Here is a 57,671-nt window from a genome sequence, read left to right on the forward strand (position 1 = left end):
CAACCGGGTCGGCCCGACCTTCGTCAAGGAGACGATGGAGAAGACCGGCCTCGGCCCCGCCGACGTCGCCCGCGCCTACGCCATCGTCCGCGACGTGTTCCAGCTCCGCCCGCTGTGGGACGCCATCGACGCGCTCGACAACCGGGTGCCCGCCGCCCTGCAGACGGCCCTGGTCCTCGAAAGCGTCCGGCTGATGGAGCGCGCGGTCGCGTGGTTCCTGGTCAACGCCGGCCACCCGCTGGATCTGGCCGCCGAGACCGCCGCCTTCCGGCCGGGGGTGGAGGCGCTGACCGCCAGCCTCGACACCGTGCTGGACGCCGAGGAGTCCTCCCGCCTCGCCGCCCGCGTGGCGGAGAGCGCCGGCCAGGGCGTCCCCGACGATCTGGCGCGGCGGCTGGCCGCCCTGCCCGTCCTGGCGGCGGCCCCGGATCTGGTCCGCATCGCCGAGAAGACCGGCCGCGCGGTCGCGGCGGTCGCCTCGGTCTATTTCGGGCTCGGCCGGCGCTTCGGGCTGGAATGGCTGCGCGACCGCGCCGACGGCGCCAAGGTCGACAACCACTGGCAACGGCAGGCCGTCGCCGCCATCGTCGACGACCTCTTCGCCCACCAGAGCGCGCTCACCGTCCGCGTCCTGGAAAACGGGGCCGGCGAGGACACGGCGGCCGATACTGTGGTCGAGGAGTGGATCGCGCGGCGCCGCCCGGTGGTCGAGCGGGTCGAACAGCTGCTGGCCGAGCTGCGCGCCCAGCCCGCCATCGACCTCGCCATGCTGGCCGTGGCCAACCGGCAACTGCGCGGCCTGATCGCCGGCTGACTCCTTCCCGGCCGACCGGCCGGCATCGGTTCGGACGGTGTCCCGGAGCGTTCCGGGGGCCGCTCCGGAGCCCCGGCCCCCTTCCGGCACGTTCGGGGGCTGGCGGCAACTCTCCTGACTTGGGCGGATTCGGGCAACCGGATCCGCCCTATTTCTGTTTGGCGTGGGCAGGGCGAGAGCCATGGCGGATTGGGCGCGGGCGCGCTCCTCCTCCCGCTCGCGGGTCCGGCGGCGCTGCTCCTGGGTGCGCAGGCGCAACGCGCCCTCTTGGCGCAGGCGGGAGGACAGACGGCGCAGTTCCTCCACCCGGCGGGATTCCGCCGGCAGCGGCGCCGCATCGAGCGCCGCCCGGAAGTCGCCCAGCGTCGGGAAGCGGCTCCACCCGCTGCGGAAACCGGCCCAGACGGCGCGGAACGCCGCCATCCAGCGATCCGCCGGCCACTCCGCCATCGCCACCACGTCGGCCTCCAGCAGGTCGGCGTCCGGCAGTTCCAGGGCGAAGCGCTCGGCCAGCTTCTCGACGCCGACCAGCACGTTTTCCACCCCGATGCGCGGCGTCAGCCCGTCGATGGCGGCGTCCACCCGGTCGGCCAGCGCCGCGATCTCGTCCGGCGTCCGGTCCTGCGTCTCGAAGCGCAGGTCGGCGACCTCAAGCCGGGCGAGCGAGACGATCGCGGAGGGCAGCGAGGGTGCTGCCGTTTCGGGCAGCCAATCCGGATCCGACAGGCCCGGATCCGGCCGGTTCGGCTCCCCGTCCAGGGCTGGAAGGCTCGGCGGACGGTCGTTGGAAACGGCGGTCATGACGGACCTCCCGGCGGGGTGAGGGGGGGAACGGAACGGCGCGGGGTTGACCCGTCGTCTCCGCTGCGGTGGGGATGGCGGCGGGCGCGACGAGTTCGCGGGCGATCCAGCGGCGCCACGCGGCGCCGGGGTCGGCGGGGCGGTAGCCGTTGCGGCCATGGGCCTTGCGGCACCACGCCACGAACTTCGCCGTCACTCGGGCCGGATCCACCTCCGGCCGTTCGCTGGCGGCCCAGGCGCGATCCTCAGGGCTTGGCGACCAATCGACCGGCAAAGCCCCGTCCCCCTCCCCGCGGAAGGAGGAGGATTCAGGATTCAAGGGATTCCCTGTTCCTAGAAGGACGTCAGCCCGTGGACCGCCGCTGTCAGCCGGCTGACACGACGTGTCGACGAAACCGGTCAGTTCGTAGAGGTATCCCCGGTACCCACGGCGCGTGCGCGCCGCCACCAGGGCCACCGGCGTGTCCTGGAGCGCCTTCAGGATCGCGTTGATCCAGGCACGGCTCTGCCGCAGCTCCTCGGCGAGTTCGCCTTGGGTGGCCGTGCAGACGCCATCCCGGTCGGCGTGCGCGTAGAGCGCCGACAGGACAGCGATATCGGCGGCCTGGACACCGGGCACGGTAATCCAGCGCCGGTACATCTCGGTGTACGGCTTCATGACGAGCCCTTCGTCGTTCCAACCCACGGAGGCGGAGACAAAGGGAGAGCGTTGACGGACTCCTGCGAATCCGCTTGGCTTTCGGGACCTGCCCTGACATCATGGAGTCGCCAAACAGCCAGATGTGGGGTGGTCGAGTGTCCCTCGGTCTCCTCCGTCCGACACGGAAGGTCCGGAGCAATCCGGACCTTTTGTGTTTTCGGAGGTTTTTTCCTCCCGCTACGTCATCGTCGTCTCCGTCGCCGCGCCATCGGTGCGAAACCACCGGCGCAAAAATCCGTGAAAGGGCGTTTTTCCGCCCAAGTCGGAACTGTGTACGCGGCGTTTCGATCCTGTCCACGCTCTTAACGAAACCGGCGTTTTGTGGTCCGGGCCGGCCGTGGAGTCAGCGAGAGTCAGGGGAATCAACGCCTTGCTCCGAGTCCCGCCGCTCCGCCGCGCGTCGAGTGTCGCTGTTCCGCCGAAAGATTCGGGCACGGATGTCGCCGTTCCGCCGAAAGATTCTTTGGGGGCCGGAGACCGCTTTCCCCGTTCGAGGGAGGCGAATGTCGCCGTTCTGCCGAATGACGAGCGCCGAATCCGGTGGCGCGCTGAGTCAGGGGGCGGGAATCGCTGGAGAATCGGACAGAGGGGGCAACCGAGCGAACGTCGCTGTTCTGCCAGTGCCGGGGGCTTTTCCGGGGATTCGGACGGAATCGAGGGGGTGGAGACTCACTGAAAACCTAGGGATAGCAATGCTTTCAGCGCTTCGACCCGGCCCGGCCGCGCTCCGGCACGGCAGAACGAAGACGCTTCAAGGCGCGGCTTCCGGCGTTCGGGGAGCGGGCCGGAGCGGCGGCGTTCCGTGGCCCGGTCCGGGATCGCCGCCGGAAAACTGGCAGAACGGCGACACTCGCAGGCCCGCCCGTCGGGAAAAGCGCCGTGATCCCGGGAATCTTTCGGCAGAACGGCGACGTTTGGGTTTCGACGGTGGAACACGGCGTCGCGCTGTCCGATTATGGTCTGAACCTTTCAGCAAGGCGCGCCCGTCGCGCGGAGAGACGGCATGACCCAGCAGACCATCAACGCGGAACTTCTCGACCGGCCGCTGCAACTGGCGTTGCGGCTGGACTCGCCGCTGACCGGCGACGTGCAGAACGACCGCCACATGATGGTCTACAGCCTGTTCGGCCTGTCCAAGGACAAGGTGGAGGCGCTGCCGACCTACGACGACGGCAAGGTCCGCATTGAGGTGCGGGCGCCCAAGAACGTCGGCGTCGCGACGATCTGGGACAAGGCGGTGCTGCTCTACGCCATCTCGCTGCTGCGCGAGAAGATGGACCAGGGCAAGGCGACCGCCAAGATGGGCGAGCTGCACTTCACCACCAGCGACCTCCAGCGCATCGTCGGCAAGACCGCCGGCGGCAGCGCCTACGACAAGATCGAGGGCGCGCTGGAGCGCTTGCAGGGCACCCAGATCAAGACCAACCTGGAAACCGGCGGCGAGGGCGAGACGGGCGCCTTCTCGTGGATTTCCGACTACAAGCTGCTCTACCAGCGCAAGAAGGACGGCGAGCGCGCGGTGCGCGGGCTGAAGCTGACCTTGTCCGGCTGGGTGGCGCGGGCGGCGCTGGGCTACAACCTGCTGAGCTACGACGACGAGTATTTCGCGCTGAAGCCGGTGGAGAAGCGGCTCTACGAGATCGCGCGGGCGCATCTGGCGCGCGGCAACGGCTTCTGGATGGCGCTGGAGCCGCTGCGCAAGCGGGTCGGCTCCGACAACGATCTGCGCAAGTTCAAGAACGCGCTGAACCCGGTGCTCGAGGCCGGCCGCATCCCCGGCTACGGCGTCCGCATCGTCGAGGCGTCGGAGTACAAGGAGGTCATGAAGGCGCGCGGCGCCGTGTTGGGCCGCGTGCTGAACGCCGAGCTGCCGGTGCTGTTCTGGCGCAAGGACCACGGCCCCGCCCCGGCCTGGATCGACGTGCCCAAGGTGGAATACGACGAGACGGTCTGACGCGGCCCTTCCCGGTAGACACCCGTTGCCGGGGTGGCGACGACTTGCTAGGCTCCGCCCGACTTTGAGAGCCTTTGGAGGGGTCCGGTGACGGGCGAGGAGTTGAAGGCGTTGCGGGAACGGCGCGGCCTGACGCAGACGCAGATGGCGGCGTTCGTCAACGAGCTGACCGGCCGCAAATACGACAAGCAGCGCTTGAGCAAGTGGGAGACCGGCAAGGAGGTGCTGCCCCGCGACGTGCTCGGCCGGCTGCTGCTGCTGGCGCTGGAACGCCCGGCGACGGTGGAGCCGCGTCTGGGGACGATCATCGCGGTCGGCCTCCAGAAGGGCGGCACCGCGAAGACCGCGACCTCGATCAACCTCTCCTTCATGCTGGCGCGGGCGGGCAACCGCGTGCTGCTGGTCGACGCCGACCCGCAGGGCAACGCCACCGTGCATGTCGGCGTGGCCCAGGCCGACGTGGTCGCGCTGACCGAGGCCGGCAAGGTGCTGTACCACGCCCTGATGGGCCGCACCCCGCTGGCCGAGGTGATCCGCCCGACCGGGGTGGCCGGGCTGGACGTGGTGCCGTCGAGCATCGCGCTCGCCAGCGCCGACACCGAGCTTCCGGGCAACCTGACCAACGCGCAGACCGCGCTGGCCGAGATCCTGGACGGGGTGCGGGCGCAATACGACGTGATCGTCATCGACTGCGCCCCCAACCTCGGCGCCGTCACCATCAACGCGCTGACCGCCGCCGACTACGTGCTGGTGCCCTGCCAGGCCGAACCGCACGCGATCCTCGGCGTCAGCGCCTTCCTCGACACCGTCGCCAAGATCCAGAAGCGGCTGAACCCGCGTCTGGAGGTGCTGGGCATCCTGCCGACCATGGTCAACCCGCGCCAGACCCAGGACCGCTCCTCGCTGGAGGACATCGTCCGGCTGTGGGGGGCGGAGCGCCGGGTGTTCCCGCCGGTGCCGCGCGCCACCATCTACGCCCAGGCGGCCGGCGCCAACGTCATCACGCTCGACGCCGACATCGGCGCGCCGGGCGTGGAGAGCTACGCCGCCATCGCCACCGCCCTGCTGACCGCCACCGGACGCCTGCGGGAGACCGCCGATGCCGCCTAAGAAGCTGATCCGCCAGACCGCCGCGACCGTGCTCCAGGCCAAGGATTCCGCCGTCGCGTCGGAGACCGACCGCATGTTCGGGCTGAGCGGCATGCTGCCCCGGCTGATCGAGGCCGATCTGTCGGCCATCGACACCAACCCGGACCAGCCGCGCACGGTGTTCGACGACGACGCCTTGCGCTCTTTGGCCGACTCCATCGCGCGGCACGGCCTCCAGCAGCCGGTGCTGGTGCAGGAGGGGACGGAGAAGGGGCGCTACCGTCTGGTCTCCGGCGAGCGGCGGCTGCGGGCGCACCGCCTGCTGGGGCGGCCGACCATCGCGGCGATCATCACCAAGGGCCGGCCCGAGGAGATCGCGCTGATCGAGAACGTCCAGCGCGTCGATCTCGACGCCATCGATCTGGCGCGCGGGCTGACCCAGTTGATCGAGTCCCACGGCTACACCCAGGCCGAGGTCGCCGCCGCCGTCGGCTGTTCCGAGGCCGAGGTGTCCAAGCGTCTGAAGGTGCTGGCGCTGCCCGGCGACATCCTGGCCGATTACCGGACCAACCCGGAGGCGGTGTCGCGCTCCGCCCTGGTCGAGCTGGCCTTCATCGAGGACGACGCGCAGATCCGCAAGCTCTGGCAGTCGGCACGGACCGGCGGGCTGACGGTCAGCGCGGTGCGCGCCGCCCGCCCGGCCTTGGCCAAGGCCGAGCCGTTGCAGCTTCTGGGCAAGGCGATCAACCGCATCGACAAGGACCTCAACGCGATCGGCAGCGTCGGCGAGGCGCTGCAGAAGGAGCACCGCGAGCGGCTGCGCGCCCTGCGGGACCGGATCGACGGCCTGCTGGGCGCGTGAGGCGTCGCCGCTTTCGAGATCGAAAGCGCGCAGGGGTTGCCGAAGTCGCGGCATGATCCTCTGGGTTGTCTTTCGATTTCGAAACTCGATGACCGGCAAGAACGGCCAGCCGGGATGACCGGTCCGGCCGTTCATGCTACAGGAGGAGCGGTTCCGTTCGGGGGCGTGTTCGAGGGTGTCATGGGTCCCGTCTTGCCGGCTGTTCATCGACGACAGGTTCTGGGCTTTCTGGGGGCGGTCGCGGCCGCGCGCGCCGTCCTGCCGTCATCGGCGCGGGCCGCGCTGGCGGGCACCTTGCGGATCGGCATCAAGGCCCTGCCCGCCTCGCTCAACCCGCTGACCGTCAACGATCTGGTGGCCCGCCAGATCCTGGGCTCCATGTACGAGAGCCTGACCAGCGTCGATCCCGAGGGCCGCATCCTTCCCGGCCTGGCGCTCAGTTGGGAGGCGTCGGACAACGCGCGGCGCTGGCGGCTCGCCCTGCGCCGGGGGGTGGTCTTCCACACCGGCCGCCCCTTCACCGCCCGCGACGTGAAGCGCAGCTTCGAGGCGGCGCTGGCGGCGGAGGGAGCGAACTTCGCGGTGCTGGCCCTGTCGAAGGTGCGGGGCTTCCGCGCGATGCGCGAGCGCAGCGCCACCGAGTTGAGCGGCGTGACCGTGATCGACGACCACACGCTGGAGGTCGTCTGCGACGAGCCCTGCGCCATCTTCCCCTTCGCCCGCTTCAACATCGTCGATGCCGAGGCCGTCGCCCAGGCCGGTCCCGCCTGGTACCGCGAGATGTCGGCCGGCACCGGCCCCTACCGGCTGTCGGGAAGCGCCGAGGGGATCCGGGTCGACGTCGAGGCCAGCCCCCATTGGCGCGGCGGCGCCGTCCCGTTCGAGCGGGTGTCCTTCCTGGCGACCGGCATCGGCAACGACGGCATCGGCCTGTTCAACGACAGCCAGATCGACTTCTCCTTCGTCGACACCGACGCGATGCGCGCGGTGATCGACGATCCGGGATTCAAGCGCGCGCTGATCTCCTGCCCGCGCATGCAGATGCGGGCGGTGGCGCTCGACCCGCGCCGGGTGGCGGCCTTCGGCGACGTGCGGGTGCGGCGGGCGTTGTCGATGCTGATCGACCGCGCCGCGATGGCCGAGCGGTTCTTCCGCGGCGTCGCCCGCGTCCACAACGGGGTCGTGCCGCCGGCCCTGCTGGCCAACGAAAGGCTGGAGCCGCTGGTCTACGACCCGAAGGGCGCGCGCGAGCTGCTGGCCCAGGCCGGGCATCCCGACGGGCGCGGCATCGAGCCCTTCACCGTCCACATCGTCCAGGAGTACCGGCGGGAGTTCGTCTATTACGTGTCGCAGTGGAACAACAGCGGCATCCCGGCCAAGCTGGTGGTGGCGCCGCGCCAGGAGTTCATCGCGCGGTCGCGGCGGCGCGACTACGACGCCTTCCTGTTCGGCTGGACCGCGACCTACCCGGACGCGATGAACTTCCTGGACGAGCTGTTCTCCAGCCGCAGCCGCTTCAACCCGGTCGGCTGGTCGAACGCGGAGTTCGACGGCATCCTCGACTCCGCGATGGCGCTGTCGGACCCGGAGCGGCGCGCCGACGCCTACAAGAAGGCCGAACGCCTCGTCATGGCGGATCTGCCGCTGATCCCGCTGGTGGTGCCGGATTACGTGGCGCTGCGCAGCAACGCGTTGAGCGACAACTTCATCACGCCCTTCGGCGGCATGAACTTCGCCTGACGCGCTGCCGGGCGGCGGAGCGTCAGTGGTTGCGCGGCCCACCCTCCTCGGCCGGCGGTTCGTCCGGGATGAAGGACAGGGCGGTGCGGATGATCGCCTGGATGTCCGGGCTCTCGGCGTTTGGCAGGGCGCCCGCGACGTTGCCGACGATGGTGCGCACGGTGTCCGAGGGCACGCCGGCCGCCATCGACAGCGCGGCCAGGGCGGCCGACACGGCGGTCAGCGCCACGATCTGGCCCTGGAGCGAATCCCGCGTCTCGTCCAGCGCGTCGCTCAGCGATTCATGGCTGCGGCGGCCGGTGTTGGCGATGTCCTTCACGGCGTTGGACATGGTCATGACGGCCTCGCGCAGGGCGTCGAACTCCTCACGGGTGATGCTGTCGGTCACGGCGGAAACCTCGGTGGTGGGCTTTTGCGAAAAAATCCGGCCCGGCGGGCGATGCCGGCCAACCGACCCTAGCACGGCCCGGCCCTAAACATCGCGGCTCGAAACACGGCGCGGGCGGCGCCTGTCCGGTTCCGACGAGGGGAAAATCCCGGGAGAGTAGCGGTTCATTAACATTTAGAATGCGAACGTTCCTGACACGAACGATATCGCCGCCGCGCCCACCGCCTCAGCCGACCAACCGCCGTTTCAGCGTCGAGGGTTCATGACCACGGACGTCGCACGCTTCCTGGGCTTCGCCTTCGCGAACGCCGATGTCCTGGTCGAAGTCGACGCGCGCGGCCTGATCGGCTTCGCGGCGGGCGCCTTGCAGCATGTCCTGGGCACCACCGACGCCGCCCTGGTCGGCCAGCCGATCGACGGCCTGATCGCGCCGGGCGACCGGGGGCTGGTCCGCCGCCTGCTGCGCACCGTCGGCGCCAACGCGAGGCTGGAGCCGCGCACCGTGGCGCTGGCCGGCGGCGGACCGGCGACGCTGGCGGGCTACCGGCTCGGCCGCTCGGCCAACGTCCAACTGACCCTGACCCGGATCGAGACCGGCGCCAAGACCGCCCCCCTGCCCGTCCGCGACGCCGAGACCGGGCTGCTCGACCCCGAGGCCTTCCAGGCGCAGCTCGGCGAACGCTTCGGGCTCGACGTGGGAGAGGGCGCGCCGAAGCTGACCCTCATCAAGATCGCCCAGTTCGGCGAGGTGAAGTCCCGGCTGGGGCCGGAGCTGACGGTCCGCCTGCTGGGCGAGGTGGGGGCGCTGCTGCGCGTCCACGCGTCGGCCGACACGCTGGCGACCCGGCTGGGCGAGGACCGCTTCGGGCTGGTCCACGCCGGCGAGGTGAACGGTCCGGCGCTGGCCGGGGAGATCGCGGTGGCCGGCGTGCAACTGGCTCCCGACGCGCCGTCGCTGCGGGCCGACAACCTGACGCTGGACATGGCGGCGCCGGGGCTCAGCCGCGAGGACGCCGGCCGCGTGCTGATGTTCACGGTCAAGAGCTTCGCCGAGGACACCGCCAGCTTCGACATCGCCGATATGCAGGACGCGGTCAAGCTGCTGGTCGACCGGACGGTGTCGCGGGTGACGACGCTGCGCTCGACCCTGACCGACGACCGGCTGAAGCTGCAGTTCCAGCCCATCGTCGCGCTGTCGTCCAAGGGGCTGCACCATTACGAGGCGCTGGCCCGCTTCCCCAACGGCGCCCCCGGCCCGACCATCGCCTTCGCCGAGCAGATCGGCATGGTCCAAGACGTCGATCTGCTGGTGTGCGAAAAGGCGCTGGAGGTGCTGGCGTCGGACAGGAGCCTTCAGATCGCGGTCAACATGTCGGCGGCCTCGCTCGGCAGCGACCTCTTCGTCGTCGCCTTCCAGCGGCTGGTCGGGCGCAATCCGGGACTGCGCTCCCGCCTGCTGGTCGAGGTGACCGAATCGACCGGTCTGACCGACCTGCCACGCGCGGCCCGCGTGTTGGAGGATTTCCGCAAGGTCGGGCACCGGATCTGCCTGGACGATTTCGGCGCCGGGGCGGCCTCCTTCCCCTACATCCAGGCGCTGCCGGTGGATTTCGTGAAGATCGACGGCAGCTACGTGAAGCGGCTGGGCGGCAGCCCGCGCGACGACGCCATCCTGCGCGCCATGGTCGGCCTGTGCCGGGAGATCCGCGTGCAGGTGATCGCCGAGATGGTGGAGACCGCCGACCAGGCGGCGCAATTGACCGCCTGGGGCTTCGAACTGGCGCAGGGCTATCACTTCGGCCGCCCCGCCGACCGGCCCGGCTACCAGCCGCCCAGCCTGTTCGTCCCCCCAGCCAAGCGGCAGGGGGCCAAGGACAGCTGGTCGTAAGGCTTCGCCCAAGGTCGTAGAACCGCATCGGCCGATTTTTTTTGGAATGAAAACGCGGCGGGCGACGTTCACCTTGGCATTGGGGGGATGAACATCCCCGACAGCAGGAGGACGCCGGAATGTCTGGCCGCTTTGGAAACGCTTTGAAGGCCGTGGCGCTGGGCGCCCTCGTCGCCGGTTCGATGCTGGGGGCCGGCGTCGGCACCGCCGCCGCCCATGACGACTGGCGGGGCGGCCGCGGTTACGACCGTGGCTATGACCGTGGCTGGGAAGACCGTGGCCGGGAGTGGCGCGGCGAACGTCACCACCGCGGCCCGCCGCCCCGCCATTGGCGCGAGCCGCGCGTGATCTACGCCCCGCCCCCGGTCGTTTACGCGCCGCCCCCGCCGCCCCGCGTGATCTACGCCCAGCCGCCCGTCGTGTACGCGCCCAGCCCCGGCTTCGGCTTCAGCGTCAACATCCGCTGATCCGACATTCGCCGGGCTTGGCCCAACGGACGGCTTCCGGCCCGCCCGTCCCCGCATTAAGGTGCGCCCCGCCGGGAGACTGCCCGGCCTGGGGCGTGAGCGAGGGAGAGAGACGGTGCGGAATGGGATGATGCGCGCGGTCGCGCTGACCGGTGGGCTGCTGTGCGGGACGCCCGCCCATGCGGCGGAACCGTATCTGACGGCGGCGCTCGGCGACGTGGTGGTGAAGCTGGTCGAGGTCGAGCCGAAGGTCACGCGGGTGGTCGTCGACGACAAGACCGTCTTCGAGGACCGCGAGAGCACGCAGGTCAGCTTCGTCAACGCCTACACGGTCCAGGGCCGCTGGATGGCGCTGCTCCAGACGGAGACCGGCGCCAAGGATTGCCCGGCCCGCTTCCGCATCCTCGACCTGGGGGCGCCCAAGCCGTCGGTCTCCCTGCCCTTCGGCTCGTGCAGCGACGCCGCGCAGGTGACGACCAGCGACACCGCGCTGACCGTGTCGATGCCGGTTCCCTCCAGCACGGACACCGCCGCCTGGACCTACCGCGACGGCCGCATCGCGCGCAGCCGCTGAGCGTTCGAGCCTGAGGGCTTTGGGCCGATTGACGGGCGGGCGCGCGGCTTTTAAGGTCCGGACCTCCGCACAACCCCGATTCCGGGTAGGAAGTCCGCCATGAAGCCCAGCCGCCGCCCGTCGACCCCGCTGTTCTCGTCCGGCCCCTGCGCCAAGCGTCCGGGCTGGACGCTCGACGCGCTGGACGGCGCGCTGCTCGGCCGCTCGCACCGTTCCAAGCCCGGCAAGGCCAAGCTGCGGGAGGTCATCGACCTGACCCGCGCGGTGCTGGCCATCCCCGGCGACTACCGCATCGGCATCGTTCCCGCCTCCGACACCGGCGCGGTGGAGATGGCGCTGTGGTCGATGCTGGGCGCGCGCGGCGTCGACATGCTGGCCTGGGAAAGCTTCGGCAAGGAGTGGGTCACCGACGTCGTCACGCAGCTCAAGCTGCCCGACGCGCGCACGATGATCGCCGACTACGGCAAGCTGCCGGATCTGACGGCGGTCGATTTCTCCCGCGACGTGGTCTTCCCGTGGAACGGTACCACCGCCGGGGTGCGGGTGGCGGACGGCGACTGGATCCCCGCCGACCGCAGCGGCCTGTCGATCTGCGACGCGACCTCGGCCGCCTTCGCGATGGACCTGCCCTGGAACAAGATCGACGTCGCCACCTGGTCCTGGCAGAAGGTGCTGGGCGGCGAGGCGGCCCACGGCATGCTGGTGCTGAGCCCGCGCGCGGTGCAACGGCTGGAGAGCTACCAGCCCGACCGGCCGCTGCCGAAGATCTTCCGCATGACCAAGAACGGCAAGCTGATCGAGGGTATCTTCGAGGGCGACACCATCAACACGCCCTCGATGCTCTGCGTCGAGGACGCCATCGACGGCCTGCGCTGGGCGCTGTCGGTCGGCGGGCTGCCGCAGTTGATCCGCCGGTCGGAGCAGAATCTGCGTCTGGTCGCGGAATGGGTGGAGACCAGCGCCTGGGCCGGCTTCCTGGCCGATGACCCGGCGACGCGTTCCTGCACGTCGATCTGCCTGCGCTTCACCGACCCCGACGTGAACGCCCTGTCCGGCGAGGCGCAGGCCGCCTTCGCCAAGAAGCTGTCGGCCCTGCTGGAGAAGGAGGAGGCCGCCTTCGACGCCGGCTCTTACCGTGACGCCCCTCCGGGCCTGCGGCTGTGGGGCGGCGCCACGGTGGAGAACGACGACATGGAGGCGGTGCTACCTTGGCTCGACTGGGCCTTCGCGACCGTCAAGGCCGAGGTGATCGGCGGGCGGTGAGTTATGCGGGGCCCCTCTCCCCTCGCGGGAGAGGGGTTGGGGTGAGGGGGACGCAAACTTCTTTCGCCTCCGGCGAATACCCCTCATCCCAACCCTTCTCCCGCAAGGGGAGAAGGGCTTCGAGAACGTGTCGGCCCGATTACAGCCAATAGCGCGGATACGCCCGGTCGCTGCGCAGGTTGTTCACCAGCAGCCCGATGCCGATGAGGATCAGTGCCCCGGCCACGGCGCTGGGCACCAGCAGCGCGGTGTCGGTGCCGGGCGCGAAGGCCAGCAGCGGCATCGCCCCGGCCGGCGCGTGGAGGGTGCGGGTCATCTGCATCGCCGCGATGGCCGTGCCGACCGACAGGGCGACCACCCAGGGCGCGCTGCCCAGCAGGAACAGCGCCAGGATCCCCACCAGCGCCGACACCAGATAGCCGCCGACGACGCTGCGCGGCTGCGCCAGATGGCTGTCGGTCGCCGCGAAGATCAGCACGCAGGTGGCGCCGAAGGGGGCGATCAGCAGCGGCAGCTTGGCCAGAAGCGACAACACGCTGATGGCGCCGATGCCGGCGCTGCCGCCCGCCCACGACCACAGCGCCTCGCGCACATGCGGCCGGGCCGGAGCCTTTTCCGTGCCCTTCATCTTGCCGAAGAACGCACCGACCCGCTTCATGATGGACCCCCGCGACAGCGTCCAAGGATGGTAGGGGCTGCGCAAAAACCCGTCAAGCTGCCAAAAAATACGGCATATGGTTTTCCATATTCTGTGCACCGAATCCCACAAACGCACCGCCCCGTCCCACGCAGGGGAGGTGTGGGCGGCCTGCGGGGCTTTTCCGTTTGCATGACGGGCGGGGGTCGGGTATTAGCCCGCCCCGTATGTCCGGCGTTCGTGCCCGGCATCTGCCACCCCTTGACGAGACGACGCTGGTCATGCCCGCCGACGCCCTGAGTTCCGCCCTGCTGCCCGCCGGATTGCACGATGTGCTGCCGTCCGAAGCGGCGCATGAAGCGGCCGCCGTCGAACGCCTGCTGGCGGAGTTCGCCGCGCATGGCTACCGCCGCGTCGATCCGCCTCTGGTGGAGTTCGAGGAGAACCTGTTGTCCGGCGCCGGGGCGGCGATGGCCAAGCAGACCTTCCGCCTGATGGACCCGCATTCGCAGCGCATGATGGCGGTGCGCGCCGACATCACGCCGCAGATCGCCCGCATCGCCACCACCCGCCTGAAGAACGAGGCGCGTCCGGTGCGCCTGTGCTACGCGGGCCAGGTTCTGCGCGTGAAGGGCTCCCAGCTTCGTCCCGAGCGCCAGTTCACCCAGGTCGGCGTCGAACTGATCGGCCCGCTGGAGCCCGACGCCGACGCCGAGGTCGTGCTGCTGGCCGTCCAGGCGCTGGCCGCCGTCGGCGTGCCGCACCTGTCGGTCGACCTCTGCGTGCCGACCATGGTCTCGCGCATTTGCCGGGGCTTGGGCCAGTCCGAGGACGACACCCGCCGTCTGCGCGCGGCGCTCGACCGCAAGGACGCCGCCGGCGTGGCAGCGGTCGGCGGCCCTGCCGCGGCGCTGCTTGGCACGCTGATGGGCGCGTCCGGCCCGGCCGACCGCGCGATGGCCGCGCTGGCCTCGCTGCCGCTGCCGGAAGGCGCGGAGAAGGACCGCCGCCGCCTGACCGACACGCTGGCGCTGCTGCGCGTTGCAGCGCCGGGGCTGACGGTGACCATCGATCTGGTCGAGCATCGCGGCTTCGAGTACCAGACCGGCCTCAGCTTCACGCTGTTCTCGCGCGAGGCGGGGGAGCTGGGCCAGGGCGGCCGCTACCGCGCGGGCGTCCAGGGCGACGACACGGGCGAGCCGGCGACCGGCTTCACCCTCTACATGGACAACGTGCTGCGCGCCGTTCCGGCAGCCTCGGCACCCAAGCGCGTTTATGTGCCGCATGGCACGGGTTGGGCGGCGGCGGGCACGCTGCGCGCCGAGGGATGGGTGACGGTGGCCGGGCTCGCCCCGGCGGCCGACCCGGTCGCGGAGGCGAAAAGACTCCACTGCGGCCACCGGTTGACGGACGGTGTCGTCCAGCCGGTCGAGTAAGGCTTTTCGTGCCCTTCTCCCCTCCGGGCGAGGGGCTATGCGATCATTTTTGTTTGTGGAGACCGAAGAGATGGCCAACGTTGCGGTGGTCGGCGCCCAGTGGGGCGACGAGGGCAAGGGCAAGATCGTCGACTGGCTGTCGAGCCGGGCCGACGTGGTGGTGCGCTTCCAGGGCGGTCACAACGCCGGCCACACGCTGGTGATCAACGGCGTCGAGTACAAGCTGAGCCTGCTGCCCTCGGGCGTGGTGCGCCAGGACAAGCTGTCGGTCATCGGCAACGGCGTCGTCTTCGACCCGTGGGCCTTCATCCGCGAAGTGAACGCGATCAAGGACAAGGGCGTCTCCGTCACGCCGGAGAACCTGATCGTGGCCGAGAACGTGCCGCTGATCCTGCCCGTCCACAGCGCGCTCGACAAGGCGCGCGAGGAGGCCAAGGGCGCCGGCAAGATCGGCACCACCGGCCGTGGCATCGGCCCGGCTTATGAGGACAAGGTCGCCCGCCGCGCCATCCGCCTGTGCGACCTGACCGACGAGGCGGTGCTGATCGAGAAGGTCGACGCCCTGCTCGCCCACCACAACGCGCTGTTCCGCGCGCTGGGCGCGCCGGAGATGACCCCGGCCGACCTGCTGGAGCCGCTGCGCGAGATCGCCCCGCAGGTTCTGCCCTACGCCGCCGTCGTCTGGAAGCGGCTCGACGAGCTGCGCCGCGCCGGCAAGCGCATCCTGTTCGAGGGCGCGCAGGGCTCGATGCTCGACATCGACCACGGTACCTACCCCTACGTCACCTCGTCCAACACGGTGGCCGGCAACGCCGCCGCCGGCAGCGGCATGGGGCCGCGCGCCGTCGGCTACGTGCTGGGCATCACCAAGGCCTACACCACCCGCGTCGGCTCCGGCCCCTTCCCGACCGAGCTGACCGATGACATCGGCGAGCTGCTGGGCCAGAAGGGCAAGGAGTTCGGCGTCGTCACCGGGCGCAAGCGCCGCTGCGGCTGGTTCGACGCCGTCATGGTCCGCCAAGCGATCAAGACCGGCGGCATCGACGGCATCGCGCTGACCAAGCTGGACGTGCTCGACGGCTTCGACGAGATCAAGGTCTGCGTCGGCTACCGTCTGGACGGCCAGGAGCTGGACTATTACCCGGCCAACGCCGGCGCCCAGGCCCGCGTCGAGCCGATCTACGAGACCTACGAGGGCTGGAAGGACACCACGCGCGGCGCCCGCACCTGGAACGAGCTGCCGGCCCAGGCGGTCAAGTACGTCCGCCACATCGAGGAGCTGATCCAGGCCCCGGTCGCCCTGCTGTCGACCAGCCCGGAACGCGACGACACCATCCTGATGACCGACCCGTTCTCGGATTGATCGTCGTTCGCAAGACTTGGCATGCAAAGCCCCTCTCCCCTTGCGGGAGAGGGGTTGGGGTGAGGGGTACGCAAGCCTTTTCTTCGCCTTCGGCGAATCCCCCTCATCCCAACCCTTCTCCCACAAGGGGAGAAGGGCTTTCAAAGATGAAAAACTCCTCTCTCGACCGTTCTTAGCGCCGGTATCTAAAAGGTTGTTTTCCCTGTGCGCGCCACCTAGGGTCTGCGGGAGCCCGCACGCCTTGGGGACACGCCGTTCATGCCGTCCGATGCCCAGACCGCCGCCGGGGCGATGGCCGACACCGTCAAGCTGGCGGAACGCTACGAGATCCAGCCCGGCGCGCCGCTTCCCGCGCTGAACGCGGTGGGCGGCAACGCCTTCACCGCCAAGCCGCTGCGGGAAAAGCGGCTCGAAGCCTTCGCCATCATCTGCCACGCCTCGACCCTGCCGCGCACCGACATCTGCGCCACCGTCGCCAGCCTGGACAACGGCACCCACATGCGGCTGCTCGATTGGGGGCTGGTCGACTGGCCGCAGGACCGGGGCCGCCGCTATTGCCTGATGTTCGAGAAGCCGGGCGGCCGCCGCCTGATGACCTCGATCAACGAGACCTACGAGCCGATGCCGGAGGAGCAGCTCACCCGGCAGATCGTCCACCCGCTGGTCTCCGCCCTCAAGGAGATGTCGGGCCGGGGCGTCGTCCACGGCGCCATCCGGCCGACCAACCTGTATTTCCGCGACCTCGCGTCGGGCGGGCTGATGCTGGGGGAAAGCGTCTCGGCGCAGCCCGGCTACGGCCAGCCGGTGCTGCTGGAGACCATCGAGCGCGGCATGGCGATGCCGGCCGGGCGCGGCACCGGCAGTGCGGCGGACGACATGTATTCGCTGGGCGTCACCCTGCTGATGCTGGCGCTCGGCCGCAACCCGGTGGCCGGGCTTGACGACGAGGCCATCGTCCAGGCGAAGATCGAGCGCGGCTCCTACCCGGCGCTCGTCAACCAGCACCGCCTGCCGCTGGCGGTCAACGAGATGGTGCGCGGTCTGCTGGTGGACGACCCCAAGCAGCGCTGGACCCTGAACGACCTCGATTTGTGGGTGGCGGGCCGGCGGCTCAGCCCGAAGCAGCCGCAGATCTCGCGCCGCGCCTCCCGCCCCATCGAGTTCCAGGGGCAGGAGTACTGGCATTGCCGGACGCTGGCCCGCGCCTTCGCCCGGCAGGTTCCGGCGGCGGCCATGGTGATCGAGAGCGGCGAGCTGGACAAATGGCTGCGCCGCTCGATGGGCGACGAACTGCGCGCCGAGGCGGTCAACAACGCCGTCCAGACCGCCTCGACCGGCAAGGGCGGCAGCCAGGGCGACCGGCTGGTGGCGCGGGTCTGCATGGCGCTGGATCCGACGGCGCCGATCCGCTACCGGGGCCGCGCGATGATGCCGGACGGCATCGGCACCATGCTGGCCGACGCCTTCATGCGCGGCGAGTCGCCCCAGGCCCCGGCCGAGGTCGTCACCAACCAGCTGCCGATGTTCTGGGCCAACGTCCAGAGCGAGTTCAAGCCGGAGTTCGTGCCGCTGGTGCAGACCTACGACCAGCTGCGTGGCTTCCTGGAGCGTTCCGCCTACGGGCTGGGGGTGGAGCGGGTGCTCTACGAGATGAACCCCACCATGCCCTGCATGAGCCCGCTGGTGGCCAAGCAGCTGCCGACCAACCCGTCGGAGCTGCTGCGCGCGCTCGACTGGCTGGCCGCTGGCGGCCAGCGCCACAAGGACCCCGTCGACCGCCACATCGCCGCCTTCCTGGGCGCCCGTCACAAGCGGGGCGACGACCTGCTGTTCACCCAGCTCGGCAGCGGGGTGGAGCCGATGCGCCGGGTCATCGCCATGCTGACCATCCTGTCGGACGTCCAGGCCCGCACCGGGGTGGACGGTCTGACCCATCTGGCGGCCTGGGTGGTGGCGCTTCTGGAACCGGCCTTCCGCCGCTTCCACAACCGCCCCCAGCAGGAGGTGGTGCGCAAGCAGGCCGACGGCGCCGCCCACAACGGCCGGCTGACCGAGCTGCTGAAGGTGGTGGACGATCCGGAATCGTTGCGCCGCGACCGGCTGGAGTTCGAGGCGGCGCAGATCGCCTACCGCGAGGCCGACGCCGAGATGGAGAAGGTCCGCCACACCATCGCCGACCGCAACGCCATCGTCGAATCGTCGGGCCGGCAGGTCGCCGCCATCACGTCGAGCCTGCTGTCGACCGTCATGGTCGCCGGCATCATCCTGTTTTTCGCCTTCTGACGGGCCGGGGGAGGGGTTTCATGGCGCGCAAGCGGAAGAAGAAGGGCGGGATGCTGACGCTGGTCCTGCTGATCATCCCGGCGGGTCTCATCGTGCTGCCGACCTCGATCCTGTTCGGGATCGGCATGATCCCGACCATCGTCGCCTATGTGGTGGACCGCGACCCCGACAAATCGGCGCCGATCACCGTGGGCGGCCTGAATTTCTGCGGCTGCATGCCCTTCGCCATCGACCTGTGGAAGCACCAGCACACCATCAGCGCCGCCGGGAAGATCTTCGCCGATCCGTTGTCGTGGCTGGTGATGTTCGGCTCGGCGGCGGTCGGCTGGGGGCTGTACTACGGCATCCCGCCGATGGTCGCCGGCATGGAGATCGCGCGCGCGGAAAAGCGCCTGGAGGTGCTGAAGGGCAAGAAGGTGGCGCTGGTCCAGGAATGGGGGCCGGACGTTGCCGGGGATTACTTCGCGGAGGAGCCCGACGGCTTCGAGCCGGGGGCGGAGGCGGAGGGGGCGTAGGGGAAGCGGTCGGCTCCGATTGCCCCCTCCCTAACCCTCCCCCGCCTTCGGCAGGAGAGGGAACTCCGCCGAACGCCGCCAAGGGTCCAACCCCCTCTCCCGCCAAAGGCGGGGGAGGGATGGGGAGGGGGCATCGAAGCCGACGCCCCTACTTCGCCGCCACCAGCTCGCGCGGGTTGCGGTCGGCGCCGCTGGCCAGCGGGTTCTTGGGGTGCTCGATCCAGGCGGCGATGTCGTCCACCACCACCCCGCCCTTCAGGTCGCGCAGCAGCATGTGGTAGCCGTCCGGATAGACCGCCACGACGTGGCGCCCGCCGGCCTCGAAATCCTTGAGCGCGCGTTCCACCGGCTTGGGCGGCAGCACCTGCTCGTGCGCGCCATAGAGCACCAGGGACGGCACCTCCAGCCGGGGGCAGGCGGCCAGCGCCGCGCCCATCAGGTCGGTCAGCCCCTCCAGCGCGTCGACCCGCGAGCCCTTGATGATCAGCGGGTCGCGGCCGAGCGCGCGCAGCATCTCGATGTTGTCGGAGGGCTGGATGTTCAGGTCGCGGGGCGCGTGGACGACCATACCGGGAACCAGGTTGTAGGTCACCCACAGCGCGGCGCGCGGGAAGAACCCCATCGTCTCGCGGCCCCAGACGGCGGGCGCCACCAGGATGGTGCCGTCCACGCGCGGCGGGTGCTTGTCGGTCATGGCGGTCAGCACGACGGCGCCGCCCATGCTCTCGCCCATCAGGTAGACCGGCAGGCCGGGGTGGCGCAGGCGGACCTGCTCCACCGCCGTCTTCACGTCGGCGACCAGCGTGTCGGTGCCGGGCCAGATGCCGCGGTCGCGACCGGCGCCGAAGCCGCGCTGGTCGTAGGCGTAGGTGGCGACGCCCTGCCCGGCCAGCCGGCGCCCGGCCCCGTCGAAGGCGTTGGAGTAGTCGTTGAAGCCGTGCAGGGCCACGACCACGGCCCTGGGCTTGCCGTCGGCCGGCAGCCAGGAGCGCAGCGGCAGCTCGAAGCCGTCGGCGGCGACCAGCGCGCGGTCGGTCAGCGCGGGTTGGACGATGGCCGTCCCCATCGGTTGGAAATTGGCGGCACAGCCGCCCAGCAGAAGTCCCAAGCCGAGAACAGCCGCCAACCCGCTACGCCGCATGGACTACCCCTGTGTTGTCGTGAGCACCACCTGTGAGCTGAAGGAATATATCCTCCAAATCCGATTCCTCGGTCGTGACATCGATAATCCCGATTCCCGCCGCCGCGAGGGCCGACAGGATCGCGCCGGCCCGCTGGCGGCTCGGCTGGTAGCGCACGACCAGCCGGCGCGGCTCCGGCAGCTCCACCGAGAAGCCCTCCAGCGCCGGCGGCGGCGCCGTCAGGTCACGCTCCAGCGTGAAGCACATCGCCTTGGCGTCCACCCGCCGCAGCAGGGTCGCGGTCGGCTCGCAGGCCACCACCTGACCGTGGTTGATGATGGCGATGGTGTCGCACAGCTCCTCCGCCTCCTTGAGGTAGTGGGTGGTCAGCAGCACGGTGGTGCCGGCCCGGTTCAGCGTGCGGACGTATTCCCAAAGCTGGCGGCGCAGCTCCACGTCGACGCCGGCGGTCGGTTCGTCGAGGATCAGCACGGGCGGCGTGTGGACCATCGCCTTGGCCACCATCAGCCGGCGCTTCATGCCGCCCGACAGCGAGCGCGCGTGGGCGTCGGCCTTGTCGGCCAGCCCGACAGCGTCGAGCAGCTCGTCGGTGCGGCGCTCCCGCTTCGGCACGCCGTAGAGGCCGGCCTGAAGCTCCAGCATCTCGCGCGGGGTGAAGAAGGGGTCCATGTTCAGTTCCTGCGGCACCACGCCGATCGACGCGCGGGCGCGGCGCGGGTGCTCCGTGACCTCGTGGCCCCAGATCGTCGCCGTGCCGCCGGTCTTGTTCACCAGACCGGCCAGGATGTTGATGAGGGTGGACTTCCCAGCCCCGTTCGGCCCGAGCAGCCCGAACAGCGAGCCGCGCGGGATGGCGAGGTCGAGCCCCTTCAGCGCGTGCTTCGGCCCGGCCTTGCCGGTGGGCTGGTAGATCTTCGTCAGGCCGCGAAGCTCCACGGCGTTGGCGGGAAGATCGACCGGGACGGGGGCCGGGGTGGGGGTGCCGACATGCGCGACCATTTCAAGACCTCAAAAGAACCCATGACGATGACGTTGTGCGGAAAACCGAGTCAATCCCGTTGATCCGCGCGGTGCGATGGGTATCATCCCGCCCGCGCGCCGATCCTTCGGGATCCGGGAGCCCGGCTTTCCGGACACAGCCCCACGATGGCGCACGCGCGCGCGCCTGTCAAAACAGAGCCTGCCAGAACAGAGGATGACCGCCATGCAGCCGACCGAGACGATACCCGTGGAAACCGCGACCGTCGGGTGCGACGGCGGCGGCGGCGCGCTGGGCCATCCGCTGGTCTACCTGACGCTCGACCAGGACGGGCAGGTGGAATGCCCCTATTGCTCGCGCGCGTTCAAGCTGAAGGAAGGCGTCACGCTCGGCCACGGCCACTGAGCCGGCCATTGAGTCGGTCTGGCGCAACGCACAAGGTTTCGGCGCCAAGGTTCCAAGACCAAAGGACCTTTTGCGGCGGCTGACTGGGATGAGGGATGGAAAAACGGACCGGTCGCGGTCGTTTTCCGTCCCTTATTTGTTTGTAAACAATTCTTTACTCTGTTTTACCAGAACATCCCGATTCCCGCCGTGGTTATTGATCGCGACCCGAATCAGGTTACATTCCTGTTATATTTTCTTCGCGGTTGTGCGAAAGTCACGAGCGATCCGTCTTGACGGGTTTCGGTAAGCTGTCATCTTTGTTGCGTTGCGGTACCGCCTAGTCATCCCTCCTGTTCGTTCGAGTTCACAGATGCTGTTTCCAGGCGGTTCAGGCTTGGCGTCGGAAGAGGCGCACACGATGAGTCAAGACACGGAAGAACAGTACCGCAGCATCTTCGAGAATGCCGTCGAGGGCATTTATCAGACGACCATCGACGGGCGTTACTTGCGGGTCAACCCGGCGCTGGCCGAGATTTACGGCTACGCCTCGCCCGACGATTTGATCGCCAACCTGACCGACATCGCCGGCCAGCTCTACGTCGACCCCGGCAAGCGCGAGGCCTTCGCCGACCTGATGGCCCGCAAGGACACGGTCCACAGCTTCGAGGCGCGGGTCTTCCGGCGCGACGGGTCGATCATCTGGATCGCGGAAAGCGCGCGCTGCGTGCGCGACGGCGCGGGGCGCATCCGCTACTACGAAGGCACCGTCCAGGACATCACCGAGCGCAAGCAGCACGAGGAGAAGATCCGGCTGCTCGCCACCGTGTTCGACAGCGTCGCCGACGGCATCCTGATCGTCGATCCCGAACTGACCGTCCAAGCCATCAACCCGGCCTACGAGATCGTCACCGGCTTCCAGCCGGAAGAGCTGCTGCGCCGCCCGCTGGTGCTGTTCGCGCCGGGCTCGCACGAGCGCGACTTCATCGACGGCATCTGGACCACCGCGCGGCAGGCCGGGCGCTGGCAGGGGGAGGTGACCAGCTTCCGCCATTCCGGCGACGCGTTCGCCGCCGCGCTGTCGGTGACCTCGGTGCGCGCGCCCAACGGCGTGCTGGAGCATTACGTCCTCACCGTCGCCGACATCAGCCAGCGCAAGTCGCAGGAACACCAGATCCGCTACCAGGCCAGCTACGACCGGCTGACCGACCTGCCCAACCGCTGGCTGGTCTGCGAGCGGCTGGAGGAGGCGATCGCGCGCGCCCAGCGCACCCACAGCAAGGTGGCGGTGGCCTTCCTCGACCTCAACCGCTTCAAGCAGGTCAACGACACGCTGGGCCACCACGCCGGCGACGAACTGCTGAAGCTGGTGGCGCGCCGCCTGCGCAACTGCACGCGGATGACCGACACGGTGGGGCGGCTGGGCGGCGACGAGTTCCTGATCGTGGCGCCCGACGCCGCCGACCGTTCGGCCGGCGCCCGGCTGGTCGAGAAGGTGCTGTATTCGATGGACGAGCCCTTCGGCGTCCACAACCAGGAGCTTTTCTGCGGCGCGTCGATCGGGTTGGCCTTCTACCCCGACGACGGCGACACGGCCGACCAGCTCCTGCGCAACGCCGACCTCGCCATGTACCACGCCAAGCGCAACCCGGAACACAAATACGTCTTCTACGACAACGGGATGCGCGAACGTTCCGGCTTCACGCTGGGGCTGGAGAGCGATTTGCGCCGGGCCGGCAACGGCGACGAGTTCGAGCTGTATTTCCAGCCCAAGCTGGATCTGGCGACCGACCGGGTGATCGGGGCGGAGGCGCTGATCCGCTGGCAGCACCCGACGCGCGGCATGGTCAGCCCGGCGGAGTTCATCCCGCTGGCCGAGGAGACCGGCCTGATCTGGGACATCGGCGCCTGGACCTTCATGGAGGCTTGCCGCCGGCTGGCCGGCTGGATCGAGCAGGGCATTCCCATCCCTTCGGTGTCGGTCAACCTGTCGCCGCGCCAGTTCCAGGACGCCCGGCTGGTCGGCTTCGTCCGCAGCGTGGTCGACGCCTCGGGCATCCCGCCCGACCGGCTGGAGCTGGAGCTGACCGAGGGCGCCATGATCGGCGACATCGAGAAGGCGGTGACGATCCTCAACGGGCTGAAGGACGTCGGGGTGCGGCTGTCCATCGACGATTTCGGCACCGGCTATTCCTCGCTGGCCTATCTCAAGCGCTTTCCCATCGACACGCTGAAGATCGACCGCAGCTTCGTGCGCGACATCGTGAAGTCCTCGACCGACCCGGCCATCGTCGGCACCATCGTCAACCTCGCCGAAAGCCTGGGCTTCGACACCATCGCCGAGGGCGTCGAGACGGTCGAGCAGGCCGAGATGCTGCGCCAGCAGCGCTGCACGCGCATCCAGGGCTACCTCATCAGCCGCCCGTTGCCGGTCGAGGCGTTCGAGGCCTTCATGCGCGCCCGGGTGGTGACGGCGTAACCCGCAGCCTGTAGGGTCTCGCCGGGACGGCGGCGGGCAGGGGCGGCGGGCGAGGGATCATGGCAAGCATCGGCGAGGCGCTCGGGATCGCGCTCGATCTCCATCAGGCGGGCCGCGTCGACGAGGCGCGGACGCTCTACGGGCGCATCCTCGACGCCGACCCGCAGCAGGCCGACGCCCATCACCTGCTGGGCGTGCTGCTTGGCCAATGCGGCGATTCCGACGGGGCGGGGGCATCCATCGCGCGGGCCGTCGCGCTCAACCCGGCGCGGTCCGATTTCCACCTCAACCTCGCCAACCTGCGGCGCGCGTCCGCCGCCATCGACGACGCCGGCCGGCATTACGCCCACGCCCTGGCGCTGCGTCCGGACAACCCGGAGGCGGCGGCCCGGCTCGGCGCCATCCGGGCGGGGCAGGGCGTCGAGGAACCGGCACTCGCGCTTGCCGATTCGGTTTTGGACAACGCCCAGGCGGTGAGCGTCGAGGCGCTGACCGCGCTGGGCATCGCCATCGGCCGTTTCGACGGGCGGGAGGAGACGGCGGCGGCGCTGCTCGACCGCTCGGCGGCGCGGGAGCCGGCCTCGGCGGCGGTCCAGGCCCAGCTCGGGCTGCTGCGGCAGCGCCAGGGGCGCCTGGACGCGGCGGCCGTCCATTACCGGGCGGCGTTGCGCCAGCGGGCGGAGTTCCCGGCCGTCCTGAACGCGCTGGGCGCGCTGGCGCTGGACGCCGGCCGGCTGGACGAGGCCACGGCCTGTTTCACCCGGCAGGCCGCCTCGGATCCGGCGGATCCGGAGCCCTACCGCTGGCTCGGGCGCCTTCACCGGTCGCGGGGCCGCTCCGGGGAGGCCGCGTCGGTGCTGGCGCAGGCCGAGGCGCTGGCGCCGGGCGACCGCGACACCGGGGTGGCGCTCGCCGTCACCCTGCTGACCCTGAAACGTCCCGACGAGGCCGAGGCGGTCCTGGCGGCGCTGGCGGGCGCCGGGCCGGACGACCCGCTGGTCCTCTACAATCTGGGGCAGGCGCGGGCCGCGCGGAAGGACCCGGACGCGGCGCTGGCCGCCTTCCGGCTGGCCGTGGCGCTGGCGCCGGACGTGGGCGACCTTCTGCACGCTCTGGGCAACGGGCTGACCGGAATCGGCTGCGCGCGCCAGGGCGCCCGATGGCTGGAGCGAGCGCTGCCCCTGGGCGGCGAGCGGGTCGACTGGCACCGCTCCGCCATGCTGGCGGTGCTCTATGTGCCGGGCGTCGATCCGGAGCGGCGCTTCGCCCTGCACCGGCGCCTGGAGATGGTGACCGCCGCCCCGGCGCCGCTGGCGCGTCCGTCCGTCACGCCCGATCCGGAGCGTCGCCTGCGCGTCGGCTACCTGACCTCCGACCTGCGGGCCTTCCAGCCGATTGCGCGCAACACGCTGCCGCTGTTCGAGAACCGGGACCGCGCCGGTTTCGAGGTCACCGTCTACGCCCATGTGCTGGAGCCGGACGGCACCACCCAACGCTTCCGCGCCCTGTCCGACCGCTGGCGCGACATCGCCCAACTCGACGACGCCACGGTCGCCAGCCTGATCCGGGACGACGGCATCGACGTCCTGGTGGCGCTGGGGATCCGTTTCGACCACAACCGGCCGCAGGTCTGCCGGTACCGCCCGGCCCCGGTGCAGGTCGGTTTCCACGACGCGGCGACCAGCGGGCTGTCGGAGATCGGCTACATCGTCACCGACCGGGTGATGACCCCGCGCCACGGGACGGAGCGCTTCACCGAACGGCCCCTGCGTCTGCCGAGCTTCTATCTGGCGGCGATCCCGGCCGACGCGCCGCCGGTCGGTCCCCCGCCGATGCTGCGCGACGGGGTAACGCGGTTCGGCTGCTTCAACAACCCGGCCAAGATCTCCGACGAGACGCTGGATCTGTGGGCGCGGGTGATGGGGGCGGTGCCGGACTCGGTCCTGGTGCTGAACTACCTCGACGCCTACCGGTCGCGGCGGTGCGTCGGGCGCATCCGCGACCGCCTGGCCGCCGGCGGGATCGATCCTGAGCGCCTGCGGATCGGGCCGACGGAGATCGAGCATCCGGCCGCGCATCTCGCCCGCTACGCCGGCATCGACATCGCGCTCGACCCCTTCCCCTTCTGCGGCTCGACCACGACCTTCGAGGCGCTGGCGATGGGCGTCCCGGTGGTGACCCTGCCGCAGGACACCATGGTCAGCCGCTGGTCGGCGTCGATGCTGCGCGCGCTGGGGCTGGACGAACTGGTGGCCGGTTCCGGCGACGCCTATGTGGCCATCGCCGCCGCGCTGGCCGGCGACCCGGCCCGGTTGTCGGCGCTGCGCGCCGGGCTGCGCGGCCGTCTGGCGGCGTCCCCGCTGTGCGACGGCCGGCGGCGCGCCCGGCAAATGGAGCGCCTGTACCGCGCCGTCTGGCGGCGCTGGTGCCGCCAACAGGGATGAGGGACGATGGCGAGCGTTCATGAGGCGCTGGTGGCGGCGCTCGACCATCACGAGAACGGCCGCGCCGCCGAGGCGGAGATCCTGTACCGGCGGATCCTCGACGCGGTTCCGGCCCAGGCCGACGCGTGGCACCTGCTGGGCGTGCTGCACGGGCAGGGTGGGCGGGCGGGGGAGGCGGACTCCGGCTTCCGCCGCGCCGTCGCCCTCGATCCCGCCCGCGCCGACTACGCCGCCAACCACGCCAAACTGCTGGCCGCCGCCGGCCGGGTGGAGGAGGCCGCCGGCCCCTGTCTGGCCGCCCTCCGGCTCCGGCCGGACGGTGCCGAGCCCTGGCTGCTGGACACGCTGCGCCGGGCGGCGCGGCTCGCGGAGGAGCGGGGCGATCCGGCCGGGGCGCGCCGTTTGCTCTCCGCCGTGGTCGCGGCCTCTCCCGGCGACGCCCAGTCGCGCGCCGAGCTGGGTTTGGCGTGCCAGCGCCTGGGCGATCACACGGCCGCGACGGCGCTGTTCGCCCAGGCGCTGGCGCTGTCCCACGACGCGCCGGAGCGCTGGCGGGATCTGTGGCTGCACAGCGGGGTGTCGTTCCACGCGGTGAAGGACCATCTCCCGGCGGCGCGGGCCTTCGCCGCCGCCGTGGTGCTCGACCCCGCCGGCCCGGTGGGGCTCGACAGCCTGGGGCGGGCTTGGCCCGACGCCGGGGAGGCGGAGCGCGGGGTGAGGGCGCTGACGTGGCGCTGGCGGCTCGACCCCGGCAACGCCGCCCTGTGCGTCGCGGTGGCCCGCGCGCTGGAGCGGAGCCGCCGCCCGGCCGAGGCCGCCCTGTGGCACGGCCGCGCGGCGGCGCTGACCGGCGATCCGGCCGACGAAGCGGCGGTCATCCTCAACCTGAACCTGACCGGTTGCCCGGCGGCCGACATCGCGGCGGCGGCGCGGCGCTGGGCGGCGCGGCACGCCGAACCCTTGCGCGAGGCCCCTCCTCCGGACCGGAGTCCGGACCCCGACCGCCGCTTGCGCGTCGGTTACCTGTGCGAGAATGCCCTGACGCACGACTTCACCTGCCTGCCGCTGGTCGAACACCATGGGCCCGGCGTCGTGCCGGTCGTGTACGCGCTGGGCGCCAACGCCGACAACCCGCTGTTGCCGCGCTACGCGGCGGCGGCGCTGCTGCGCCGGGCCGGCGGGCTGGACAACGCGGCGCTGGCCGACCTGATCCGGGCGGACGGGATCGACATCCTGGTCGACGGCGCCGGCTTTCCCTCGCGCGGGCAGCGCCTGCTGGCGATGGCGCGGCGCCCGGCCCCGGTGCAGATCCATTTCCCGGTGATGACGACGACCGGGCTGTCGGCGATGGACGCCGTGCTCGTCGATGCGTCCACCGTTCCGCCCGGCCGCGAGGCCGACTTCACCGAGCGGGTGCTGCGCCTGCCCGTCGGCTATCATTACTCTCCCCTGGTGCCGGTGCCCGACCCGGCGCCGGAGCCGCCGCTGCTGCGCGATGGGCGCGTGACCTTCGGCAGCTTCAACATGGCGAGCAAGCTGTCCCCCGCCGTCTTCGACGTCTGGGCCGCCATCCTGCGCCAAGTGCCGGACTCGCGCCTGATCGTCAAGGCGCTGGACCTCTCCCCCGCCGACCGCCGGGTTCTGGAGCGCGCCCTCGGCGGGGCGTTGGAGATCCGGCCGCCGACGGACGGCGTCGAGGAACACATGGCCGCCTACAGCGACCTCGACATCCACCTCGACAGCTTCCCCTACGGCGGCGTGACGACCACGGCGCAAGCGCTGTGGATGGGGGTGCCGGTGGTCAGCCTGACCGGCGAACGGGTGCTCGACCGTTACGGCGCGTCGCTGCTGCGCGCCGTGGGCCTCGACGATCTGGCGGTGCCGACACCCGACGCCTACATCGACGCGGCGGTGACGCTGGCCGGGGACCCCGACCGCCTGCGCCGTCTGCGCGGTTCCTTGCGCGACCGGATGCGCGCCTCCCCGCTGTCCGACCCCGTGGCCTTCGCCCGCCACGTCGAGCGCGCCTACCGCGCCCTGTGGCGGCGCTGGTGCGCGTCCCAGGCGGCGCGCTGACCTCCATCCGCGCGGCGATCCCTCTCTCCCGATCCTTCTGAAAAAACGACGCTTTTCCGTCCTCCGCCCCTCCGGCGGAGCGCCTTGTCCCGCCCGATTTCCATCGGTCCGCAAAATAGTTCGAGGTTCCCGCAATTGCGCTTGCGCGGTGTCTGGCATCTGGTATACCGTATCGATAATTCAAAAACGCCAGTCAGAACGCTCAAAAACGACAACAAGCGGCGCCGAGGGCGGCGGCGCGCAAAGGGTCGGAAACGCGATGAACCGAGAACGCTTCGCCGTAGAACCGCTGGACCAGGGGATGAGCTTCAAGGCCAAGGCCTACCAGTCCCTGCGCCACGCCATCACCCAGATGAACATCTACGGCCAGGCCAACGAGATCCGCCTGGACGAGCGCCGCCTGTGCGAGGCGCTCGGCGTCAGCCGCACGCCGGTCCGCGAAGCCATGGCGCTGCTGGAACAGGAGGGCTTCATCCGCTCGCAGCCGCGCCGCGGCATCTTCGTGGTCCGCAAGAGCAAGGCGGAACTGGTGGAGATGATCACGGTGTGCGCCGCCCTTGAGGGGATGGCCGCCCGCCTGTTCGTCGAGAACGCCACCGTCGAGAAGCTGGAGATCCTGCACCACGCCTTCGACAAATACACCAAGGCCGAATTGGCGCAGCACGTCGCCGAGTATTCGGACGCCAACATCGTCTTTCACCAGAGCATCGTCCAGGCGTCGGGATCCACGCTGATCGCCGACCTGACCGACCGCTTCTTCATCCACATGCGTGCGATCCGCCGCGTCACGATGGGGATCGGCGACCGCGCCGACCAGTCCATCCACGAGCACCGGGAGATCATCGACGCCCTGGCCAGCCGGGACGCCGACCTCGCCGAGCGCCGCGTGCGGGAACACACGCTTGGTCTCGCGCAGTACGTGGAAAGGCACTGCGATTTCCTCGACTGAACGGACATGAACCTTACAAGAGCCCGGGGAGGAGTTACCCTTATGTCAAGTGCGGCTGCAACACTGGTCAAGAACCAAGCCACGGACCAATCCGAAGTCGATGCATCGCCGACGCTGACGGATGGCTTCCAGCTGGTCATCGACGCGCTCAAGCTCAACGGCATCAAGAACCTGTATTCCGTGCCGGGCATTCCGATCTCGGATCTGCTCCGCATGGCCCAGGCCGAGGGGCTGCGCGTCATCTCCTTCCGCCACGAGCAGAACGCCGGCAACGCCGCCGCCATCGCCGGCTTCCTGACCAAGGCGCCGGGCGTCTGCCTGACGGTGTCGGCCCCGGGCTTCCTCAACGGCCTGACCGCGCTGGCCAACGCCACCACCAACTGCTTCCCGATGATCCTCATCAGCGGCTCGTCCGAGCGCGAGATCGTCGACCTCCAGCAGGGCGACTACGAGGAGATGGACCAGCTCGCCATCGCCAAGCCGCTGTGCAAGGCCGCCTTCCGCATCCTGCACGCCCAGGACATCGGCATCGGCGTGGCGCGCGCCATCCGCGCCGCCGTGTCGGGCCGTCCGGGCGGCGTCTACCTCGACCTGCCGGCCAAGCTGTTCGCCCAGGTGATCGACGCCGCCGAGGGCGCGCGGTCGCTGGTCAAGGTCATCGACCCGGCCCCGGCCCAGATCCCCGCCCCCGACGCGGTCACCCGCGCGCTCGACCTGCTGAAGGGCGCCAAGCGTCCGCTGGTCATCTTCGGCAAGGGCGCGGCCTACGCGCAGGCCGACGAGGAGATCCGTGGCTTCGTCGAGAAAAGCGGCATCCCGTTCCTCCAGATGAGCATGGCCAAGGGCCTGCTGCCCGACACCCACCCGCTCTCGGCCGGCGCCGCGCGCTCGATGGTGCTGAAGGACGCCGACGTCGTCATGCTGGTCGGCGCCCGGCTGAACTGGCTGCTCTCGCACGGCAAGGGCAAGACCTGGGGCAAGCCCGGCTCGCAGAAGTTCATCCAGATCGACATCGAGCCGAAGGAGATGGACAGCAACATCGAGATCGCCGCCCCGCTGGTCGGCGACATCGGCTCCTGCATCGCGGCGCTGCGGAACGGGATCGACTCCGGCTGGACGGTTCCCTCGGCCGAGTGGACCGGCGCGGTGAACGCGCGCAAGGAGGCGAACATCGCCAAGATGGCGCCCAAGCTGATGAAGAACTCGTCGCCGATGGACTTCCACGGCGCTCTGGGCGCGCTGCGCCGGATCGTCAAGGAACGGCCGGACGCCATGCTGGTCAACGAGGGCGCCAACACGCTCGATCTGGCGCGCGGCATCATCGACATGTACGAGCCGCGCAAGCGCCTCGACGTCGGCACCTGGGGCGTGATGGGCATCGGCATGGGCTACGCCGTCGCCGCCGCCGTGGAGAGCGGCAAGCCGGTGCTGGCCGTCGAGGGCGACAGCGCCTTCGGCTTCTCCGGCATGGAGGTGGAGACGATCTGCCGCTACAACCTGCCGGTCTGCATCGTCATCTTCAACAACAACGGCATCTACCGGGGCACCGACGTGAATCCGACCGGCGGCGAGGACCCGTCGCCGATGGTCTTCGTCCCCGGCTCCCGCTACGACAAGATGATGGAGGCCTTCGGCGGCGTCGGCGCCAACGTGACCACGCCGGACGAGCTGTACAGCGCGGTCAGCGAGGCCATGAACTCCGGCCGTCCGACGCTGATCAACGCGGTGATCGACCCGGCCGCCGGAACCGAGAGCGGCAACATCGGTAGCCTCAATCCGCAGAGCGCGGTCCGCAAAGGCCCGGCCACTTAAAAACAATCACCGACAATCGACCATCACGGGACCATAGGTCAGGGGGAGAGATACATGGGCAAGGCACTTGAGGGTGTGCGAATTCTCGACTTCACCCATGTGCAGTCGGGACCGACCTGCACGCAGCTGCTCGCCTGGTTCGGCGCGGACGTCATCAAGGTCGAGCGGCCGGGCGAGGGGGACATCACCCGCAGCCAGCTGCGCGACCTGCCGGACGCCGACAGCCTGTATTTCACCATGCTGAACCACAACAAGCGGTCCATCACGCTCGACACCAAGACGCCCAAGGGCAAGGAGGTGCTGGAGTCGCTGATCAGGACCTGCGACGTGATGGTCGAAAACTTCGCGCCCGGCGTGCTGGAGCGCATGGGTTTCCCCTGGGAGCGCATTCAGGAGCTGAACCCGGCGATGATCGTCGCGTCGGTCAAGGGCTTCGGTCCGGGGCCGTACGAGGACTGCAAGGTCTACGAGAACGTCGCCCAATGCGCGGGCGGCGCCGCCTCCACCACCGGCTTCGACGACGGACCGCCGATGGTGACCGGCGCGCAGATCGGCGACAGCGGCACCGGGCTGCATCTGGCGCTCGGCATCGTCACGGCGCTCTACCAGCGCAAGGCGACCGGCCGGGGCCAGAAGGTGCTGGCGGCCATGCAGGACAGCGTGCTGAACCTGTGCCGGGTCAAGCTGCGCGACCAGCAGCGCCTGGCCCACGGGCCGATGAAGGAATACCCGCAATACCCCAACGGCGAGTTCGGCGACACGGTGCCGCGCGCCGGCAACGCGTCGGGCGGCGGCCAGCCGGGCTGGATCCTGAAGTGCCGGGGCTGGGAGACCGACCCCAACGCCTACATCTACTTCATCGCCCAGGCCCCGGTGTGGAAGTCGATCTGCAAGGTGATCGGCCGCGAGGAGTGGATCGCCGATCCCGACTACGCCACCCCGGCCGCCCGGCTGCCGCGCCTGAAGGCCATCTTCGCGACGGTGGAGGAGTGGACCCAGACCAAGACCAAGTTCGAGGTCATGGACATCCTCAACGAGTACGACATCCCCTGCGGCCCGATCCTGTCGATGAAGGAGATCGCCGAGGATCAATCGCTCTACGCCACCGGCACGCTGGTCGAGGTTCCCCACCCGACGCGCGGCAGCTACCTGACGGTCGGCAACCCGATCAAGCTGTCGGACAGCCCGACCGAGGTGACGCGCTCCCCGCTGCTGGGCGAGCACACCGACGAGATCCTGCGCGACGTGCTGGGTTTCGACGAGCGCAGCATTTTGGAAATCCGCGACAGCGGCGCGCTCGGCCTCGTGGAGCGCATGGCGGCGGAGTGATTTGAAAGTTTCTCTCCCCTTGCGGGGTTTGGGTGATCGCTTTTGTCTCCCTCTCCCGCCCCGGGAGAGGGAAGGGGCCCGCCGCGCAGCGGTGGGAAGGGTGAGGGGCTATCGGGACATGGATCAAGTCCCACGCCCGCTCGCCCCTCACCCTCCACATGCTTTGCATGGGTCCCCTCCCTCTCCCGGGGCGGGAGAGGGCTTTGGCACCGTACTCAGCCGTTTTCAAAAGAACATCCCCGACAGGGAACCAAGACCACCATGAACATCCATGAGTATCAGGCCAAGGAGCTGCTGAAGGCGTACGGCGTCGCCGTGCCGCGCGGCGGTGTGGCCTACACGGCGGAAGAGGCCGAGACGGTCGCCAGAGAACTGGGCGGCCCGGTCTGGGTCGTGAAGTCCCAGATCCACGCCGGCGGCCGTGGCGCCGGGCGCTTCCAGGACAACCCGGACGGCAAGGGCGGCGTCCGCGTCGTCAAATCCGTCGAGGAGGTCGGCCGCAACGCCGCCGAGATGCTGAACCACGTGCTGGTCACCAAGCAGACCGGCCCGGCGGGCAAGGAGGTCAAGCGCCTCTACGTCGAGGAAGGCGCCGACATCAAGCGCGAGCTGTACCTCGGCCTGCTGACCGACCGTGCGTCGGGCCGGGTCACCATCATCGCCTCGACCGAAGGCGGCATGGAGATCGAGGAGGTCGCCCACAACACGCCGGAGAAGATCGTCAAGGTCGCCATCGATCCGGTCACCGGCATCCAGGGCTACCACACCCGCAGGATCGCCTTCGCCCTCGGGCTCGAAGGCAAGCAGGTCGGCTCGGCCGCCAAGTTCATCGCCGCCGCCTACAAGGCCTTCGTCGAGCTGGACTGCGCCATCGTCGAGATCAACCCGCTGATCGTCACCGGTTCGGGCGACATCCTGGCGCTCGACGCCAAGATGAGCTTCGACGACAACGCGCTGTTCCGCCACAAGGACGTGGCCGCCCTGCGCGACGAGGCCGAGGAGGACCCGGCGGAGATCGAGGCGGCCAGGCACGACCTCAACTACGTCAAGCTCGACGGCAACATCGGCTGCATGGTGAACGGCGCCGGTCTGGCGATGGCCACCATGGACATCATCAAGCTGTACGGCGGCGAGCCGGCCAACTTCCTCGACGTCGGCGGCGGCGCCACCAAGGAGCGCGTGACGGCGGCCTTCAAGCTGATCCTCTCGGACAGCAACGTCGAGGGCATCCTGGTCAACATCTTCGGCGGCATCATGCGCTGCGACGTGATCGCCGAGGGCGTCGTCGCGGCCGCGCGCGAGGTGCACCTGCACGTTCCGCTGGTCGTCCGCCTGGAGGGCACCAACGTCACGCTGGGCAAGGAGATCCTCGCCGACTCCGGCCTGCCCATCGTTTCCGCCGACAATCTGGCCGACGCCGCCGACAAGATCGTCGCCGCCGTGGTGAAGGAAGCCGCCTGATGGCCGTTCTCGTCGACAAGAACACGAAGGTGATCTGCCAGGGCTTCACCGGAGCCCAGGGCACCTTCCACTCCGAACAGGCCATCGCCTACGGGACCCGCCTCGTCGGCGGCGTCACGCCGGGCAAGGGCGGCTCGACCCATCTCGACCGCCCGATCTTCGACACGGTGGCCGACGCGGTGGCGAAGACCAGCGCCAACGCGTCGGTGATCTACGTGCCGCCGCCGTTCGCGGCCGACGCGATCCTGGAGGCCATCGACGCCGGAATCCCGCTGGTGGTCTGCATCACCGAGGGCATCCCGGTGCTCGACATGGTGCGGGTCAAGCGGGCGCTGAACGGCTCGGCCACCCGGCTGATCGGCCCGAACTGCCCCGGCATCATCACGCCCGACGAATGCAAGATCGGCATCATGCCGGGCCACATCCACAAGCGCGGCAAGATCGGCATCGTCTCACGCTCCGGCACGCTGACCTACGAGGCGGTGGCGCAGACCACGGCGGCGGGGCTGGGACAGACGACCTGCATCGGCATCGGCGGCGATCCCGTCAACGGGACCAGCTTCGTGGACAGCCTGGAGCTGTTCGTGAAGGACCCGGAGACCGAGGGCATCATCATGATCGGCGAGATCGGCGGCGACGCCGAGGTCAAGGGCGCCGAGTTCCTCAAGGCGTCCGGTACGAAGAAGCCGGTCGTCGGCTTCATCGCCGGCCGCACGGCCCCGCCGGGCCGCCGCATGGGCCACGCCGGCGCGGTGATCTCGGGCGGCAACGACACCGCCGACTTCAAGATCGATTTCATGAAGTCGGTCGGCATCGCCGTCGCCGACAGCCCCGCTTCGCTTGGCTCGACCATGCTGAAGGCGATGAACGGCTGACGAGGACTTTTCCACCCACGGGAACGCCGGGGAGCGGTTCCACGGCGTCCCACCCGAACGAACCACAGGCGTGATCCACGCGCCGGACCACCGAGGGAGACGGACATGAAAGCGCAAGCCCAAACGCGAACGGCAACCCGCCGGATCATCCACGACAATCCCCAGGACGGCGCCGCCGCCATCATCAAGACCGCCGTCGTGAAGACCGACGACGCCAAGGCCGAGCGCGGGCAGGTGGTGCAATCGCTCTGCCGGGCGCTCAGCATCCTGACGATCCTGGGCGAGGCCGACAGCCCGCTCAGCCTGACCGAGATCGCCGACCTCGCCGACCTGTCGCCCTCCACCACGCATCGGCTGCTGACGACGCTGCAATACGAGCGCTACGTCCGCTTCGACCAGAGCGCGCGGGGCTGGGTGGTCGGCGTCCAGGCCTACATGACCGGCACCAATTTCCTGAAGACCCGCAACCTCGTCGACGTCGCCCGGCCGCGCATGCGCCGGCTGATGGAGGAAAGCAGCGAGATCGTGAACCTCGCCGTCGAGGAGAATGGGGAGGCCATCTATCTGGCCCGCGTCGGCGGCCCGCGCGTGGCCCAGGCCGCCGTGCCGCAGGCCGAGCGCACGCTGCTGCATTGCTCGGCCGTCGGCAAGGCGCTGCTGGCCGGCATGCCGGAGACCAAGGTCCAGGCCATCGTCACCCAGCGCGGCATGCACCAGTTCACCCGCAGCACCCTGTCGTCGCTGCCGGCGCTGCACCGCGACCTGACGCTGATCCGCAACCGGGGCTACGCGCTCGACCAGGAGGAGCGGGTGTCCGGCCTGCGCTGCATCGCCGCTCCGATCTTCGACGAGAACGCCCGCGTGATGGGCGCGCTCTCCGTCTCCGGCTCCACCCGGCGCATGGAGGACGCGCGCGTCCTGGCGCTCGGCGAGATGGTCAAGCGCGCCGCCGCCGCCGTCACCATGGAGATCGGCGGGCGCATCCCCGGTTGACTGCCCTACGGCGGCAGCCCTGATTTGAACAGAACGCCAAGAGCCGGAGGGTCTACGGTTCCCGTCCGGCATTTCCTCCCTGGCGCACTTGGGCCGCGTTCCTCAAGGAACGCGGCCTTTTTCTGCGCCGGATTCAAGTTTCCATGGAATGGAAAAACATCCGAATCCTGGGATGATATTTGGGAATCGGTGCGATTGTGGCTGCGGGAAAGGGGTTCCTTTCTCATCGGGCGGATGTGTTGTTTTGCATGTTCGCGCTTCTCTCGGATACTGGCCGCGCCGTCACCGGCGCGGCCATTTTTTTCTTCAAGCCAGATCGAACACCAGCACCTCGGCGAGATCGGCCTGATCGAGGATCACCGCCTCCTCGTGGCTGAACGCCGCGCCGTCGCCTTCCTTCAGCAGCGTGCCGTTCACATGCACCTGACCGCGCGCCACCTGGACCCAGGCGTGGCGGCCGGGGCGCAGGGTGAGGCGGGCGCTCTCCGCGCCGTCCAGCAGGGCGGCGTGGAGATCCACGTCCTGGTGGATCTCCACGCTGCCGTCCCGCCCGTCCCGCGACCCCACCAGCCGCAGCTTGCCACGCTTCTCGGACTCGCCGTAGGTCTTCTGCTCATAGCCGGGGGCGATGCCGTTGGCTTCCGGCAGGATCCAGATCTGCAGGAAATGCAGGGAGTCGGTCTGCGACGCGTTGTACTCGCTGTGGCGGATGCCGCGCCCGGCGCTCATGCGCTGCACCTCGCCGGGCCGGATGACCGAGCCGGTGCCGATGGAATCCTTGTGCTCCAGCGCGCCACTCAGCACGTAGGACAGGATCTCCATGTTGGCGTGGCCGTGGGTGGGGAAGCCGGCGCCGGGGATCACGCGGTCCTCGTTGATGACGCGCAGCGCCCGGAACCCCATCTGGCGCGGGTCGTGGAAGTGGCCGAAGGAGAAGGTGTGGCTGCTGTTCAGCCAACCCATGTTGGCGACACCGCGCTCGTCCCGATGACGGATCGTGATCATGATGAAACCCTCCTTGCCCTCTGGGCCGTGGCCCAACGGGCCGTTTCGTTGACACATCATGTGGCAACCGGCCCGTCAGGAACAATTGTGCGAATATGCACATGATTGTTCTGTTTATGGGGACAATAGGGGAGATGTTTCGTGTCTGGAGCGAGTGGCCCTTCTCCCCTTGAGGGAGAAGGGTTGGGATGAGGGGTATTCGCCGTAGGCGAAGGCGAGGAGACTTGCGCCCCCTCACCCAACCCCTCTCCCTCAAGGGGAGAGGGGCTTTACGGAATCACCAGCATGCATGCAGGAGATGTGTGAAGACCTCTAGGCCTCAGGGCGCTGGCACGCCCGCCTGCCATTGGTCCCAATGGGCGACGATGTGGTCGGTCATCCGGGCGCCGACCGTCGCGACGTTCTCCACCGTCTCGGCGAAGCCGCCGGCCGTCTCGCCGGGCTTGGGGTCGAGGTGCTGGAGGGTGGTCTCGTTCGGGTTCCCCTGGTCGAAGTTGACCGCGCCGCGCAGGCTCATGACGCGGTCCGAGCCGAGCGAGCGCTTGATGACCAGCGTGATCGCCGCCGCCTCCATCTCGGTGATCACGTAGTCGTCGGCGCCGTAGAGCTTGGCGATGTACTGCGCCTGCTCCGACATGCCGGGGCCGTGGAAGAAGGTGTCGCCGGTCATGTGGGTGCCGGTGCCGACGAAGGGGGCGCGGCGGGCGGCCTCCTGCGGGTAGCGTTGGCGGTAGGCCTTGGCGGAATCGGAATCCTTCAGCGGCGTGTCGGCGGTCAGCTTCATCGCCCAGTTGACCAGGGCGGGGTTCATTTGGAACAGACGCACCGCCTCGTAGCCCTTGCGCGGCATGAAGGTCGGCTCGCCGGCCTTGTTCTCCTCCGGCGCCCAGCGGTGGCCCAGATCGTAGTCCACCACCCAGCTCGCCCAGTTGACCTCGCCGATGGTGCCGCGCGACGGCGGGGTGCCGGCGACGCCGGAGATGATGAAATAGGCCTGCGACAGGTCGAACTGCGGGTTCAGCAGGATGGCCTGCATCGACGCCGAGGAGCTGACCTTGCCCATGCCGAGCACGGCGCCGCACACCCCGTCGGCGTTGCAGTGGACCGGGTTGGGCGCGCCCTTGACGGCGATGGGCTCGCTGGCCTGCCAGTAGCGCTCGTACCAGTTCTGGAACTCGCCGGCGCGGTCGCCGGTGTTCTTGCCGATCTCGAACATGGCCCCGACGAAGACCTTGACCTTGATCGGCTCCGCCGCGTGAGCGGCCGTGCCGAGTCCCACAAGCAAGAAGGAAGACAGGGCGAGACGCCGGAAACCGCCTGCAATCGACACGATCGAACTCCGTTGAAAGACTGATGGCTGCATAATGGAGTATGAGATCGACACAGTCAAATCTGCGATGGAGGCGCGCCTTGATTGCGTTGCGAGAGTTCCGGTATTTTCAGCAATTTACGACAATCGGCGACAGGCGGCCGATGTTCTTCCAGGGTGTGGAAAAGTGCGGCCGCCGCGTCTCCGTTCAGCGCGCCTCGACCATGCCGACGAACTGGGCCAGCTCCGGGGTGGAGGGACGGTCGAACAGTTCGGCCGGCGCGCCCTGCTCGATGATGCGGCCGCCGTGCATGAAGACCAACTGGTCGCAGACCTCGCGGGCGAAGCGCATCTCGTGGGTCACCAGGATCAGCGTCATGCCCTCCTCGGCCAGCTTGCGGACGACGGAGAGCACCTCGTTGACCAGCTCGGGGTCGAGCGCCGAGGTGATCTCGTCGCAGAGCAGCACCTTGGGCGCCATCGCCAGCGACCGCGCGATGGCGACGCGCTGCTGCTGGCCGCCCGAGAGCTGCGAGGGGTAGGCGTCGAACTTGTGCCCCAGCCCGACCTTGGCCAGCGCCTGCTCGGCGGCGGCGCGGGTCTCGGGCTTGCCCATCTTCTTGACCACCTTGAGCGCCAGCATGACGTTCTCGCCGGCCGACAGGTGGGGGAACAGGTTGAACTGCTGGAACACCATGCCGACCTTCAGGCGCAGCGCCCGCAGGTCGATCTGGCTGGGATCGACGCATTCGCCATCGACCTCGATGACGCCGTCGTCGATGCGCTCCAGCCCGTTGATGCTGCGCAGCAGCGTGCTCTTGCCGGAGCCGCTGCGCCCGATCATGGCGACGACCTGCCCCTCGTCGACGGTCATGTCGACGCCCTTCAGCACCTCGACCGGGCCGAAGGACTTGCGGATGTTGGACAGCTTAACGAGCGGCATGGAGCTTCCTTTCCAGCGCCTTGGCGGAGAGCGACAGCGGGTAGCAGAGCGCGAAGTAGATCAGCCCGACGAGGCCATAGACCAGGAAGGGCTGGAAGGTGGCGTTGGTGATGGCGGTGCCGACCTTGGTGACCTCGGCGAAGCCGATGATCGAGGTGACGGCCGTCCCCTTCACCACCTGCACCGAGAAGCCCACCGTTGGCGGGACCGCGATGCGCAGCGCCTGGGGCAGCACCACCCAGCGCATCTGCTCCCCGAAATTCATGGCGAGGCTGGAGGATGCCTCCCACTGGCCCTTCGGCACCGCCTCGACGCAGCCGCGCCAGATCTCGGCGAGGTAGGCGCTGGTGAACAGCGTCAGCGCCACGGCGGCCGAGGTCCAGGGCGAGGTCTCGATGCCGGCCAGCGGCAGGGCGAAGAAGGCGATGAACAGCTGCATCAGCAGCGGCGTGCCCTGGAACAGCTCGATGTAGAGCTTGGCCGCGCCTTGCAGCGGCGGGACCGGGGCGACGCGGGCGAACAGCACCAGCAGCCCGGCGACGCCCCCGGCGACGAAGGCGATGACCGACAGCGCGACGGTCCAGCGCGCCGCCAGCAGCAGGTTGGACAGGATGTCCCACAGGGAGAATTCAAGCACGGGCGGCTCCCTTCATGAACATCCGGTGGCCCATCCGCGCCAGCAGCCAGCGCACCCCGACCGCCAGCGCCAGATACAGCGCGGTCGCCAGGAAATAGGCCTCGAAGGGGCGGAAGTTGCGGGACTGGATGAAGTTGGCGGCGAAGCTCAACTCCTCCGTCGCGATCTGCGAGCAGACCGAGGAGCCCAGCATGACGATGACGATCTGGCTGCTCAACGCCGGCCAGATCTTGCCCATCGCCGGGCCGAGGATGATGTAGCGGAAGATCTGCGGGCCGGTCATGCCCAGGCTGGCCCCGGCCTCGACCTGGCCCTTGGGGGTGGCGTCGATGCCGGCGCGGATGATCTCGGTCGAATAGGCGCCGAGGTTGATGACCATCGCCAGGATCGCCGCCGCCCATTCCGGCATGCGGATGCCCAGCGAGGGCAGGCCGAAGAAGATGAAGAACAGCTGCACCAGGAAGGGCGTGTTGCGGATCAGCTCGACATAGGCGCCGACGGCGATGCGCAGCGGCCGGTTGCCGGAACTGCGCGCCGCCGCCCCGGCGATGCCGATGCCCACCCCCAGCACGGTGCCGGCCACGGTCAGCCCGACCGTGGTGGCGACGCCGTGGACCAGCACGGGCGCGTAGTCCCACAGGGACGAGAAATCGAACGTGTAGGCCATGGGACCTCCGCGCTGGAAAGGGGGAGGGGAGAAGAAGCCCCTCTCCCCTTGCGGGAGAGGGGTTGGGGTGAGGGGGCGCAAGCTTTCCGCCTGCGGCGGAATACCCCTCATCCCAACCCTTCTCCCGCAAGGGTAGAAGGGCTTAACAAGCGACGCTCACAGATCCTTGGGCAGCGGCGCGTGCAGCCACTTCTCGGCGATGGCGGCCAGCGAGCCGTCGGTCTTCGCCTTGGCCAGGATGGCGTTGACCTTCTCCAGCAGCGGACCCTCGTCCTTGCCCAGCCCGATGAAGCAGGGCGAGTTCTTGACCAGGAACTTCAGGTTCGGCAGCCGGGGCGGCTTGCGCTCCAGGATCGCGGCGGCGACGACGTTGCCGGTCGCCACCAGCTCCACCTGGCCCGACAGGAAGGCCGAGATGGTGCCGTTGTTGTCCTCGTAGCGGCGGACGTTGACCTTGTCGGAGATCACCTTCGACAGCTCGATGTCCTCGACCGAGCCGCGCGTGACGCCGACCGTCTTGCCGTCGAGATCGGCGACCGTCTCGGCCTTGACCGAATCCGGGCCGAAGACGCCGTTGTAGAAGGGCGCGTAGGCGGCCGAGAAGTCGATCACCTTCTCGCGCTCGGCGTTCTTGCCCAGGCTGGAGATGATCAGGTCGACCTTGCCGGTGGTCAGGTAGGGGACGCGGTTGGCGCTGGTGACGGGGACCAGTTCGACCTTGGCGCCCATCTCCTTGGCGAGCAGGGTGGCGGTGTCGATGTCGTAGCCGACCGGCTTCATGTCGGTGCCGACCGAGCCGAAGGGCGGGAAGTCCTGCGGCACCGCGACGCGCAGCACCTTCTCCTTGGTGATTCGCTCCAGCGCGTCGGCGTGGGCCGCCGTGCTGAGGCCGCCCGTCAGAACGGCCGTGGCAAAGCCGACGGCACCGAGTATCGTTGCAAACCGCATGGCACCTGATCTCCAACCGAAAGGATGTGCGCCGCTCTACTTCAAACGGCGTGCCACTTCGGACGGGGCGGGGGCGATGGGGGTCAAAGGGCCGGAACCGTTACGTTTATCCCAGCAATGCCGCCATATGTTACGATGGTAACGGAACGGCGGCGTGCACCGTTGCTCAATCGATGCGCAGATGACTGACGTGAAAAGCAGCAAGCCCAACGAACAGGCACTGACCGCCCGCATCCGCGACCGGTACGCCGAACTCAGCCGGACCGAGCGGCAGCTGGCCGACGTGATCCTCGCCTGTCCGGGCGAGCTGTCGGGTTATTCGGCGACCGAGCTTTCGCAGAGTGCCGGGGTGTCGAAGATGACGGTGTCGCGGCTGGTGCGCCGGCTGGGCTTCGCCAACTTCGAGGAGGCGCGTCTGGCCTCGCGGCGCGGCACCGAATGGGGGTCGCCGCTGTATCTGCTGGCCCAGCCGGGCAGGGCGGACGCGGCGGCGGGGGAGGGAGCCGCCCCCTCGGTGGAGGCCCATTTCCAGCGCAGCGCCGAGGCCGTCGCCGCCACCGCCCGCCGGATCGAGCCGGCGGCGCTGGAACGGGCGGCCCGCCTGCTGGCGGAGGCGCGGCGGGTCTGGGTCTGCGGCGCGCGCAACAGCGCCTTCCTGGCCGGCTACGCGCGCTGGCAGTTCATCCAGGTGCGGCCGGAGGTCCACCACATGGTCGCCGCCGGGGAAACCATGGCGGAGACGCTGGCCGGGCTCGGGGCGGACGACGCGCTGCTGCTGGTGGGGATCCGCCGCCGCCCGCCGTCCATCGTCCGGCTGCTGCACGCGGCGCAGGCGCGCGGAGTCCCGACGATCCTGATCGCCGACAGCCACTCCCCCCTGGAGGAGCCGGTCCCGCCGCTGACCTTCCGCTGCGAGACACGCAGCCTCGCCGCGCTCGACACCCATGTCGCGGTGATGGCGGTGATCCACGCGCTGGCCGCCGAGCTGATCCGCCTGACCGGCCCGGCCGGCCGCGAGCGGATCCAGGAGATCGAGGATCTGCACGAGACGCTGGGGGAATTGTAGGATTCCCCCGGTCGCCGTCCCTCAAATGAACAGTTCCATCGTCTGCGGCACGTTGCGCGGCGGCTCGCCGGACAGGATCGCCTGGGCGATGTCCACGGCGGCGAGCAGGGCGCTTTCCGAGAAGGGCTTGGCCAGGCAGCCGAGGCCGGCGGCGCGCGCGCCGCCGCGTTGCAGCTCCTCGCCGAAGGACGTGACGTAGAGGCAGGCCACGCCCCGCTTGGCCAGCGCCTGGGCGGCGTCGATGCCGCTGGTGTGGCGGGCCAGATGCACGTCGACCAGCGCCAGATCGGGCGGGGACGCCGCCGCCAGCTCCACGGCCTCGGCGGGCGTGGTGGCCGGGCCGAACACCTCGTGCCCGACCGCTTCCAGATAGAGGCGCTGCTCCAGCGCGATCAGCACCTCGTCCTCGACCAGCAGGATCCTCATGCGCCGTAATCCCCGGCGGCGGTCGGTTCCAGCGAGGGAACCTCGTCGGGGATCGGCAGCTCGATGCGGAAGGTCGTGCCGCGCGCCGCCGGAACGACGGCGACGCTGGCGCGGATCTGGCCGCTCAGGCTGGTGATCAGCCGCATGCCGAGGCTGCGGCCCTTGCGCATGTCGAAGTTGGCGGGCAGGCCCGGCCCCTGGTCCGACACGGTCAGCACCAGCCCGTCGCCCTCGCGCCGGAACGCCACGTCGATGCGGGCGGTCTGGCCGCCTCGGTGCTTGATGGCGTTGGTGATCAGCTCGTTGGCGATCAGCCCCAGCGGCGCGGCCTGGTCGATCGGCAGATCGACGATGTCCGAGCGCACCGCGATGTCGCACAGGATGTCGCCGCCCGACGCCCGGCCCAGATCCTCGCACAACTCCTTCAGGTAGGTCCCGAACTCGATGGTCTGGAACTGGTCGGCCTGATAGAGCCGGTTGTGGACGCGGGCGATCGCCTCGATCCGGCTGCGGGCGTCCTGGAAATGGGCGCGGGCGGTCTCGTTCGGCAGGCTCAGCGTCTGCAGCGTCAGCAGGCTGGACACCAGTTGCAGGCTGTTCTTGACCCGGTGGTTGACCTCGCGCAGCAGGGTCGATTTCTGGCCGACCAGCTTGCGCAGCGCGGCCTCCATCGACTTGATCTCGGTCACGTCGATGTGCATCAGCACGGTGCCGCCGAAGGGGCCGGCGGTCATCGGCGCCGCGAGGCAGCGGAACCAGTGCTGGCTGGCCTCGCCATGCCCGGCGTATTCCGTCGAGAGCGGCAGGCCGCCGTCGGCCAGCAGGCTGCGCAGCCCCTCCAGCACCGCGTCGCTCTGCGGGTCGGCGTCGCTCTGCGGGTCGCCCTTGCGGTTGCCGTCGCGCGCGCACATCTCCAGGTAGTTGTCGCCGACGATGGATCCCTGGCCGAGGAACTCGGTCTCCGGCCCGGCTTCCGCCCAGGCCCGGTTGACCGAGACGATCCGCCCGACGGGGTCGAGCACGGCGATGAAGGCGGGCAGGGCGTCCAGCGTCGCCTTGGTCTGCTCGGCCAGCTGGCGCATGGACAGCGCGCTGGTGCGCAGCTCCTCGCGGGTGCGGCGGCGCTCGGTGATGTCGCGCAGGATGCCGGTGATGAAGCTGCGGCCTTCCGACTGCCAGCGCGCCATCGACAGTTCCAGGTCCATCCGGCTGCCGTCGCGGCGGCGCCCGGTCAGCTCCACCGCCTCGCCGCTCTGGTCGAAGGCGCCGCCGTCGGGCGCATTGCGTTCGGACAGCTCGACCCAGGCGGGGGCGTCCTCGCCGAACAGGGTGTGGATGTCGCGGCCGATCAGCTCGTCCGGGCGGTAGTCGAACTGGCGCGCGGCGGCGCCGTTCATCCACTGCACCGTGCCGCGCGTGTCGGTGGTGATGATGGCGTCGGGGGCGGTGTCGACGATGGCGCGGTAGCGGGCGTCGCGCTGCTCGCGCAGCACCCGCTCGCGGTTGACCGAGGCGGTGACGTCGGTCACTTGGATCAGGCAGCGCGCCTCCCCGCCCGACGGCAGCGGGCGGATCAGCACGTTGTGAACCATCTTGCGCCCATCGGGCAGGCGCAGCGGAAACAGCATCGGGTTCAGCGTGTTCGACAGCACGCCGGGCGCGCCGGTCGCCAGCACGTCGCGCACGGCGGTGTGCAGGCGCGATTCGCGCAGGTTCGGGAAGGCGTCGAACAGGTCGTGGCCCATCACCGCGCGGGCCGGCACGTCCGACGCGCGCTCCATCCAGTTGTTCCAGTAGCGGACGCGCCCATGGCGGTCCAGCAGCAGGATGCCGGCGTCCAGCGCGTTGAGAACGTCCTCGGCCCAGGCCGGCTGTTCAGACAGGATCGGATCCATGCGGCGTCCCGGGCGTCGTGCTGGGGATCCCGGCGGACGGCGTCGGGGACGCGATCCCTTCGATGAATCCGTGAATGAGCAGTTTCAGCGATTCCAGAGACGAAACTCCCATCAGCAAGGCTATGTAGCCGCGGATGCTGCGGCTGCGGATCGAAAAGTCGATGTAGAGAAAGAGCACGAGGTCGTCGGCGTTCCCGGTCTTATCCTTAAGAATGTTTGCCCCGTTGCCGCGCAGCACGGCGGGCAGCGAGATCGACAGCTGGTCCTTCAACGTGTTGGCGATGACGACGAGGCATCCGTTCAGGATGATGTTGCCGATCTCCGCCAGCGCGTCCTGTTCCAGATCGACGATCTCGGCCAGGGTCAACTCGCTGCCCAGAACCGCGCGGGCGAGCTCCAGGCTGTTGACCTCGGGAAAGATCAGCAGCGCCCGGCCGGCGAAGGAGCCGCGGAACTCCTGCTCCACCGCGACGAGGCCGGAGCGCTCGCGGGTGACCAGGAATTCCGTCGCGGCCTCGCGGCTGACGATGTCGACCGACGGCACCGACAGGAGAACCTGGTCGGACACCATGCGGCTGAGATGGGTCGCGGCCCGGCCGACGCCCATGTTCACCAGCTCGGTCAGCGCGTCGCGCTCAAGATCGGTCAATTCCACCATACGCGGCGCCAAAGTCCTTCATGTCCAGCGCCGCCCTGGTGGGGCGCGTGACGGATGTTGCGACAAGTGCGCGGGAAAAAGCACGCTCGTCAACGGCATATAGCAATACGGCGGAGCCATAGGCGGTTCCGCCGCACTCCAAAGATCATAACATTTTCAAGAAAAGCCGGCCCTCAGCCCCGCTCGTCGAAAGGGAAGGGGTGCCGTTCCCGCGTCGGAGACGTCCGGCGGTCGTGCGGGCACGGGTAGCGCCGGCAGGTGCGGCGGTACAGCTCCGTCAGGCGCAGGGTGGCCGATTCGTCGGCGCGGCGCCGGGCGTCGGTCAGCGTGTCCCACACCATCTGGCGCATGGCCGCGTGGCCCCAGGGCTCGCGCAGCATTTCGGCCCCGCGCGCGGCGGCCTCCTCCAGGGTCAGGTGTTCGTGCTTGGCGATGACGGCGATCTCGTCCTGCGCCAGACAATTCGTCCCGGGTGCGCGCGGCTCCCGCAGCTCCAGTACCGGCATGGTTTTCTCCCTAGGATTTGAAGCGATGGATCGCCGTCTTGCGCGGCGATTTGGAGCCGTGACGAATCCATTCGGGCGGTTCTTGCCCGTATTCGCGGCTATCCTTGGAGAGTAGCGGCAATTCCAGGGGGTCCGCAATAAACGGAAGGTCGCAGTACCGAAGCGCCGAGCCTCGTTCGCCCGACATAGGCGCCACCGGATAGGCCGGAGATCTTGTTTCCCGGCGCGCGGCGGAACACATTGGGGTTGCGGACGGCCCTTCGCGCCAGCCGCCGGTGTTCAGGAGAGACGACGATGACCCCCGACGAACGCAGCCTTCTGTCCGACCTGTTCCGCCATCTGCGCGAGGTGGAGAACCAGCCGCGCGACGCGGAGGCGGAGGCCTTCATCCGCCAGTCCGTGCAGGGCCAGCCCCTGTCCGCCTATTACATGGCGCAGACCGTCCTGGTGCAGCAGCAGGCGCTGACCGCGGCCCAGACCCGGATCGAGGATCTGGAGCGCCAGGTGAAGGAGGCGCAGAGCCGCGCGGCCCAGCCCGCCCCGGCCGCGTCCGGCGGCAGCTTCCTGTCCAACGCGCTGGGTCTGGGGCGCAGCCCGTGGGGCGCCCCCCGCGGCGAGGAGCCGCGCCCGGCGCCGCAGGCCCAGCCGCAGCCGTCCCGCAGCCCCTGGGCCGCGCCGCAGCCGCAAGCGCAGCCGAACTACGCGCCGCCTCCCGGCTTCGGCCAGCCGCCGGGCTATCCCGGCGGCTATCCCCAGCAATCCGGCTTCGCCCCGCAACGCGGCGGCGGCTTCCTGGCCGGAGCCGCGCAGACGGCGGCGGGCGTCGCCGGCGGCATGCTGGCGGCGAGCGCCATCTCCTCGATGCTGAGCCATTCGCCGGGCCCCTTCGGCGAGGCGGCGGCGGCCGTGGCCAGCGCTCCGGCGGCCGGGGAGACCATCATCAACAACTTCTACGGCGACGGCGCCGCGCCGCAATCCCACGACGTGGCGCACCAGCAGGACGCCGATCCCCAGAGCGCCGACTTCCAGAACGCCGACTACCAGAGCGACGACGCGTCCTTCGACGGCGGCGGGGACGGCGGCGACGATTCCTGGGTGTGAGGCGCGGTCGGGGCGAACCCGAAGCCTGAGGCGTGCCATGGCCGCGTGGATCGGAACCGTCTCCACGCGGCCATGTTGAGTCAAGGGCAACAACCCAAGGATCCAGCGATGAACATGAAGCACGTCCTTGCAACGGTGGTGGCTCTCGGACTGGGCGGAGCGGGAAGCGCGCTTGCGCAGCAGAGCGCCGCGATCCCCGGAGCCGCCGGCGACTACCGGGAAGTCAAAGACGACAAGCTTGTGGTTCCAGGCTTCAACCTCACGGTCGACCAGATCGACGACATGAACGTCATGGGGGCGAACAACGCCAAGATCGGCGAGGTCGAAGAGGTGCTGATGAACGCCGCCGGGCAACCGGTCGCCGTGGTGGTCGACGTGGAAAACAGCGTGGGCATCGGCGATAAGGAGGTCGTCGTCGGGCTGGATCAATTGCGTTTGGATGGAGGGACCCTGGTCACGGCCCTGTCCAACGGGCAGATCGCCGCCTTGCCGACGTGGCATGACTGATCGCTTGTCCAGGCAGGATCGCGTCTAGGCAGGATTGCATGGGTGCTGCCCCGGTTGCCCCCACCCTGACCCTCCCCCGCTTCGCAGGGGAAGGGGACCGCCGCCGACCGCCGACGGGCGTCCTACCCCCGCCCCTGCGAAGCGGGGGAGGGATGGGGTGGGGGCAACCGGGGCGGAACGTGCACGATCCGGCTTAGGACGTTCGTGGAAACTTCTGCGGCGGGCCCCGCCGCCGCCTCGCGCAGGGTGACGGCGCCGTTGGTGCGCTCCAGCACCAGCCTGCGCGTGTGGTAGGCGGCCAGACCGGCGTGGTTGCCGATGGTCAGCACGGTCGCCTCGGGCAGCTCGCGCCCGATCAGGTCGAGCAGTTCCGCCTCGCTCTGGGCGTCGAGCGAATCGGTGGCGTCCTCCAGGAAGATCCAGTCGGGGCGGGCGACCAGCAGGCGGGCGAAGCCCAGCCGCTGGCGTTCGGGCACCGACAGCGCCTCGTCCCAGCGCTCGGGCGTGTCGAGACGCCCGGCCAGATGCTCCAGCCCGACCAAGGTCAGCGCCTTGGCCGCCTTGGCGGGGCTGACGGTCGCTTCCAATCCGGGATAGGCCAGCACCGCGCGCAGGCCGTCGTAGGGCAGGTAGGGGCGCTCGGGCATGAAGAAGACGCGGTTGTCGGTGGGCAGCACGATGCGCCCCCGGCCCCAGGGCCACGCCCGCGCCACCGCGCGGAACAGCCGGTCCGCCGCCGCCGGGTCGCCGACGATCAGCACCCGGTCGCCGCGCCGGATCTCCAGGTCGAAGTCGTGGACCACCGCCGTGCCGTCCGGATTGTCGATGGCGACCCCGTGGAAGGACAGCCCGCGATGGGCGTCCGAGCGCTCGACCAGAATGTGCCCGGCCTTGCCGGTCTCGTCGTCGAGCCGCTCCAGCGCCTCGTGCAGACTCAACACCCGCTCGACCGAGGCGCGCCATTCGGCGGCGCGGGCGAGGTTGTCGATGGGCCAGGACAGCGCGCCGACCGTTTGCTGGAACGCCTGCGCCGTCTGCATCAGCACGCCGAGCGAGATCGTCCCGGCGATGTAGCGCGGCGCCGCCACCAGGATGGGAAAGGCCGCCGACAGCACCGAATAGGTCGCGCTGAACAGCATCATGTGGCCCAGCGCCCGCGTCTGGCCGTGCCAGCCGGTCTTAACCCCGCCGAACAGGCCGGACAGCCGGCCGCGCTCGGCCGATTCGCTGTGCAGCAGGGCGATGGCCTGCCCGTTCTCCCGCACCCGCGCCAGCCCGAAGCGGAAATGCGCCTCGAAGCCCTGGCGGCGGTTGACCGCGTCGACCAGCGGCTGCCCGACCAGCAGCGCGATGGTCGTGCCCACGGCGGCGTAGAGCAGCGCGATGAACAGCAGATGGCCCGGCACCGACAGCTCCGTCCCGAACACGGTCACCGAGATTCGGCCCGACAGCATCCACAGGATGTTGGTGAAGCTGATCAGCAGCAGCGCGCAGTAGGTCAGCGAATGGCCGAGGTCGATCGCCATCTCGGTGGTGATGCGGATGTCCTCGGCGATGCGGCCGTCGGGGTTGTCGTGGTCGCCCGGCAGATAGGCGATCTGGTGGTGGCGGCCCCGCCGCAGCCAGCCTTCCAGCAGCTTGCGGGTCAGCCAGTCGCGCCAGCCCAGTTGCAGCCGCCGCTTCACCTTCAGGTGCAGCACCGCGTTGACGATGTTGAAGGCGATGATGACGCCGACCGCCCCGATCATCGTGACGAAGCGGTCCATCGAGCGCTGCTCCAGCGCGTCGAACAGCCGCTCGCTCCACAAATTGATCAGCACCGGGACGACGACCTGCCCGATGGTCAGCAGCGCCAGCGCGGCGGTCAGCAGCCACACCCCCAGCCGTGCCTCCCCCGCCCAATAGCCGCCGGCGAAGCGCAGGAAGCGGCGCGTGAAGCTGGGGCGCGGCTCGCCGGCTCGGTCGGTCATGTCCATGGCGGGGTCGGCTTCCGATTATTCCTCCGTATCACCAACGAATGGGTGCTCACGCCCCGAAAGTACAGGGGCAAAGCGTCGGAAAGCTCATTTGTCTCCGCCTTTCGCGACGGAACTCAGGAACCGGTAGCTGTCCTTGGGGGTACGGGCCAGTGTGTCGTAATCGACGCGCACGACGCCGAAGCGCTTGGACAGCCCGAAGGCCCATTCGAAATTGTCCAGCAGGCTCCAGCACAGATAGCCCTTGACGTTGCAGCCCTCGCGCGCCGCCTGCGCCACCGCCTCCAGATGCTCGCGGAAGAACAGCACGCGCTCGTCGTCGTGGATTTGCCCGTCGTCGGCCACCACGTCGTCGTAGGCGCAGCCGTTCTCGGCGATGAAGACGGCGGGGTTGGCGTAGTCGGTGCGCAGCTCGGTCAGCAGGTCGTAGAGGCCCTCGGGCTGCACCGGCCACGCCATGCCGGTCCAGCGCCGGCACCGCGCCTCGCCCCACCAGACGTCGAAGGGGTGGCCCTCCTCGTGCTTCATCGTCATGCGGGAGTAGTAGTTGATCCCCAGCAGGTCGATGGGGTAGCGGATCGCTTCCTCGTCGCCCGGCAGCACGAAGTCGGCCATCGCCTCGGCCAGCAACGGCGGGATTTGCCCGCGCATCACGCCGTCGAGCGACACCCGGTTCCACACCGCGTCCCAGCGGGCGGCGGCGGCCACGTCCTCGGGCCTGTCGCTGTCGGGAACGGAGGGTTGCAGGTTCAGCACGGTGCCCAGCGTCAGGCCGGAATGCTCCGCCGCGATGGCGCGCAGCGCCGCGCCCTGGGCGAGGTTCTGGTGGTGCAGGGCGCGCAGGATGCCGGTGTCGCCCAGTTGGTGTCCGGGCGCGTGCTCGCCCGTGCCGTAGCCGTGGATGGCGACGACGTTGGGCTCGTTCAGCATCATCCATTCCTTGACCCGGTCGGCCAGCCGGGCGGCGACGATTCGGGCGTAGTCGGCGAAGGGGCCGACGACCGCGCGTCCCTGCCAGCCGCCGGCGTCCTCCAGCGGCTGCGGCAGGTCCCAGTGGTAGAGGCAGGCCATCGGGGTGATCCCGGCCTCCAGCAGCGCATCGACCAGCCGGTCGTAGAAATCCAGGCCGCGCGGCTCCACGGCGCCGGTGCCGGCGGGAACGATGCGCGGCCACGCGATGGAGAAGCGATAGCTGTCGAAGCCCGCCGCCTTCATCAGCGCGATGTCCTCGGGGAAGCGGTGGTAGTGGTCGCAGGCGGTGGCGGCGTTGCTGCCGTCCTGGATGCGGCCCTGCGCGGTGTAGGTGTCCCACACGCAGGCGCCGCGCCCGTCCGCATCGAGCGCGCCTTCGATCTGATAGGCGGAGGTGGAGGCGCCCCAGCGGAAACCGGGCGGGAAGGTGAGCGACGTCATGCGGTTGTCCTCCCGGACAGGATTTCGTTTTTTGTTAGCATGCACCACATTGTCCGGTAGCGCCATGCGGGGAACGTCGCCGCGACGCGGTGGCGCAGGGGCTCCGGGGGCATAGCGCCAAGCGGGGGCTGGGCGGCGCCCGCCGGCCGGCGTAGGATCCCAAACTGGGCCACCGGCGACGGAGGACAAGGCCATGGCGAACGTCACCAAGATCGTCTTCATCGGGGCCGGCAGCGCCGCCTTCGGTCTCAGCCTGTTCCAGGATCTGTTCTCCAGCACCGATCTGGCCGGCAGCACGCTGACGCTGGTCGACACCGATCCGGACGCGCTCGCCCGCATGACGGCGCTGGCGGGGGTACTGAACCGGCGGGGCGGCGCCGGGCTGATCCTCGAATCCACCACCGACCGCAAGGCGGCGCTGGTGGGGGCCGGCTTCGTGCTGTGCGCCGTCGCCATCGACCGCAACCGGCTGTGGAAGCTGGATTTCTCGGTGCCGAAGAAGCATGGGATCCGTCACACGCTGGGGGAGAACGGTGGCCCCGGCGGGCTGTTCTTCACCCTGCGCACCTTGCCGCTGATCGTCGACATCGCGCGCGACGTGGAGGCGCTCTGCCCCGACGCCCTGTTCCTCAACCTGTCCAACCCGGAAAGCCGGATCGTGCTGGGCCTGTCGCGCTGCACGTCGGTGCGGGCGCTGGGGCTGTGCCACGGCATCTTCCTGGCCCGCTGGTTCGTGTGCCAGATCCTGGGCATGCCCGAAAAGGAGGTCGATGTCTGGGGCGCCGGGCTGAACCATTTCCAATGGCTGACCGCGATCCGCGAGCGCGCCACCGGGCGCGACCTCTACCCGCTGCTGCGCGCGCGCGAGGCCACCCACGACCCCGCCTTCACCCCCCTGACCCGGCGGATGTTCCGCGCCTTCGGCCTGTGGCCGACCTGCAGCGACGACCACATGGGCGAATACCTCCCCTATGGCTGGGAGGGCGGGGAGCACGGCTTCGACTTCGACAACGACGAGCGCGGGCGGGTGATCCTGCGCGACCTGATGGACGGCGTGATCGACGGGACCAAGCCGATCCCGGAGGATTGGACGAAACCCTCCTGGGGCGAGCGGGCCGTCGCGGTGATCGAGGGCGTGCTGCACAACCGGAAGCGCTTCATCGAATCCGGCATCGTGGTCAACCGTGGCGTCCTTCCCGGCCTGCCCGACGAACTGGCGGTCGAGGTGCCCTTGATCGCCGACGCGGCGGGGGTGCACCCGGTCTCGCTCGGACGCCTGCCCGATCCCATCGTCAAGCTGCTGTCGATCCAGGCTGCCGTGCAGCAGGTGGCGGTGGAGGCGGCGCTGCATGGCTCGAAGGAACTGGCCCTGCAAGCCCTGCTGATCGACCCGGTGATCACCTCCACCGACGCCGCCGTCGCCATACTGGACGAGCTGTGGGAAGCCAACCGGCCCTACATCCGCCCCTGCCTGTAAAACCCTTCTTCAAAGGCCATCCTTCAAAGGCCATCGGGCGGGGCAAGACGCCACGCTTCGCACCCAAAGGATTCACGCCGAAAGAAGCCGGAACAAGGCCCCCCGCCATGGGTTGAACGCACACCTTCGGGCGCCCACTCTCCGGTGGCGTTCTTTTCAATCGCGGAAAAAGGCGGACCATGGCGAACATTCTGAAACAGGCGACGCGGCTCGGTGAAGGACGACCCTTTCCCTTGGGCGCCACTTGGGACGGCATCGGTGTGAATTTCGCCTTGTTCTCGGCCAACGCCACGAAGGTCGAACTCTGCCTGTTCGACGAGACCGGCGAGGAGGAGCTCGAGCGGATCGAGCTTCCCGAATTCACCAACGAGATCTGGCACGGCTACCTGCCCGACGCCCGTCCGGGCCAGCTCTACGGCTACCGCGTCCACGGCCCCTACGAGCCGGAGAACGGCCACCGCTTCAACGCGAACAAGCTGCTGATCGACCCCTACGCCAAGGAATTGGTCGGCGAGATCCGCTGGAATCCGGCGCATTTCGGCTACGTCATGGAATCGGGCGACGACACCACCTTCGACGAGCGCGACAGCGCGCCCTTCATGCCGAAATGCCGGGTGATCGACCCGGCCTTCACCTGGGGGCGCGGCGAGACCTCGCCGGCCGTGCCGTGGGACCGGACGATCTTCTACGAGACCCACGTCAAGGGCTTCACCAAGCTGCACCCGGCGGTGCCCGACCGCTTGCGCGGCACCTACGGCGGCATGGCGATCAAGGAGGTCATCGACTACGTCAAGAGCCTGGGCGTCACCTCGGTGGAACTGCTGCCGATCCACGCCTTCGTCCAGGACCAGCATCTGGTCGACAAGGGGCTGGCGAACTACTGGGGCTACAACTCCATCGGCTTCTTCGCGCCCGAGCCGCGCTACGCCGCGACCAGCAACAGCATCAAGGAATTCAAGGAGATGGTCGCCCATCTCCACGCCGCCGACCTGGAGGTGATCCTCGACGTCGTCTACAACCACACCGCCGAGGGCAACGAGCGCGGGCCGACCCTGTCCTTCAAGGGGATCGACAACGCGTCCTACTACCGGCTGATGCCGGACGAGAAGCGCTACTACATCAACGAGACCGGCACCGGCAACACGGTCAACCTCAGCCACCCGCGCGTCTTGCAGATGGTCACCGACAGCCTGCGCTACTGGGCGACCGAGATGCACGTCGACGGCTTCCGCTTCGATCTGGCCACCATCCTGGGGCGCGAGCCGCACGGCTTCGACGAGGGCGGCGGCTTCCTCGACAGCTGCCTCCAGGACCCGATCCTGTCCAGCGTGAAGCTGAGCGCCGAGCCGTGGGACTGCGGCCCCGGCGGCTATCAGGTCGGCAACTTCCCGCCGGGCTGGGCCGAGTGGAACGACAAGTTCCGCGACACCGTCCGCGCCTTCTGGAAGGGCGACGAGGGCAAACTGCCGGAATTGGCGCCGCGCCTGTGCGGGTCGGGCGACGTCTTCAACAAGCGCGGCCGCAAGCCGTGGTCCAGCGTGAACTTCATCACCGCGCATGACGGCTACACGCTGCACGACCTCGTCTCCTACAACGACAAGCACAACGAGGCGAACGGCGAGAACAACAACGACGGCCATTCCCACAACATCTCGTGGAACCATGGGGTCGAGGGACCGACCGACGACCCCGAGATCAAGGCCCTGCGCGAGCGCCAGAAGCGCAACCTGCTGGCGACGCTGCTGCTGTCGCAGGGCACGCCGATGCTGCTGGCCGGTGACGAGTTCGGCAACACGCAGAACGGCAACAACAACGCCTATTGCCAGGACAACGAGACGGCGTGGCTGAACTGGGACAGCATCGACGAGGACGGCCAAGCCCTGATCGAGTTCGTCCGCCGCGTCATCGCGGTGCGCCAGTCCTTCCCCATGCTGCGGCGCGGGCGCTTCCTGTCGGGCGAGTACAACGCCGAGTTCGACGTGAAGGACGTGACGTGGCTGACCCCGGCCGGCGACGAGATGGCCGACGGCCACTGGCACGACGGCAACGCCAAGTGCCTGGGCATGCTGCTGGACGGGCGGGCACAAGCGACCGGCATCAAGCGCCCGGCGATGGACGCCACGCTGCTGCTGGTGGTGAACTCGCACCACGACGTGGTCGGCTTCACCCTGCCCGAGGTCAGCGGCGGCAGCGTGTGGCGCTGTCTGGTCGACACCAACGCCCCCGACCCCGACGAGGTGCCGCGCGTCAACACCGGCGACACCTACATGGTGACCGGACGGTCGCTGCTGCTGCTGGCGCTGGAGCCGGAAGGCAAGACCTCCTTCGCGCTGCGCCGCGCCGCCCGCGCGTTGCGGAGCGTGGCGGAAACCCCGGCGCCGGTGTCCTTCTCCGAGGAGGAGCCGGTGGCGGAGGCGGAGGTTGAGGCGGCCGAGGAGGCCGAGGTCGAGACGGCGGAAAAGCCGACCGCCTAAGAAAACCGCACAGACGCGGCTCCGCGTGCCCCCTCCCTAACCCTCCCCCGCCTTCGGCGGGAGAGGGGACTGCCGCCACACTTCGACAAGCATCCGGCCCCCTCTCCCGCGCAAGCGGGGGAGGGATGGGGAGGGGGCGCGCAAGGCGGAATTTGAACAATCCTGTTTAACTCTCCATCGAACCGTCACCCTCCGGAAAAAGCGGCCCATCATGAAACTCTTCGAATGCCAGCATTGCCACCAGCCGCTCTATTTCGAGAACACGCTGTGCGAACGCTGCGGCCACCGGCTCGGCTACATGCCCGATCCGGGGATGCTGACCGCGCTGGAGCCGACGGAGACCGAGGGCGCCTGGACCGCGCTGGCCTTTCCGGGCAAGCGGTTCAAGTTCTGCCGGAACGCCGAACTCGACGCCTGCAACTGGCTGCTGGAGGACGACGACGAGGCGACCCACTGCGCCGCCTGCCGCCACAACCACATCATCCCCGATCTGTCCGACGCGGAGAACCTGACGCGCTGGCGCAAGCTGGAACTGGCCAAGCACCACCTCTTCTACACGCTGACCAACCTCAAGCTGCCGCTGAAGACCCGCGCCGAGGATCCGGAGAACGGCCTCGTCTTCGACTTCCTGTCCGACACGGTGAACCCCGACGGCAGCGTCACGCCGGTGCTGACCGGCCATTCCAACGGCCTGATCACCATCAACGTCGCCGAGGCCGACGACGCGGAGCGCGAGAAGCGGCGCACCGAGATGGGCGAGCCCTACCGCACGCTGCTCGGCCATTTCCGGCACGAGATCGGCCATTACGTCTGGGATCGTCTGGTGCTCGCGAACCCGGACACGCTGGAGCGCTTCCGCGCCCTGTTCGGCGACGAGCGCGAGGATTACGGCGAGGCGCTGCAACGCCACTACGCCTCCGGCCCGCCGGGCGACTGGCAGTCCAACTACGTCAGCGGCTACGCCGCCGCCCATCCCTGGGAGGATTTCGCCGAGACCTGGGCGCATTACCTCCACATCGTCGACACGCTGGAGACCGCGCGCGCCTTCGGCCTGAAGATCCGCCCGCGCGTCAGCGAGGGCGCCGATCTGCAGGCCGAGGTGGACTTCAATCCCCACAAGGCCCGCGACATCGAGGATCTGATCGAGCCCTGGCTGCCGCTGACCTACGCGGTCAACAGCCTGAACCGCAGCATGGGCCAGCCCGACCTCTACCCCTTCATCCTGTCGAAGCCCGTGATCGAGAAGCTCGGCTTCATGAACAAGATGGTGCGGGCGCTGTAAAGGTCGGAACCGTCGGCGCTCAGGCCGTCGGCGCGTCGGCCGCCGCCATCGCCGGGGTCCAGCGGACGGCGCGGTTGCGCCCGTCGCGCTTGGCCTTGTAGAGCGCTTCGTCGGCGCGGCGGATCACCACGGCGATCTCGGCCGAATCCTCCGGCCAGGAGGCGACGCCGATGGAGCAGCCGACCCGCACCGCCTCGCCGCCGATCGACACCGGTTCGTTGACGGCGGCGATGATGCGGGCGGCCAGTTCCTTGGTGTCGGGGGCCGGCTTGCCGGAGGGGCGCGGCAGCACGGCGGCGAACTCGTCGCCGCCCAGCCGCGCGACCACGTCGTCGTCGCGGAAGATGGTGGCGAGCCGTCCGCCGACCTGCCGCAGCACCACGTCGCCCGCGTCGTGGCCGAGGCGGTCGTTGATCGGCTTGAAGCCGTCGAGATCGATGTACATCATCGTCGCCGCCCCGTCGCTGCCGCTGGTCGAGGCCTCGACGTACTGCTCGAAATAGCGCCGGTTGGGCAATGCGGTCAGCCGGTCCTCGTAGGCGATGTCCTCCAGCCGCATCAGCGCGGCGTCCTTGTTGGTCAGGCTCTCGATCAAGTCGCGCAGCGCGGCCGACAGGCGGCCGATCTCGGTGGAGCCGCCGACGTTGGGGATCGCCACCCCGCCCTCGCCCCGGCGGATGCGCTCGGCCGCCTCGGTGATGGCGACCAGCGGGCGCGCGATGCGGCCGGCCGCGAACCAGCCCAGCGCGCTGAACAGCGCCGCCAGCACGGCGCCGGCCACGACGATGGTGGTGCGCAGCCGCCCGGTCTCGGCCTCGACGACGCGGATCGGCTGGCGGGCCACGGCGGTCCAGCCCAGCCCGGCGTAATCGTACAGCCCCCGGCCGTGGGCGACGCCGGTCAAATAGGTGGCGCCATCCGCCCAGCGCGCGATCGACCAGCCTTCGGTCCTCCAGTCCAGCGGAAGCGGCTTGCCCACCATCTCGTCGGGGCCGATCAGCACGTTGCCGTCCGCCGACAGAATATAAAGGGCCAGCCCCTCGCGACCCTTCAGCGAGGCGGTCAGGTCGCGCAGCGTGGTGCGCGCCCAGTCCCAGCTGTAATGGACGGCGAGGACGCCGACGGCGGTGCCGCCCATGTCGCGCAGCGGCGCCGAGACGTCGACGAATTTCGGGGTTTCGCCCGGCAGGTGCGGCACCTTGCCCTTGAGCGCGACCGCCTCGTGGACGTCGCCGACGAACAGGCCCTTCATGCCCTCGACGTGGACGGGGCGGGTGACGACGTTCTTGCCGAGCAGCAGGTTGCCGCTGGCCGCCACCACGTCGCCCTGGCGGTTGGTCGCCCCCATCCAGGCGATGGTCGGGTCGCGCCGCTTCAGCTCGTCGATGGTCGCCTGGGCGACGGCCGGATCCTTGAGGGAGTCGATCTGGGACAGCGCGGCGATCTGGTTGGCGCGCCCCCACATCGTCTGGTCGAGCTGGCGGGCCAGCGACCGCGCCAGCTCCGTCATGAAATCGCCGATCTCGCGGGTCAGCGTGTGCTCCGCCTGGGAGGTGACGAACAAACCCTTGGCGAGCGTCAGCCCCAGCACCAGGATGGCGGTGGTGACCGCCACGGTGGCCCGCAAACCCAAGCTGTTCATGCCGCGACCCCCTCGGACGCTCCGCCGATCCGGAACTCTTAT

46 protein-coding genes and 1 pseudogene are annotated in these 57,671 nt (G+C 69.4%); 29 read left to right on the top strand and 18 right to left on the bottom strand.

Annotated features, from left to right (window positions below; translation table 11 throughout):
- Positions 1-814, top strand: a pseudogene (locus tag EJ913_RS24165) (NAD-glutamate dehydrogenase domain-containing protein); the annotation flags it as partial.
- Between the two features lie 649 nt (positions 815-1,463).
- On the opposite strand, the gene EJ913_RS24170 reads toward EJ913_RS24165, so the two are convergent.
- Positions 1,464-2,273, bottom strand: coding sequence for a MarR family transcriptional regulator (locus EJ913_RS24170; RefSeq protein ID WP_127002735.1), 810 nt, complete (start codon positions 2,271-2,273; stop codon positions 1,464-1,466).
- Between the two features lie 1,045 nt (positions 2,274-3,318).
- Here EJ913_RS24170 and EJ913_RS24175 point away from each other — a divergent pair.
- From EJ913_RS24175 to EJ913_RS24190, 4 genes are all read left to right on the top strand, one after another.
- Positions 3,319-4,269, top strand: coding sequence for a replication initiator protein A (locus tag EJ913_RS24175; protein WP_127002737.1), 951 nt, complete (start codon positions 3,319-3,321; stop codon positions 4,267-4,269).
- An 87-nt stretch (positions 4,270-4,356) separates the two neighbouring features.
- Complete coding sequence (locus EJ913_RS24180; RefSeq protein ID WP_127002739.1) at positions 4,357-5,379, top strand: AAA family ATPase; 1,023 nt, start codon at positions 4,357-4,359, stop codon at positions 5,377-5,379.
- On the top strand, positions 5,369-6,220 hold the full coding sequence (locus tag EJ913_RS24185; protein ID WP_127002741.1) for a ParB/RepB/Spo0J family partition protein: 852 nt from the start codon (positions 5,369-5,371) through the stop codon (positions 6,218-6,220). The genes EJ913_RS24180 and EJ913_RS24185 overlap by 11 nt, the downstream gene beginning before the upstream one ends.
- A 192-nt stretch (positions 6,221-6,412) precedes the next feature.
- Complete coding sequence (locus EJ913_RS24190; protein WP_127002743.1) at positions 6,413-7,960, top strand: ABC transporter substrate-binding protein; 1,548 nt, start codon at positions 6,413-6,415, stop codon at positions 7,958-7,960.
- Positions 7,961-7,982: 22 nt separating this feature from the next.
- Here EJ913_RS24190 and EJ913_RS24195 read toward each other — a convergent pair whose 3' ends face one another.
- Positions 7,983-8,348 (bottom strand): hypothetical protein, encoded by a 366-nt coding sequence (locus EJ913_RS24195; RefSeq protein ID WP_127002745.1) that lies wholly within the window; start codon positions 8,346-8,348, stop codon positions 7,983-7,985.
- A gap of 262 nt (positions 8,349-8,610) precedes the next feature.
- Here EJ913_RS24195 and EJ913_RS24200 point away from each other — a divergent pair, with 262 nt between their 5' ends.
- The 4 genes from EJ913_RS24200 (at position 8,611) to EJ913_RS24215 (ending at position 12,540) form a co-directional block, all read left to right on the top strand.
- A complete protein-coding gene (locus EJ913_RS24200; protein ID WP_127002747.1) occupies positions 8,611-10,236 on the top strand; it encodes an EAL domain-containing protein in 1,626 nt (541 codons plus the stop codon).
- A gap of 119 nt (positions 10,237-10,355) precedes the next feature.
- On the top strand, positions 10,356-10,703 hold the full coding sequence (locus EJ913_RS24205) for a hypothetical protein (protein ID WP_127002749.1): 348 nt from the start codon (positions 10,356-10,358) through the stop codon (positions 10,701-10,703).
- Between the two features lie 127 nt (positions 10,704-10,830).
- Complete coding sequence (locus EJ913_RS24210) at positions 10,831-11,277, top strand: hypothetical protein (protein WP_238522183.1); 447 nt, start codon at positions 10,831-10,833, stop codon at positions 11,275-11,277.
- Positions 11,278-11,376: 99 nt separating this feature from the next.
- The gene (locus EJ913_RS24215) at positions 11,377-12,540 is read left to right on the top strand and encodes a phosphoserine transaminase (RefSeq protein ID WP_127002751.1); all 1,164 of its coding nucleotides are present in this window, start codon (positions 11,377-11,379) and stop codon (positions 12,538-12,540) included.
- Between the two features lie 139 nt (positions 12,541-12,679).
- Here the strand turns inward: EJ913_RS24215 and EJ913_RS24220 are convergent, their stop codons facing one another.
- Complete coding sequence (locus tag EJ913_RS24220) at positions 12,680-13,198, bottom strand: HPP family protein (protein WP_211099030.1); 519 nt, start codon at positions 13,196-13,198, stop codon at positions 12,680-12,682.
- Between the two features lie 260 nt (positions 13,199-13,458).
- Here EJ913_RS24220 and EJ913_RS24225 point away from each other — a divergent pair, with 260 nt between their 5' ends.
- From EJ913_RS24225 to EJ913_RS24240, 4 genes are all read left to right on the top strand, one after another.
- Positions 13,459-14,613: an ATP phosphoribosyltransferase regulatory subunit gene (locus EJ913_RS24225; RefSeq protein ID WP_127002753.1), complete on the top strand. Its 1,155-nt coding sequence runs from the start codon at positions 13,459-13,461 to the stop codon at positions 14,611-14,613.
- A gap of 70 nt (positions 14,614-14,683) precedes the next feature.
- Positions 14,684-15,976, top strand: coding sequence for an adenylosuccinate synthase (locus tag EJ913_RS24230; protein ID WP_127002755.1), 1,293 nt, complete (start codon positions 14,684-14,686; stop codon positions 15,974-15,976).
- Positions 15,977-16,234: 258 nt separating this feature from the next.
- Positions 16,235-18,259, top strand: a complete 2,025-nt coding sequence (locus EJ913_RS24235; protein WP_127002757.1) for a protein kinase family protein — start codon at positions 16,235-16,237, stop codon at positions 18,257-18,259.
- Between the two features lie 20 nt (positions 18,260-18,279).
- Positions 18,280-18,774 carry a hypothetical protein gene (locus EJ913_RS24240; protein WP_127002759.1) on the top strand — a complete coding sequence of 165 codons (495 nt, stop codon included), beginning with the start codon at positions 18,280-18,282 and terminating at the stop codon, positions 18,772-18,774.
- Positions 18,775-18,922: 148 nt separating this feature from the next.
- Here the strand turns inward: EJ913_RS24240 and EJ913_RS24245 are convergent, their stop codons facing one another.
- Complete coding sequence (locus EJ913_RS24245) at positions 18,923-19,915, bottom strand: alpha/beta hydrolase (RefSeq protein ID WP_127002761.1); 993 nt, start codon at positions 19,913-19,915, stop codon at positions 18,923-18,925.
- Positions 19,905-20,915: an ABC transporter ATP-binding protein gene (locus EJ913_RS24250; RefSeq protein ID WP_127002763.1), complete on the bottom strand. Its 1,011-nt coding sequence runs from the start codon at positions 20,913-20,915 to the stop codon at positions 19,905-19,907. Before EJ913_RS24250 ends, EJ913_RS24245 begins: the two co-directional genes overlap by 11 nt.
- Before the next feature lie 196 nt (positions 20,916-21,111).
- Between EJ913_RS24250 and EJ913_RS24255 the strand changes: the two genes are divergently transcribed.
- The 10 genes from EJ913_RS24255 (at position 21,112) to EJ913_RS24300 (ending at position 35,697) form a co-directional block, all read left to right on the top strand.
- A complete protein-coding gene (locus EJ913_RS24255) occupies positions 21,112-21,300 on the top strand; it encodes a zinc-finger domain-containing protein (protein WP_127002765.1) in 189 nt (62 codons plus the stop codon).
- Positions 21,301-21,700: 400 nt separating this feature from the next.
- The gene (locus tag EJ913_RS24260) at positions 21,701-23,758 is read left to right on the top strand and encodes a sensor domain-containing protein (RefSeq protein WP_127002767.1); all 2,058 of its coding nucleotides are present in this window, start codon (positions 21,701-21,703) and stop codon (positions 23,756-23,758) included.
- Between the two features lie 59 nt (positions 23,759-23,817).
- Positions 23,818-26,202 carry a tetratricopeptide repeat protein gene (locus EJ913_RS24265; RefSeq protein ID WP_127002769.1) on the top strand — a complete coding sequence of 795 codons (2,385 nt, stop codon included), beginning with the start codon at positions 23,818-23,820 and terminating at the stop codon, positions 26,200-26,202.
- 6 nt (positions 26,203-26,208) lie between these two features.
- Complete coding sequence (locus tag EJ913_RS24270) at positions 26,209-28,278, top strand: O-linked N-acetylglucosamine transferase, SPINDLY family protein (RefSeq protein ID WP_127002771.1); 2,070 nt, start codon at positions 26,209-26,211, stop codon at positions 28,276-28,278.
- Between the two features lie 259 nt (positions 28,279-28,537).
- Positions 28,538-29,227 (top strand): GntR family transcriptional regulator, encoded by a 690-nt coding sequence (locus EJ913_RS24275; RefSeq protein WP_127002773.1) that lies wholly within the window; start codon positions 28,538-28,540, stop codon positions 29,225-29,227.
- A gap of 42 nt (positions 29,228-29,269) precedes the next feature.
- Positions 29,270-31,039 carry an oxalyl-CoA decarboxylase gene (gene oxc / locus EJ913_RS24280; protein WP_127002775.1) on the top strand — a complete coding sequence of 590 codons (1,770 nt, stop codon included), beginning with the start codon at positions 29,270-29,272 and terminating at the stop codon, positions 31,037-31,039.
- 54 nt (positions 31,040-31,093) lie between these two features.
- Positions 31,094-32,368 carry a formyl-CoA transferase gene (gene frc / locus EJ913_RS24285; protein WP_127002777.1) on the top strand — a complete coding sequence of 425 codons (1,275 nt, stop codon included), beginning with the start codon at positions 31,094-31,096 and terminating at the stop codon, positions 32,366-32,368.
- 261 nt (positions 32,369-32,629) lie between these two features.
- The gene (sucC, locus tag EJ913_RS24290) at positions 32,630-33,829 is read left to right on the top strand and encodes an ADP-forming succinate--CoA ligase subunit beta (protein WP_127002779.1); all 1,200 of its coding nucleotides are present in this window, start codon (positions 32,630-32,632) and stop codon (positions 33,827-33,829) included.
- A complete protein-coding gene (gene sucD, locus EJ913_RS24295; protein WP_127002781.1) occupies positions 33,829-34,704 on the top strand; it encodes a succinate--CoA ligase subunit alpha in 876 nt (291 codons plus the stop codon). Before sucC ends, sucD begins: the two co-directional genes overlap by 1 nt.
- Before the next feature lie 105 nt (positions 34,705-34,809).
- Positions 34,810-35,697: an IclR family transcriptional regulator gene (locus EJ913_RS24300; protein ID WP_127002783.1), complete on the top strand. Its 888-nt coding sequence runs from the start codon at positions 34,810-34,812 to the stop codon at positions 35,695-35,697.
- Positions 35,698-36,003: 306 nt separating this feature from the next.
- On the opposite strand, the gene EJ913_RS24305 is transcribed toward EJ913_RS24300, so the two are convergent.
- From EJ913_RS24305 to EJ913_RS24330, 6 genes are all read right to left on the bottom strand, one after another.
- Complete coding sequence (locus EJ913_RS24305; protein WP_127002785.1) at positions 36,004-36,702, bottom strand: pirin family protein; 699 nt, start codon at positions 36,700-36,702, stop codon at positions 36,004-36,006.
- Between the two features lie 319 nt (positions 36,703-37,021).
- Positions 37,022-38,032 (bottom strand): purine-nucleoside phosphorylase, encoded by a 1,011-nt coding sequence (locus tag EJ913_RS24310; protein ID WP_211099031.1) that lies wholly within the window; start codon positions 38,030-38,032, stop codon positions 37,022-37,024.
- A gap of 187 nt (positions 38,033-38,219) precedes the next feature.
- Positions 38,220-38,954, bottom strand: coding sequence for an amino acid ABC transporter ATP-binding protein (locus EJ913_RS24315; RefSeq protein WP_127002787.1), 735 nt, complete (start codon positions 38,952-38,954; stop codon positions 38,220-38,222).
- Positions 38,941-39,591, bottom strand: a complete 651-nt coding sequence (locus EJ913_RS24320) for an amino acid ABC transporter permease (protein WP_127002789.1) — start codon at positions 39,589-39,591, stop codon at positions 38,941-38,943. The genes EJ913_RS24315 and EJ913_RS24320 overlap by 14 nt, the downstream gene beginning before the upstream one ends.
- Positions 39,584-40,258, bottom strand: coding sequence for an amino acid ABC transporter permease (locus tag EJ913_RS24325; RefSeq protein WP_127002791.1), 675 nt, complete (start codon positions 40,256-40,258; stop codon positions 39,584-39,586). The genes EJ913_RS24320 and EJ913_RS24325 overlap by 8 nt, the downstream gene beginning before the upstream one ends.
- A 156-nt stretch (positions 40,259-40,414) precedes the next feature.
- Complete coding sequence (locus EJ913_RS24330; protein WP_127002793.1) at positions 40,415-41,206, bottom strand: transporter substrate-binding domain-containing protein; 792 nt, start codon at positions 41,204-41,206, stop codon at positions 40,415-40,417.
- A gap of 181 nt (positions 41,207-41,387) precedes the next feature.
- Between EJ913_RS24330 and EJ913_RS24335 the strand changes: the two genes are divergently transcribed.
- Positions 41,388-42,272 carry a MurR/RpiR family transcriptional regulator gene (locus EJ913_RS24335; protein WP_127002795.1) on the top strand — a complete coding sequence of 295 codons (885 nt, stop codon included), beginning with the start codon at positions 41,388-41,390 and terminating at the stop codon, positions 42,270-42,272.
- A gap of 21 nt (positions 42,273-42,293) precedes the next feature.
- Here EJ913_RS24335 and EJ913_RS24340 read toward each other — a convergent pair whose 3' ends face one another.
- From EJ913_RS24340 to EJ913_RS24355, 4 genes are all read right to left on the bottom strand, one after another.
- Positions 42,294-42,698, bottom strand: coding sequence for a response regulator (locus EJ913_RS24340; protein ID WP_127002797.1), 405 nt, complete (start codon positions 42,696-42,698; stop codon positions 42,294-42,296).
- Positions 42,695-44,593 carry a sensor histidine kinase gene (locus tag EJ913_RS24345; RefSeq protein ID WP_127002799.1) on the bottom strand — a complete coding sequence of 633 codons (1,899 nt, stop codon included), beginning with the start codon at positions 44,591-44,593 and terminating at the stop codon, positions 42,695-42,697. The genes EJ913_RS24340 and EJ913_RS24345 overlap by 4 nt, the downstream gene beginning before the upstream one ends.
- Positions 44,574-45,251, bottom strand: a complete 678-nt coding sequence (locus tag EJ913_RS24350; RefSeq protein ID WP_185909916.1) for a chemotaxis protein CheC — start codon at positions 45,249-45,251, stop codon at positions 44,574-44,576. Before EJ913_RS24350 ends, EJ913_RS24345 begins: the two co-directional genes overlap by 20 nt.
- A gap of 173 nt (positions 45,252-45,424) precedes the next feature.
- Complete coding sequence (locus EJ913_RS24355) at positions 45,425-45,757, bottom strand: hypothetical protein (protein WP_127002802.1); 333 nt, start codon at positions 45,755-45,757, stop codon at positions 45,425-45,427.
- 294 nt (positions 45,758-46,051) lie between these two features.
- On the opposite strand from EJ913_RS24355, the gene EJ913_RS24360 reads away from it, so the two are divergent.
- Complete coding sequence (locus EJ913_RS24360) at positions 46,052-46,858, top strand: DUF2076 domain-containing protein (protein ID WP_127002804.1); 807 nt, start codon at positions 46,052-46,054, stop codon at positions 46,856-46,858.
- Between the two features lie 108 nt (positions 46,859-46,966).
- On the top strand, positions 46,967-47,365 hold the full coding sequence (locus EJ913_RS24365) for a PRC-barrel domain-containing protein (protein ID WP_244939479.1): 399 nt from the start codon (positions 46,967-46,969) through the stop codon (positions 47,363-47,365).
- A 122-nt stretch (positions 47,366-47,487) separates the two neighbouring features.
- On the opposite strand, the gene EJ913_RS24370 is transcribed toward EJ913_RS24365, so the two are convergent.
- Positions 47,488-49,341 (bottom strand): ABC transporter ATP-binding protein/permease, encoded by a 1,854-nt coding sequence (locus EJ913_RS24370; RefSeq protein ID WP_244939480.1) that lies wholly within the window; start codon positions 49,339-49,341, stop codon positions 47,488-47,490.
- 87 nt (positions 49,342-49,428) lie between these two features.
- Positions 49,429-50,754: a GH1 family beta-glucosidase gene (locus tag EJ913_RS24375; protein ID WP_127002806.1), complete on the bottom strand. Its 1,326-nt coding sequence runs from the start codon at positions 50,752-50,754 to the stop codon at positions 49,429-49,431.
- A 193-nt stretch (positions 50,755-50,947) separates the two neighbouring features.
- On the opposite strand from EJ913_RS24375, the gene EJ913_RS24380 reads away from it, so the two are divergent.
- From EJ913_RS24380 to EJ913_RS24390, 3 genes are all read left to right on the top strand, one after another.
- A complete protein-coding gene (locus EJ913_RS24380) occupies positions 50,948-52,231 on the top strand; it encodes a family 4 glycosyl hydrolase (protein ID WP_127002808.1) in 1,284 nt (427 codons plus the stop codon).
- A 179-nt stretch (positions 52,232-52,410) separates the two neighbouring features.
- Positions 52,411-54,705 (top strand): glycogen debranching protein GlgX, encoded by a 2,295-nt coding sequence (gene glgX, locus EJ913_RS24385; RefSeq protein ID WP_127002810.1) that lies wholly within the window; start codon positions 52,411-52,413, stop codon positions 54,703-54,705.
- A gap of 211 nt (positions 54,706-54,916) precedes the next feature.
- A complete protein-coding gene (locus EJ913_RS24390; RefSeq protein WP_127002812.1) occupies positions 54,917-55,987 on the top strand; it encodes a zinc-binding metallopeptidase family protein in 1,071 nt (356 codons plus the stop codon).
- A 19-nt stretch (positions 55,988-56,006) separates the two neighbouring features.
- Here EJ913_RS24390 and EJ913_RS24395 read toward each other — a convergent pair whose 3' ends face one another.
- Positions 56,007-57,629, bottom strand: a complete 1,623-nt coding sequence (locus tag EJ913_RS24395; protein ID WP_127002814.1) for a sensor domain-containing diguanylate cyclase — start codon at positions 57,627-57,629, stop codon at positions 56,007-56,009.
- Positions 57,630-57,671 lie beyond the last annotated feature (42 nt).

It is taken from the genome of Azospirillum doebereinerae (assembly GCF_003989665.1).
In the GTDB taxonomy this organism is placed as follows: domain Bacteria; phylum Pseudomonadota; class Alphaproteobacteria; order Azospirillales; family Azospirillaceae; genus Azospirillum; species Azospirillum doebereinerae.

Coding starts and splice junctions, on each gene's coding strand:
- EJ913_RS24170 (WP_127002735.1), bottom strand. CDS start 2,273: ATGAAGCCGTACACCGAGATGTACCGGCGCTGGATTACCGTGCCCGGT.
- EJ913_RS24175 (WP_127002737.1), top strand. CDS start 3,319: ATGACCCAGCAGACCATCAACGCGGAACTTCTCGACCGGCCGCTGCAA.
- EJ913_RS24185 (WP_127002741.1), top strand. CDS start 5,369: ATGCCGCCTAAGAAGCTGATCCGCCAGACCGCCGCGACCGTGCTCCAG.
- EJ913_RS24200 (WP_127002747.1), top strand. CDS start 8,611: ATGACCACGGACGTCGCACGCTTCCTGGGCTTCGCCTTCGCGAACGCC.
- EJ913_RS24205 (WP_127002749.1), top strand. CDS start 10,356: ATGTCTGGCCGCTTTGGAAACGCTTTGAAGGCCGTGGCGCTGGGCGCC.
- EJ913_RS24210 (WP_238522183.1), top strand. CDS start 10,831: ATGATGCGCGCGGTCGCGCTGACCGGTGGGCTGCTGTGCGGGACGCCC.
- EJ913_RS24215 (WP_127002751.1), top strand. CDS start 11,377: ATGAAGCCCAGCCGCCGCCCGTCGACCCCGCTGTTCTCGTCCGGCCCC.
- EJ913_RS24220 (WP_211099030.1), bottom strand. CDS start 13,198: ATGAAGCGGGTCGGTGCGTTCTTCGGCAAGATGAAGGGCACGGAAAAG.
- EJ913_RS24225 (WP_127002753.1), top strand. CDS start 13,459: ATGCCCGCCGACGCCCTGAGTTCCGCCCTGCTGCCCGCCGGATTGCAC.
- EJ913_RS24230 (WP_127002755.1), top strand. CDS start 14,684: ATGGCCAACGTTGCGGTGGTCGGCGCCCAGTGGGGCGACGAGGGCAAG.
- EJ913_RS24235 (WP_127002757.1), top strand. CDS start 16,235: ATGCCGTCCGATGCCCAGACCGCCGCCGGGGCGATGGCCGACACCGTC.
- EJ913_RS24240 (WP_127002759.1), top strand. CDS start 18,280: ATGGCGCGCAAGCGGAAGAAGAAGGGCGGGATGCTGACGCTGGTCCTG.
- EJ913_RS24245 (WP_127002761.1), bottom strand. CDS start 19,915: ATGCGGCGTAGCGGGTTGGCGGCTGTTCTCGGCTTGGGACTTCTGCTG.
- EJ913_RS24250 (WP_127002763.1), bottom strand. CDS start 20,915: ATGGTCGCGCATGTCGGCACCCCCACCCCGGCCCCCGTCCCGGTCGAT.
- EJ913_RS24255 (WP_127002765.1), top strand. CDS start 21,112: ATGACCGCCATGCAGCCGACCGAGACGATACCCGTGGAAACCGCGACC.
- EJ913_RS24260 (WP_127002767.1), top strand. CDS start 21,701: ATGAGTCAAGACACGGAAGAACAGTACCGCAGCATCTTCGAGAATGCC.
- EJ913_RS24265 (WP_127002769.1), top strand. CDS start 23,818: ATGGCAAGCATCGGCGAGGCGCTCGGGATCGCGCTCGATCTCCATCAG.
- EJ913_RS24270 (WP_127002771.1), top strand. CDS start 26,209: ATGGCGAGCGTTCATGAGGCGCTGGTGGCGGCGCTCGACCATCACGAG.
- EJ913_RS24275 (WP_127002773.1), top strand. CDS start 28,538: ATGAACCGAGAACGCTTCGCCGTAGAACCGCTGGACCAGGGGATGAGC.
- oxc (WP_127002775.1), top strand. CDS start 29,270: ATGTCAAGTGCGGCTGCAACACTGGTCAAGAACCAAGCCACGGACCAA.
- frc (WP_127002777.1), top strand. CDS start 31,094: ATGGGCAAGGCACTTGAGGGTGTGCGAATTCTCGACTTCACCCATGTG.
- sucC (WP_127002779.1), top strand. CDS start 32,630: ATGAACATCCATGAGTATCAGGCCAAGGAGCTGCTGAAGGCGTACGGC.
- sucD (WP_127002781.1), top strand. CDS start 33,829: ATGGCCGTTCTCGTCGACAAGAACACGAAGGTGATCTGCCAGGGCTTC.
- EJ913_RS24300 (WP_127002783.1), top strand. CDS start 34,810: ATGAAAGCGCAAGCCCAAACGCGAACGGCAACCCGCCGGATCATCCAC.
- EJ913_RS24305 (WP_127002785.1), bottom strand. CDS start 36,702: ATGATCACGATCCGTCATCGGGACGAGCGCGGTGTCGCCAACATGGGT.
- EJ913_RS24315 (WP_127002787.1), bottom strand. CDS start 38,954: ATGCCGCTCGTTAAGCTGTCCAACATCCGCAAGTCCTTCGGCCCGGTC.
- EJ913_RS24325 (WP_127002791.1), bottom strand. CDS start 40,258: ATGGCCTACACGTTCGATTTCTCGTCCCTGTGGGACTACGCGCCCGTG.
- EJ913_RS24330 (WP_127002793.1), bottom strand. CDS start 41,206: ATGCGGTTTGCAACGATACTCGGTGCCGTCGGCTTTGCCACGGCCGTT.
- EJ913_RS24335 (WP_127002795.1), top strand. CDS start 41,388: ATGACTGACGTGAAAAGCAGCAAGCCCAACGAACAGGCACTGACCGCC.
- EJ913_RS24340 (WP_127002797.1), bottom strand. CDS start 42,698: ATGAGGATCCTGCTGGTCGAGGACGAGGTGCTGATCGCGCTGGAGCAG.
- EJ913_RS24345 (WP_127002799.1), bottom strand. CDS start 44,593: ATGGATCCGATCCTGTCTGAACAGCCGGCCTGGGCCGAGGACGTTCTC.
- EJ913_RS24350 (WP_185909916.1), bottom strand. CDS start 45,251: ATGGTGGAATTGACCGATCTTGAGCGCGACGCGCTGACCGAGCTGGTG.
- EJ913_RS24355 (WP_127002802.1), bottom strand. CDS start 45,757: ATGCCGGTACTGGAGCTGCGGGAGCCGCGCGCACCCGGGACGAATTGT.
- EJ913_RS24360 (WP_127002804.1), top strand. CDS start 46,052: ATGACCCCCGACGAACGCAGCCTTCTGTCCGACCTGTTCCGCCATCTG.
- EJ913_RS24365 (WP_244939479.1), top strand. CDS start 46,967: ATGAACATGAAGCACGTCCTTGCAACGGTGGTGGCTCTCGGACTGGGC.
- EJ913_RS24370 (WP_244939480.1), bottom strand. CDS start 49,341: ATGGACATGACCGACCGAGCCGGCGAGCCGCGCCCCAGCTTCACGCGC.
- EJ913_RS24375 (WP_127002806.1), bottom strand. CDS start 50,754: ATGACGTCGCTCACCTTCCCGCCCGGTTTCCGCTGGGGCGCCTCCACC.
- EJ913_RS24380 (WP_127002808.1), top strand. CDS start 50,948: ATGGCGAACGTCACCAAGATCGTCTTCATCGGGGCCGGCAGCGCCGCC.
- glgX (WP_127002810.1), top strand. CDS start 52,411: ATGGCGAACATTCTGAAACAGGCGACGCGGCTCGGTGAAGGACGACCC.
- EJ913_RS24390 (WP_127002812.1), top strand. CDS start 54,917: ATGAAACTCTTCGAATGCCAGCATTGCCACCAGCCGCTCTATTTCGAG.
- EJ913_RS24395 (WP_127002814.1), bottom strand. CDS start 57,629: ATGAACAGCTTGGGTTTGCGGGCCACCGTGGCGGTCACCACCGCCATC.